49 protein-coding genes and 5 pseudogenes (1 of these 54 running past the window's edge) are annotated in these 44,752 nt (G+C 68.6%); 28 read left to right on the top strand and 26 right to left on the bottom strand.

What is annotated here, in order from left to right; translation table 11 throughout:
* Positions 1-142: 142 nt before the first annotated feature.
* Positions 143-1,333, bottom strand: coding sequence for an NAD(P)/FAD-dependent oxidoreductase (locus NFX44_RS24190; protein WP_262285880.1), 1,191 nt, complete (start codon positions 1,331-1,333; stop codon positions 143-145).
* Positions 1,334-1,382: 49 nt separating this feature from the next.
* Positions 1,383-2,201, bottom strand: a complete 819-nt coding sequence (sigJ, locus tag NFX44_RS24185; protein WP_262285883.1) for an RNA polymerase sigma factor SigJ — start codon at positions 2,199-2,201, stop codon at positions 1,383-1,385.
* A gap of 178 nt (positions 2,202-2,379) precedes the next feature.
* Between sigJ and NFX44_RS24180 the strand changes: the two genes are divergently transcribed.
* Positions 2,380-2,892, top strand: coding sequence for a polyketide cyclase (locus tag NFX44_RS24180; RefSeq protein ID WP_262285879.1), 513 nt, complete (start codon positions 2,380-2,382; stop codon positions 2,890-2,892).
* A gap of 322 nt (positions 2,893-3,214) precedes the next feature.
* Here the strand turns inward: NFX44_RS24180 and NFX44_RS24175 are convergent, their stop codons facing one another.
* Positions 3,215-3,802 carry a DUF6596 domain-containing protein gene (locus NFX44_RS24175; protein WP_315974627.1) on the bottom strand — a complete coding sequence of 196 codons (588 nt, stop codon included), beginning with the start codon at positions 3,800-3,802 and terminating at the stop codon, positions 3,215-3,217.
* On the opposite strand from NFX44_RS24175, the pseudogene NFX44_RS33275 reads away from it, so the two are divergent.
* Positions 3,802-4,017 (top strand): annotated as a pseudogene (locus tag NFX44_RS33275) (hypothetical protein); the annotation flags it as partial. The gene NFX44_RS24175 and the pseudogene NFX44_RS33275 sit on opposite strands and share 1 nt — an antisense overlap.
* Here NFX44_RS33275 and NFX44_RS24165 read toward each other — a convergent pair.
* Complete coding sequence (locus NFX44_RS24165; RefSeq protein WP_262285886.1) at positions 3,985-4,116, bottom strand: hypothetical protein; 132 nt, start codon at positions 4,114-4,116, stop codon at positions 3,985-3,987. The pseudogene NFX44_RS33275 and the gene NFX44_RS24165 sit on opposite strands and share 33 nt — an antisense overlap.
* A gap of 122 nt (positions 4,117-4,238) precedes the next feature.
* On the bottom strand, positions 4,239-4,646 hold the full coding sequence (locus NFX44_RS24160; protein ID WP_262285877.1) for a DoxX family protein: 408 nt from the start codon (positions 4,644-4,646) through the stop codon (positions 4,239-4,241).
* Positions 4,647-4,772: 126 nt separating this feature from the next.
* Here NFX44_RS24160 and NFX44_RS24155 point away from each other — a divergent pair, with 126 nt between their 5' ends.
* Positions 4,773-5,384, top strand: coding sequence for a TetR/AcrR family transcriptional regulator (locus NFX44_RS24155; protein WP_262285876.1), 612 nt, complete (start codon positions 4,773-4,775; stop codon positions 5,382-5,384).
* A gap of 241 nt (positions 5,385-5,625) precedes the next feature.
* Here NFX44_RS24155 and NFX44_RS24150 read toward each other — a convergent pair whose 3' ends face one another.
* Positions 5,626-6,117 (bottom strand): Lrp/AsnC family transcriptional regulator, encoded by a 492-nt coding sequence (locus tag NFX44_RS24150; protein ID WP_262285875.1) that lies wholly within the window; start codon positions 6,115-6,117, stop codon positions 5,626-5,628.
* Between the two features lie 104 nt (positions 6,118-6,221).
* On the opposite strand from NFX44_RS24150, the gene NFX44_RS24145 reads away from it, so the two are divergent.
* Both NFX44_RS24145 and NFX44_RS24140 read left to right on the top strand, forming a co-directional pair.
* Positions 6,222-7,409 (top strand): MFS transporter, encoded by a 1,188-nt coding sequence (locus tag NFX44_RS24145; protein WP_262285874.1) that lies wholly within the window; start codon positions 6,222-6,224, stop codon positions 7,407-7,409.
* Between the two features lie 33 nt (positions 7,410-7,442).
* The gene (locus NFX44_RS24140) at positions 7,443-7,904 is read left to right on the top strand and encodes a pyridoxamine 5'-phosphate oxidase family protein (RefSeq protein ID WP_262285873.1); all 462 of its coding nucleotides are present in this window, start codon (positions 7,443-7,445) and stop codon (positions 7,902-7,904) included.
* Between the two features lie 291 nt (positions 7,905-8,195).
* Here NFX44_RS24140 and NFX44_RS24135 read toward each other — a convergent pair whose 3' ends face one another.
* On the bottom strand, positions 8,196-8,834 hold the full coding sequence (locus NFX44_RS24135; RefSeq protein WP_262285872.1) for a TetR/AcrR family transcriptional regulator: 639 nt from the start codon (positions 8,832-8,834) through the stop codon (positions 8,196-8,198).
* A 52-nt stretch (positions 8,835-8,886) separates the two neighbouring features.
* Here NFX44_RS24135 and NFX44_RS24130 point away from each other — a divergent pair, with 52 nt between their 5' ends.
* From NFX44_RS24130 to NFX44_RS24120, 3 genes are all read left to right on the top strand, one after another.
* Positions 8,887-10,020, top strand: coding sequence for an FAD-dependent monooxygenase (locus NFX44_RS24130; protein ID WP_262285871.1), 1,134 nt, complete (start codon positions 8,887-8,889; stop codon positions 10,018-10,020).
* Between the two features lie 248 nt (positions 10,021-10,268).
* Complete coding sequence (locus tag NFX44_RS24125) at positions 10,269-10,481, top strand: hypothetical protein (protein WP_262285870.1); 213 nt, start codon at positions 10,269-10,271, stop codon at positions 10,479-10,481.
* Positions 10,482-10,612: 131 nt separating this feature from the next.
* Entirely contained in the window at positions 10,613-11,269 is a 657-nt protein-coding gene (locus NFX44_RS24120; RefSeq protein WP_262285869.1) for a hypothetical protein, read from the top strand.
* A gap of 138 nt (positions 11,270-11,407) precedes the next feature.
* Here the strand turns inward: NFX44_RS24120 and NFX44_RS24115 are convergent, their stop codons facing one another.
* A complete protein-coding gene (locus NFX44_RS24115; protein ID WP_262285868.1) occupies positions 11,408-12,142 on the bottom strand; it encodes a helix-turn-helix domain-containing protein in 735 nt (244 codons plus the stop codon).
* 129 nt (positions 12,143-12,271) lie between these two features.
* Here NFX44_RS24115 and NFX44_RS24110 point away from each other — a divergent pair, with 129 nt between their 5' ends.
* The 3 genes from NFX44_RS24110 (at position 12,272) to NFX44_RS24100 (ending at position 14,373) form a co-directional block, all read left to right on the top strand.
* Positions 12,272-13,030 carry a DUF899 domain-containing protein gene (locus tag NFX44_RS24110; RefSeq protein ID WP_262285867.1) on the top strand — a complete coding sequence of 253 codons (759 nt, stop codon included), beginning with the start codon at positions 12,272-12,274 and terminating at the stop codon, positions 13,028-13,030.
* Positions 12,972-13,673, top strand: a complete 702-nt coding sequence (locus NFX44_RS24105; protein WP_315974624.1) for a DUF5134 domain-containing protein — start codon at positions 12,972-12,974, stop codon at positions 13,671-13,673. The genes NFX44_RS24110 and NFX44_RS24105 overlap by 59 nt, the downstream gene beginning before the upstream one ends.
* Positions 13,674-13,869: 196 nt before the next feature.
* Positions 13,870-14,373, top strand: coding sequence for a DinB family protein (locus NFX44_RS24100; protein WP_262285865.1), 504 nt, complete (start codon positions 13,870-13,872; stop codon positions 14,371-14,373).
* Between the two features lie 443 nt (positions 14,374-14,816).
* Here NFX44_RS24100 and NFX44_RS24095 read toward each other — a convergent pair whose 3' ends face one another.
* Positions 14,817-15,440 carry a hypothetical protein gene (locus NFX44_RS24095; RefSeq protein ID WP_262285864.1) on the bottom strand — a complete coding sequence of 208 codons (624 nt, stop codon included), beginning with the start codon at positions 15,438-15,440 and terminating at the stop codon, positions 14,817-14,819.
* Positions 15,441-15,666: 226 nt separating this feature from the next.
* Here NFX44_RS24095 and NFX44_RS24090 point away from each other — a divergent pair, with 226 nt between their 5' ends.
* The 6 genes and pseudogenes from NFX44_RS24090 (at position 15,667) to NFX44_RS24065 (ending at position 20,590) form a co-directional block, all read left to right on the top strand.
* On the top strand, positions 15,667-16,206 hold the full coding sequence (locus tag NFX44_RS24090) for an ATP-binding protein (protein WP_262285863.1): 540 nt from the start codon (positions 15,667-15,669) through the stop codon (positions 16,204-16,206).
* A 48-nt stretch (positions 16,207-16,254) separates the two neighbouring features.
* On the top strand, positions 16,255-16,839 hold the full coding sequence (locus tag NFX44_RS24085; protein ID WP_262285862.1) for a hypothetical protein: 585 nt from the start codon (positions 16,255-16,257) through the stop codon (positions 16,837-16,839).
* Positions 16,840-17,457: 618 nt separating this feature from the next.
* On the top strand, positions 17,458-18,324 hold the full coding sequence (locus tag NFX44_RS24080) for an aldo/keto reductase (RefSeq protein ID WP_262285861.1): 867 nt from the start codon (positions 17,458-17,460) through the stop codon (positions 18,322-18,324).
* 187 nt (positions 18,325-18,511) lie between these two features.
* Positions 18,512-19,009, top strand: a pseudogene (locus NFX44_RS33380) (MFS transporter); the annotation flags it as partial.
* A gap of 65 nt (positions 19,010-19,074) precedes the next feature.
* Positions 19,075-19,659, top strand: coding sequence for a hypothetical protein (locus tag NFX44_RS24070; RefSeq protein ID WP_262285885.1), 585 nt, complete (start codon positions 19,075-19,077; stop codon positions 19,657-19,659).
* A gap of 254 nt (positions 19,660-19,913) precedes the next feature.
* Positions 19,914-20,590: pseudogene (locus NFX44_RS24065) on the top strand (IS5 family transposase).
* 18 nt (positions 20,591-20,608) lie between these two features.
* On the opposite strand, the gene NFX44_RS24060 reads toward NFX44_RS24065, so the two are convergent.
* Both NFX44_RS24060 and NFX44_RS33270 read right to left on the bottom strand, forming a co-directional pair.
* On the bottom strand, positions 20,609-21,067 hold the full coding sequence (locus NFX44_RS24060; RefSeq protein WP_262285860.1) for an SRPBCC family protein: 459 nt from the start codon (positions 21,065-21,067) through the stop codon (positions 20,609-20,611).
* Positions 21,068-21,201: 134 nt separating this feature from the next.
* Positions 21,202-21,630, bottom strand: a pseudogene (locus tag NFX44_RS33270) (dihydrofolate reductase family protein); the annotation flags it as partial.
* Between NFX44_RS33270 and tnpB the strand changes: the two are divergent.
* Positions 21,591-22,568 (top strand): annotated as a pseudogene (gene tnpB / locus NFX44_RS24050) (IS607 family element RNA-guided endonuclease TnpB); the annotation flags it as partial. The pseudogenes NFX44_RS33270 and tnpB overlap by 40 nt on opposite strands.
* On the opposite strand, the gene NFX44_RS24045 reads toward tnpB, so the two are convergent.
* From NFX44_RS24045 to NFX44_RS24020, 6 genes are all read right to left on the bottom strand, one after another.
* Positions 22,521-23,231 (bottom strand): helix-turn-helix domain-containing protein, encoded by a 711-nt coding sequence (locus tag NFX44_RS24045; RefSeq protein WP_262285858.1) that lies wholly within the window; start codon positions 23,229-23,231, stop codon positions 22,521-22,523. The pseudogene tnpB and the gene NFX44_RS24045 overlap by 48 nt on opposite strands.
* A gap of 294 nt (positions 23,232-23,525) precedes the next feature.
* Positions 23,526-24,503 carry an ABC transporter permease subunit gene (locus NFX44_RS24040; RefSeq protein WP_262285857.1) on the bottom strand — a complete coding sequence of 326 codons (978 nt, stop codon included), beginning with the start codon at positions 24,501-24,503 and terminating at the stop codon, positions 23,526-23,528.
* The gene (locus tag NFX44_RS24035; RefSeq protein ID WP_262285856.1) at positions 24,500-25,399 is read right to left on the bottom strand and encodes an ABC transporter ATP-binding protein; all 900 of its coding nucleotides are present in this window, start codon (positions 25,397-25,399) and stop codon (positions 24,500-24,502) included. The genes NFX44_RS24040 and NFX44_RS24035 overlap by 4 nt, the downstream gene beginning before the upstream one ends.
* Positions 25,396-25,791 (bottom strand): GntR family transcriptional regulator, encoded by a 396-nt coding sequence (locus tag NFX44_RS24030; protein WP_262285855.1) that lies wholly within the window; start codon positions 25,789-25,791, stop codon positions 25,396-25,398. The genes NFX44_RS24035 and NFX44_RS24030 overlap by 4 nt, the downstream gene beginning before the upstream one ends.
* Before the next feature lie 473 nt (positions 25,792-26,264).
* Positions 26,265-26,921, bottom strand: coding sequence for a 1-acyl-sn-glycerol-3-phosphate acyltransferase (locus NFX44_RS24025; protein WP_262285854.1), 657 nt, complete (start codon positions 26,919-26,921; stop codon positions 26,265-26,267).
* Positions 26,918-27,496 carry a TetR/AcrR family transcriptional regulator gene (locus tag NFX44_RS24020; RefSeq protein WP_262285853.1) on the bottom strand — a complete coding sequence of 193 codons (579 nt, stop codon included), beginning with the start codon at positions 27,494-27,496 and terminating at the stop codon, positions 26,918-26,920. The genes NFX44_RS24025 and NFX44_RS24020 overlap by 4 nt, the downstream gene beginning before the upstream one ends.
* A gap of 95 nt (positions 27,497-27,591) precedes the next feature.
* Here NFX44_RS24020 and NFX44_RS24015 point away from each other — a divergent pair, with 95 nt between their 5' ends.
* A complete protein-coding gene (locus NFX44_RS24015) occupies positions 27,592-28,527 on the top strand; it encodes a beta-ketoacyl-ACP synthase III (RefSeq protein WP_262285852.1) in 936 nt (311 codons plus the stop codon).
* Positions 28,528-28,570: 43 nt separating this feature from the next.
* Here NFX44_RS24015 and NFX44_RS24010 read toward each other — a convergent pair whose 3' ends face one another.
* Positions 28,571-30,232 carry a DUF885 domain-containing protein gene (locus NFX44_RS24010; protein ID WP_262285851.1) on the bottom strand — a complete coding sequence of 554 codons (1,662 nt, stop codon included), beginning with the start codon at positions 30,230-30,232 and terminating at the stop codon, positions 28,571-28,573.
* A 150-nt stretch (positions 30,233-30,382) separates the two neighbouring features.
* On the bottom strand, positions 30,383-31,393 hold the full coding sequence (locus tag NFX44_RS24005) for an AraC family transcriptional regulator (RefSeq protein ID WP_262285850.1): 1,011 nt from the start codon (positions 31,391-31,393) through the stop codon (positions 30,383-30,385).
* A gap of 18 nt (positions 31,394-31,411) precedes the next feature.
* On the opposite strand from NFX44_RS24005, the gene NFX44_RS24000 reads away from it, so the two are divergent.
* Both NFX44_RS24000 and NFX44_RS23995 read left to right on the top strand, forming a co-directional pair.
* A complete protein-coding gene (locus NFX44_RS24000; protein WP_262285849.1) occupies positions 31,412-32,362 on the top strand; it encodes an NAD(P)H-binding protein in 951 nt (316 codons plus the stop codon).
* A gap of 284 nt (positions 32,363-32,646) precedes the next feature.
* Positions 32,647-33,831, top strand: a complete 1,185-nt coding sequence (locus NFX44_RS23995; protein ID WP_262285848.1) for a low temperature requirement protein A — start codon at positions 32,647-32,649, stop codon at positions 33,829-33,831.
* A gap of 3 nt (positions 33,832-33,834) precedes the next feature.
* On the opposite strand, the gene NFX44_RS23990 is transcribed toward NFX44_RS23995, so the two are convergent.
* Positions 33,835-35,022 (bottom strand): low temperature requirement protein A, encoded by a 1,188-nt coding sequence (locus tag NFX44_RS23990; RefSeq protein WP_262285847.1) that lies wholly within the window; start codon positions 35,020-35,022, stop codon positions 33,835-33,837.
* Positions 35,023-35,200: 178 nt separating this feature from the next.
* Positions 35,201-35,326 carry a hypothetical protein gene (locus NFX44_RS23985; RefSeq protein ID WP_262285846.1) on the bottom strand — a complete coding sequence of 42 codons (126 nt, stop codon included), beginning with the start codon at positions 35,324-35,326 and terminating at the stop codon, positions 35,201-35,203.
* A 71-nt stretch (positions 35,327-35,397) separates the two neighbouring features.
* Between NFX44_RS23985 and NFX44_RS23980 the strand changes: the two genes are divergently transcribed.
* The gene (locus tag NFX44_RS23980; RefSeq protein WP_262285845.1) at positions 35,398-35,619 is read left to right on the top strand and encodes a hypothetical protein; all 222 of its coding nucleotides are present in this window, start codon (positions 35,398-35,400) and stop codon (positions 35,617-35,619) included.
* A 283-nt stretch (positions 35,620-35,902) separates the two neighbouring features.
* Here NFX44_RS23980 and NFX44_RS23975 read toward each other — a convergent pair whose 3' ends face one another.
* Positions 35,903-36,316, bottom strand: a complete 414-nt coding sequence (locus NFX44_RS23975) for a hypothetical protein (protein WP_262285844.1) — start codon at positions 36,314-36,316, stop codon at positions 35,903-35,905.
* A 437-nt stretch (positions 36,317-36,753) separates the two neighbouring features.
* Between NFX44_RS23975 and NFX44_RS23970 the strand changes: the two genes are divergently transcribed.
* On the top strand, positions 36,754-37,086 hold the full coding sequence (locus NFX44_RS23970) for a hypothetical protein (protein WP_262285843.1): 333 nt from the start codon (positions 36,754-36,756) through the stop codon (positions 37,084-37,086).
* Here NFX44_RS23970 and NFX44_RS23965 read toward each other — a convergent pair.
* Together NFX44_RS23965 and NFX44_RS23960 are read right to left on the bottom strand one after the other, a co-directional pair.
* Positions 37,074-38,060: a S9 family peptidase gene (locus tag NFX44_RS23965; protein WP_262285842.1), complete on the bottom strand. Its 987-nt coding sequence runs from the start codon at positions 38,058-38,060 to the stop codon at positions 37,074-37,076. The two genes, NFX44_RS23970 and NFX44_RS23965, sit on opposite strands and share 13 nt — an antisense overlap.
* A 237-nt stretch (positions 38,061-38,297) precedes the next feature.
* On the bottom strand, positions 38,298-38,789 hold the full coding sequence (locus NFX44_RS23960; RefSeq protein ID WP_262285841.1) for a hypothetical protein: 492 nt from the start codon (positions 38,787-38,789) through the stop codon (positions 38,298-38,300).
* 525 nt (positions 38,790-39,314) lie between these two features.
* Here NFX44_RS23960 and NFX44_RS23955 point away from each other — a divergent pair.
* Complete coding sequence (locus NFX44_RS23955) at positions 39,315-39,803, top strand: hypothetical protein (protein WP_262285840.1); 489 nt, start codon at positions 39,315-39,317, stop codon at positions 39,801-39,803.
* Positions 39,804-40,017: 214 nt separating this feature from the next.
* Here NFX44_RS23955 and NFX44_RS23950 read toward each other — a convergent pair whose 3' ends face one another.
* Entirely contained in the window at positions 40,018-40,779 is a 762-nt protein-coding gene (locus NFX44_RS23950) for a hypothetical protein (RefSeq protein WP_262285839.1), read from the bottom strand.
* A gap of 532 nt (positions 40,780-41,311) precedes the next feature.
* On the opposite strand from NFX44_RS23950, the gene NFX44_RS23945 reads away from it, so the two are divergent.
* Complete coding sequence (locus tag NFX44_RS23945; RefSeq protein WP_262285838.1) at positions 41,312-41,824, top strand: hypothetical protein; 513 nt, start codon at positions 41,312-41,314, stop codon at positions 41,822-41,824.
* A 198-nt stretch (positions 41,825-42,022) separates the two neighbouring features.
* Here the strand turns inward: NFX44_RS23945 and NFX44_RS23940 are convergent, their stop codons facing one another.
* Positions 42,023-42,178, bottom strand: coding sequence for a hypothetical protein (locus tag NFX44_RS23940; RefSeq protein WP_262285837.1), 156 nt, complete (start codon positions 42,176-42,178; stop codon positions 42,023-42,025).
* Positions 42,179-42,423: 245 nt separating this feature from the next.
* On the opposite strand from NFX44_RS23940, the gene NFX44_RS23935 reads away from it, so the two are divergent.
* The 3 genes from NFX44_RS23935 to NFX44_RS23925 form a co-directional block, all read left to right on the top strand.
* Positions 42,424-42,792 carry a hypothetical protein gene (locus NFX44_RS23935; RefSeq protein WP_262285836.1) on the top strand — a complete coding sequence of 123 codons (369 nt, stop codon included), beginning with the start codon at positions 42,424-42,426 and terminating at the stop codon, positions 42,790-42,792.
* 185 nt (positions 42,793-42,977) lie between these two features.
* Positions 42,978-43,292, top strand: coding sequence for a YrhB family protein (locus NFX44_RS23930; protein WP_262285835.1), 315 nt, complete (start codon positions 42,978-42,980; stop codon positions 43,290-43,292).
* Between the two features lie 422 nt (positions 43,293-43,714).
* Positions 43,715-44,752 carry the 5' portion of an IS110 family transposase gene (locus NFX44_RS23925; protein ID WP_262285834.1) on the top strand. It continues 12 nt past the right edge of the window, so only the first 1,038 of its 1,050 coding nucleotides appear in the window; it begins with the start codon at positions 43,715-43,717; its stop codon lies off the right edge, out of view.

Below are 44,752 nucleotides of genomic sequence, written 5' to 3'. Positions count from 1 at the left end.
CGACACTTCGGATCAGCCACTTCCCGGACCCGCAACACCGACGCTACGCCGGCCCATCCGCTCCCGGAAGCGCACCTCTCCTAACGCCCTGAACCCGGTCTATTGACATAGAGGGGAGCCAGATGAGCACGCGTGACGCGAGCTAGGCGGGCACGGGCCGGCTGCGCCGGCCACCGGTGGTGCTCAGCATGCGCGCCGAGATGGCGATCCGCTTCGCCAGCCCGTAGGTCTTGATCGGGCTGCTGCTGACGGTCTCCTTGTAGAGCACGGCTGCCCGGCCGGTGAGCATCCACCGCCGAGGAGTGTCGTCGGCGTACGTAAATTGGATCACCGCGTCCTTGCGGCCGAGGCTGACCGGCTGGTGAATGTAGCCGAACCGGAATGGCTTGAGCTCCTTGCCGCGCAGCTGGCGGGCGATGTTCTCGGCGATGTGGGCGGCGGTCGGCAGGCCGCTTTGGCACGTGCCGTGGATGACGCCGTAGGCCTGCCGGATCGCGGCCGCATCCCCGATGGCATAGATCTCCGGGTGCGACACCGAGCGCAGGGTGGCGTCGGTCACGATCCGGCCGGTCTCGTCGGTAGCGATCCCGGCCTCGGCTGCCAGTGGCGCCACGCGCACCCCGGTGGTCCACAGGGTTCCGTAGCCCGGCACGAACTCGCCTCCGGCCAGCTCGACGCCGTCCGGCAGCACCTTGGCGACCTCGACACCGGCGCGGACGATCACGCCCAACCGGTCAAGCGACGCCCGCAGATAGGCGCGGGCCTTGGCGCCCATCATCGCGCCAGGCTCGCCCCGGCTCAGCAGCGTCACCTTGACGTTCGGGTAGGACTCGGCGATCTCGGCCGCCGCCTCGATCCCGGTCAGCCCACCCCCGCACACCAGGAAGGTGCCGCGGTCCGCCGCCTTGAGGTGCTCAGCCATGCGCTGTGCGCTTTGCGGGCTGTTGAGGGTGTAGGCGTGAGCGTCGGCTCCCGGGACGCGGGCGGTGTCGGTGGTGCTGCCGATCGCGTAGACCAGCGTGTGATAGTCCACGGCGACCTGCCCGCCTGCGGTAGACACGGTGACCGTGCGCGCGGCGGTGTCGATGCCGGTTGCCCAGCCCTGGACGAAGACGATTCCGGTGTCGGTCAACAGGTCCAGGATGCAGTACTCGCCGAGCTGCTGTCCGGTCGCGATCTGATGCATCCGCAGCCGCTCGGTGAACCTCTCTGACGGGTTGATCAGTGTCACGTGCACCCGGCCGCTGCCCCGGCGCGCCACGCCGAGAGCCGCCAGCATGCCGGTGTATCCGGCACCAATAACCACGATCCGCCTCTGCTGTGTGTTCGTCATGCCCCACGGACGAGACGGCGGCGCGGCGAGTGAGCTGCTGTGAGCGGCGTCACATTCTACCGACGGCGGTGAGCTTCTCCGGGTTACTGATCAGGTGGATCTCCCGGGCGCGCCCATCGACAAGGTGCAGCACGACGACCACCACCGGGGCTTCGGCGGAGTAGATGACAATGCCGGGGCCGCCATTGACCTCGGTCATGACCACGCGCGGCGACTCCGGCATGCGCCCGGCGAACGTGACGAGCGCCCGCGCCACCAGATCGATGCCGTCGATCGCCTTGCGGGGCGCGGGCGCGAGGCCGCCGCCGTCGCAGACCAGCCTGACGTCGGGCGCGAGCACCGCCATCAGGGCGATCAGGTCACCGCCGGCGCTGGCCGACATGAACGACTCGGTGACCTTGCGCCGCGTCGCTTGATCGGTGTCATAGCGCCGGCGGTGTTTGCTCACGTGCTGGCGCGCACGCATTGCCGTCTGGCGTACCGATTCCGGGCTCCGGTCGACGATGTCGGCGATCTCGTTGTGGGGGTAGCCGAACGCCTCATGCAGCACGAAAACCGCCCGCTCCAGCGGCGACAACGACTCCAGGATGAGCAGCATGGCCAGGGACACCGACTCGGCATTGGCCACATCGTCGGCGACATCGGGCGTGGTGAGAATCGGCTCGGGCAGCCACGGCCCGACATACGACTCGCGCCGGGCGGCCGCGCTGCGCAACCGGTCGATGGCCAGCCGAGTGGTCACCCGGACCAGGTAGCCCTCCGGGTCCTCGACCTGTCCTATGTCAACAGCGCTCCACCGCAGCCAGGCATCCTGCACCATGTCCTCGGCGTCGCTGAAGCGACCCAGCACCCGATAGGCGACGGCCATCAGGAGTGAGCGATGCTCGGCGAACACCGTGTCGTGCTGCACCCGGCCAGCATACGAAGTCGCCGCGTCGCCTCGATGCACTCGGCACGTCCGGATGCAGGCACCCGCGGTCTGGCTACCTTCCGTAACGAGCGCTTCGCGGCAGATCCGGATGCCGGAGTTGGTGGAGGATGGATGCATGATCGGTGATCGGTGGGGCGTGACTGACAGCGAGATATTGCGCTGCTATCCGTGCGACGACTTCGTCGTCTCACCCAGGCTGCAGGCGTGGCGGGGTGTGCGCGTCGAGGTGCCTGCCGAAGTGGTGTGGCCGTGGGTGGCGCAAGTGAGGCTTGCGCCATACTCCTATGACTGGATCGACAACCTTGGCCGCCGTTCACCTCGAGAGCTGGTAGGCCTTCCCGAGCCGCAAGTCGGAGAACGATTCACTACTGCTGGCGGGCGGGAGCTGGGCAGGATCGTCTCGGTCGACCCGGGGAAACAGGTGACCGCCACCATCATGGGCGCCTTCATGTCCTACGTCCTCGTGCCCCAGGAGCACACCACCCGCTTGCTGCTCAAGGTCGTCATGCAGACCACCCGCCGGGTCGCCCTCGGGCTGTCCGTCGGCGACCTGATCATGGCTCGACGTCAGCTACTGAACCTGAAGCAACTCGCCGAGCACCACCACCGCGGCATGGCCGAGAATTGAGGATCAGCCCTCATCGGCATGACCGAGCGCCTCGCGGCATGTGCGGGCACCACTGCCTTGGGCCCGGAGGTACTACGTTTGGAGGCCGGCCTGCCCAACGCGGCGCCGGTACCGCGTCACTGAACCCCGGGGTGGCAGTACCGTTCGAGTCGGGCCAGGCTCCGGGGAGCCCGCTCATGGTGAGTGGGCTCCCGAAAATGGCCCAGCCGGGCTCCAACCCTTGAACTGCTACCGCGCGGTCGGCGCAGTGAGCGGATGCGATGGTCGGCGGTCGCCCGGCAACGGGGGGAGGCGGGGTCGGCAACTGGGGTTTGACCAGCACTCACTCTGCTGCCGCCGGGTCATTGTCTGGGCCTGTCACGCCTGCAAGTTCCGTTAGTCGGCGTTCGAGGAAGCGGCGTTCAGCTCCATCGGCGGTGAGTTTCCTCGCACGTCGATAGGCGTCGCGCGCCTCATCGGTGCGCCGGAGCCGTCGCAGCAGCTCGGCCCTGGTTGAGTGCAGATAGTGGAAGTCGTCCAGACCGAGTCCGTCGATGATACGCAGACCGGCCTGTGGTCCTTCCGTCTCGGCGACGGCGATGGCACGGTTCAGCTCGACGACCGGCGAGGCGGTCAGGCGGGCGAGCTCGCCGTACAGGGCGGCGATCTGCGCCCAGTCGCACGGCGTCTCGGCGTGCAGCGAGGCGATCGCAGCCTGCAGGACGTAGGGCCCGCGGCCGCCCAAAGCGATCGCCTGGTCGAGTTCGGCGCATCCCCGGGCGATCTGCGTGGTGTTCCACCGGTCCGGGTCCTGATCTTCCAGCAGCACCAGTTCGCCGTCGTTGAACCGCGTCTCGCGGCGGGAGTCGTGCAAGAGCATCATCGCCAGAAGCCCGCGAACCTCGGGGTCGTCAGGAAGCAGTTCGGTCAGTGCACGTCCCAGCCAGATCGCCTCGGCCGCGAGCTCGTCGCGCGAAGCTGTCCGCCCGGGCCCGCGTGTTCGCCACCGGCCAGGGCCGCAAGACCGACCCGGTCGATGCCCGCAGCGTCGCCGTGGTCGCCTTGCGCACCGAAGGTCTGCGGCAGGTCGTCACCGACGACACCACGGTCGCGTTACGGCTGCTGGTCGACCGCCGTGACCAGCTCGGCCGGCCCCGCACCGACGTGGTCTCCCGGTTGCATCACCCGCTCCTCGAGTTGGTGCCCGGCGGCGCGAAGAAGGACCCAGGCGGTGAGCGTGCTCATCTCGGCAGATCCGCGCACTCGGCGACCGACACGGGGACTGTCCGGTCCCCAGCCCCGGCCGCGTACGGGGCTCAGTCGCCGACGGCGCGGACGAGGAGCCGGTGCAGGGTGGTGAGTCCTCCTCAGAGTCGGCGTGCGGTGGGACGCCACGCCCAGGACAGCATGGCCAGTCCTGCGAACATTGCCGGAGCGATGAGGTTGCCCAGGGCCTGGTGCATGGCGACGTGGGAAGCGGCCGCACCAACCATGTTGATCATTACGCCGGCGTAGGCCCACTCCTTGAGCCGACGCAGCCGGGGCGCCAGCAGCACCACGGCTGCGATGAGCTTCGCGGTGCCCATGATGGTGGCCAGGTAGCCGGGGTAGCCCAGGCCGATCATCACGGGATAGAAGGGCGGCGCCCGGAGCAGGTCCATCGCGCCGCCGACCGCACACTCGCCCACCACGACTGCGGTGACTAGCCAGTAGGCACCGGTGCGGTAGCGGGGTCGCGCGGCAGGTGACGGGGCGCCCGGCCCGTTAGTCACCATTCCGACCCGGTGGCTCCGCCGCCGGGCCCGGACGCAGCGGCTGTCGCACGTACCATCGGGCTCTCCGATCGATACGGATCCGTTTTCTTATAGTGAGTACGGTACCGTTTCGATCGAGGTGAGGCAATGGACAACGGTCCTCGATCCGACGGCGATCCCCGGGAGCCGATCTCCCGCGGCGCGGGCGCCCGGCAACGGGTGCTCCAGGCCGCCCTGCAGGTGCTCGACGAGCACGGCCTGGCTGGTTTCACCATGGAGGCCGTCGCCCGGCGCGCCAGCGCGAGCAAGGCCACCGTCTACCGCCACTGGCCCACCGCCGGCGCGCTCCTGGTCGACGCCATGGACGCCACCTTCCAGCCCTTCCCCGTGCCGGACACCGGCCGTGTGGAGACCGACGTCGCCCAGCTCCTCACCGCCTTCGTCACCCTGCTCGACCGCACCCCGTTCCCGCGCCTGCTCGCCGCCTTCATCGACGCCGCCGAACGCGACCCCACCCTCGCGACCCTCCACGCCGACCTGACCCGGCGCCGCCGCGAACCGCTGCTCGTCGCGTTGACCCGCGCCCGCGAACGCGGCCAACTGCCCCACCACCTCGACCCGGAGCTCTCCATCGACCTGCTCACGAGCCCGTTCTTCTACCGGCGCTTGGTCGCCCACCAGCCCATCCCCCCACGGCTGGTCAACGACGTCATCGCCCACGTGCTCGGCACCGGCGGCCGGCTTCCCGACACGCCGTGACATTGCGTAACGCGCGGATCGCGGCATGACCGGATGTTCGATAGATGTCGAAGTTGGTGAATGACCCCCGGACCGGCAGGAGTGGACACCCGGCAGACGTGATTGAGTGTGTACGTGGCGCTCTATCCTGTGGGTGACCTGTGAGGGCACCGGGAGGCTTGCGGGCCGGGGGCTGAGCGTTGGCGCCGTGAGTGTTCCGGTAGATCGGCTCGCGGAGTCGTGCGTTGAGAGGGGCGGTCGCTTACCGGACCCAGCCGGGAGAGTGCGTGGTCGTTCGGGCCTCGGCTGGCGGCGCCTGTACGGGCCGACCGTCGTACTGGGTTGACAGGACGATGTGTGAGTTCATCTCGCCGTGCTCGCCGAGGCGTTCGAGTAGCCCTTCCAGGTGCGGCATCGACGCCACGCGTACCTTCAGCATGGTGCAGGAGTTGCCGCTCAACTTGTGCACCTCCACGACCTCAGGAAAGTCATCGGCGCCCGTGGTCTTGAGTAGGCAGCGGCCGAGCGCGCAGCGCAGTTGAACGAACGCGGTCAGCGAAAGGCCAGCCCGGGCCGGGTCGATCCGGGCCTGGTAGCCGGCGATCACCCCGGCTTCTTCGAGCCGGCGCACCCGCTCGGCGACCGCGGGCGATGACATGTTCACGAGGCGCCCGAGCTGGTTGTAGGACAGCCGTCCGTCGCGCTGCAGCTCGGCAATGATGCGCCAGTCCGTCTGATCCAGCAGTCTGCTCATACGGCAAGCGTTCCGCGTCTTTGCCTTGCAATCAACAGCCAATCGCACCCGATCAGTGCTCATGGCCCATGTAGCTGAACCGCGGACCTTCCTAACGTAGGCGCATGCTCATCACCTCGCCGCCGCATGCTCGAATGACAACGCGTGGGCGCGCCACGGCCACGCTCTTCGCCACCGCCGCCCTGATGAACGCCGCCATGGCAGCCGCCAGCCCAGTGAGCACGATCGTCGCCGCGGATCGGCTCAGTGCCGTCTGGGGCGGCGTTCCGAACACGGCAGGCATCGTCGGTACCGGAATCGGCGCCATTGTCTTGACCCGGGCGACAAACCGCTGGGGCTGGCGGGCCAGCCTCGCGCTGGGGTATGTGGCGGCGACGGTGGGCGGAGCACTCGCGATCCCCGCCGTTGCTGGCAGCGACATCACCATTTTGAGCATCGGGATGCTGCTGCTCGGGCTCGGCAACGCCGGTGCGCTGCTGTCGCGCTACGCCGCCGCCGACCTCTACCCCGTGCAGCGGCGGGGATCCGCGATCGGCACCGTGGTTTGGGCCGGCGCCGTCGGTGCGGTTGGCGGGCCGTTGCTACTCGCGCCGGTGAGCGTCACCGCAAGCCACCTGGGCTGGGTTGCACTGTCCGGCCCGTTCCTGTTCGCGTCGCTGGCGAGCGCGCTCGCCGCCACCGCGTTGTTCGCGCTACCGGTTCGCCAGCCGGAGCCGGTGCAGTCGCGCGTCCCTCTGCGCGACCTGGTGCGGACCCCGACGGCCCGGTCGGCGCTGGCCGTCATGGCCACCGGACAGGTGGTCATGGTCGCGGTCATGACCGCGGCGCCGCTGGACATGCACCTACACCACCAGGGGCTGGGCGAAGTCGGCATGGCCCTGTCCGCACACACGCTGGGCATGTTCGCACTGTCACCGCTAACGGGATGGCTGCTCGATCGGGTCGGCTCCCGACCCGTCATGTTCGCCGGACTGCTCACCCTCGCGATCGCGACCGCGCTGGCCGCGACCACGCCGCACAGCCAGGCTCTTCTGCATGTCGCGGCGTTGTTCCTGCTGGGCTACGGCTGGAATCTCTGCTTCATCGGCGGCAGCGGCAGGCTGGCCAGCGGCCTACCAGCGGCGGAGCGGGCGCAGGTGGAAGGCGCCGTCGACGCGGCAGTGTGGGCAGTCGCGGCCACAGCGAGCCTGGCTTCCACCGCCGTCCTGTCCACCGGCGGGTACACGCTACTCGCCGGGCTGGCGGGCTCACTCGTGGCGCTACCAGCGGTCGCGCTTCTCAACCGGAAATAGTCGAGCATCACCAGCAACCAGGAGGATGACGTCGTGGCGAACTGGCAGGAGATCGAGAAGGATGCCCCGGACTTCGCGGCGCGCGTCCGCGCCAGGTTCGCGATGGGTATGAACAAGACCATCGCGACCCTGCGCAAGGACGGTTCACCCCGCATCAGCGCCTCGGAATTGCAGTTCGACGACGGGGAGGTGACCCTCGGGATGATGGGCGGCTCGATGAAGCTGCTCGACGTGCGCCGCGACCCTCGCATCGCCGTACACAGCCCGACGGTCGAACCGCCCGGGGACGATGCGGACGGATGGCCAGGAGACGCGAAACTCGCCGGCACCGCCGCACAGGTCGACCCACCAGCCGACAACCCTCACCAAGGCGCCGGGTTCTTCAAACTCAACATCACCGAAGTCGTGCTGACCTACGTTGGTACCCCCGCGGACCACCTCGTGATCGGGTCGTGGCATCCCGGACGGGGCCACCAACGCCGGACCCGTACCTGACCCTGCCCCGACCGGCACCGACCGTGGGGTTGCAGCCGCCCCAACGGACGCGCCCCGACGCCCGCTCATCGGCAGATCAGGATGCCGAGCGGTGGCGGCCGCCGTCACGCTCCGCCACGCGCGGATCGCGGCAGATCCGGATGTTTCGTGGCAGTCGCGACCTCGGCTGCTCCCTGCACGAATACCCCCGTGACCGAGGAACGAGCGCCCTATATGAGAGTGCGCAGGTAACGGCCAGGCATCTCGGCGTGAGCGCAGAAGGTGCTGTCCGTTGGGGGATCCGTGTGCGGATCAGACTAGGCCGGACAGCAGCGCGGCAACCTCATCGGCGAGCGCGACGTCCGGAGTACCCGGCAGGGAGAACGCCGATTCGAGCGTGGCCGAAAGCAACCGCGCCCGCTCGTCGCGCGTACCCGTTGAACCGCCCGTGCGCTCGGCGTAGATGAAGCCCTCGAACACGGACTGGAAGGCGTAGGTCAGCTCCGGCGTCGCCAGATCTGTACGCACCAGGCGTCGCGCGGCCAGAACGTCTACATAGGACGCCATCACTCTGTTGTGCCGGCCGCCGTCGTAGCCGGCATCGGAGCCGACGAGCTTGCCCCACATCTGCACGTCGCCGATCACCATGCCGTACAGCAGCGGGCGGCGCAGGATCGCCAGGAAGAACTCCGCGGCGAAACGGTGCAGCAGCGCGACGGCGGGGTCGGCGCGCAGGGCGGTCACCATGTCGGCGATCGCGCCGCGTACCTCGCGGGCGAACACGGCAGCGAACAGCTCCTCGCGCGTCTTCCAATGCAGGTAGACAGTGCCTTTGCCGATGCCGGCGGCGCCGGCGACGTCGTCGATGGTGACGCGGCGGTAGCCGTGCCGGACCAGCATGTCGGCGGCGACATCGAGGATCTTCGTCTCGCGATCGGTGCGGGCAGTCACACCAACATTCTAACACTTGACCGAATTTCAAATCTGGTCATACAGTCAAGACGTGACTGCGAAGACGGTACTCATCTCCGGCGCCGGCGTGGCCGGCCCGACCCTCGCGTACTGGCTCGCCCGCAACGGATTCGCGCCGACGATCGTCGAGCGCGCCGCCGGCCAGCGCTCCAGCGGCAACCCCGTCGACGTACGCGGACCGGCATTCCCCATCGCCGAGAAGATGGGGCTGCTCCCCCAGCTGCGTGCGGCCGCGACGGCGACGACCGGGCTCGCCTTCGTGGACGCACAGGGACGGCGCAAGAGCCGCGTCGACCTGTCGGTCAACCGGGCCACCGAGGTCGAGGTGCCCCGGGCCGACCTGGCCGCGATCATCACCGACGCCGTGACCGGTAGCGCCGAGTTCATCTACAGCGACTCCATCTCAGCCCTCACCCAGGACGGCCTCGGCGTCGACGTCACCTTCGAACGGGGTGAACCGCGGCGGTTCGACCTGGTCATCGGCACCGACGGACAGCATTCGATGGTCCGGAGGCTCGCCTGGGGACCGGAGACGGACTTCGTCAGGCACCGCGGGCTCTACGTGGCAACCCTGCCCGTCGAGCCCGAGCTCAATCCGACGACCGACGTGCTGCTCTACGGCATGCCCGGCCGCCTCGCCTCCGTCCATCCGGTACGCGGCGACGGCGGCATCGCGGCGTTCATCTGGCGCAGCAAACCCGTGCCCGGCTACGACTACCGCGACACCGCCCAGCACAAGCGCACCGTCGAGCAGGCGTACGCGGGCGGCGGCTGGATCGTGCCCGAGCTGATCGAGCGCGTACGCGATGCCAGAGACCTCTACTTCGATGCCGTCAGCCAGGTACGCCTCAACACCTGGTCCCAGGGGCGCATTGGGCTGCTCGGCGACGCCGCATCCTCGGTGTCACTGTTCGGCGACGGGTCGAGCCTGGCGATGGCGGGGGCGTACACGCTCGCGCGGACGCTGGCCGAGCACCGCAACGACCTCGGGCAGGGCCTTAAGGCCTACGAGCACGAGCACCGCAAGCTCATTGCACCCAAGCAGAACGGGTTCGCCACGGCCGCCACGCTCATGGTGCCGGCCACCCGGTTCGGGGTGGCCCTGCGCGACAACGGCGCCCGCCTGGTCACAGGCTGGCAGCGGCTGAAGGCCAGCGCAAGGTAAGATCAATTCACGGAGCACCCGCTGTTCGAAGACCGTTCGATCAACGAACAGCGCCAACAAGACATCCCGTCGCAAAGCGACGCGCGCCGTGAAGTTGCCCGGTCACCGTTCCCTCGACGGGCAATTTGATCAACATCCGGACATCGGCAGTTTCGGATGTGCGCCACCACCGGAACCTCCAACGCGCGACCAGCGGCAGGTCCGGACGCACAGGCGGCGACGTCAAGACGTCAGCGTAGATTCGGCGCGTGCTGGAGGCGTGGGGGCTGACCCTGACTACGGACATCGCGCGGCAAGTCAGGCAATGGCGGGCTGGAGGCTACACATGGCGCGCCATCGCTGCCTGCGCCGACGACGCCTGGGGCACCGACTCCCGCGGCAACCAACTGTTCGGCGAAGACTTGTGCCTGGAGAGCGCGCGGCTGCTCGGCGAGAATCCGAACGCCGATCCCTGGAACTGACCCGGTTGACGATTATCCCTCGACCGACGCCCGCTGTGACCGCTTGATCTGGTCCGCCTGCGCGCGCACTGTCATCGGCATGAGCGCGCTCATCGCGGCTATGAGAGCGCGCTGGATCATGGGCGATCGGCATGACGTACCGTCTGGTGATGGCCTACGCGGGCTCCCGGACCATGAATGTCGGAACCTGGTTGCTGCCCGAGGACGAAGACGCGTTCGACCTGGCGTTGCGCGACACGTTCCCTGGCGCCGCGTGGCAATGCTCGCAACCGGGACCGCTGGGACTTCACCCAGTCCACCTGCACGGCTCGCTGGCAAACGCGATGGCCTGCGGCGGCCGGGGAACTCAGGCGTTCCTGCACCTGCCGATCGGCGCAAGCCTGCCATCAACCGTCACGCTTGCCGACGGCGTCACACTGCCAGACGGACCGCCGGTCGCTGCCATTGTTCAACTCCTGCGCTCGACGCGTCGGCATGACCTCGGCGGTACGTACTGCGATCACGACGCCGGGTATCAGCACCCGGAAGGCGGTGCATACTTTGACGCCGGCAGGCTGGCCGTTCGCTGGTTTGACGACGAAGTCGGTTCCGACACCCACCAGGTCCTCATGCGGCAAACAAGGGTGGTCCGGTCGATGCTGATAGCCACCACTCGTCCGGCTCGCATCAAAGATCAGAACGGCAGACGGCTGACTGGCTACCGCATCGGTCCGGCCGCTCAGGCGATGGCCGAAGCGACGGGCACCCTTCTCGGGCGCAGTGGATCGCAGCGGTTCCAGCTCGGCTGAACTTGCCGCGCTCTCGACGTCAGGCAACGCACTCAACTCGGCATGACCGAGCGGATCGCGGCAGATCAGTGCACGTGACCTTGGTCGACGCCGGACCAGAGTGTCGACCAAACAGGGCGGGCCGGATCTGCCGGGGCATTAGGTCACCTTTCGGGCAGCCCCCGGCGGCGATCCGCCCGTCCACCTTGGCCCGGGGGTGCCGTTTGAGCTTTGACCTGTGGCGCCCGGGACTCGCACCCCCGCGACGAGACGGCGTACGACCTCGGGATCGCCGATGATGGCGGCGCCGGCCGCTACGAGCCCGGCGAGGTCGTCGCTGCCGAAGGCGGCGAGGAGGGCATCCGTCGTGGTGATCAGGACGGCGTGCGGCTCTTCGGGCGGCTCGTGGGCGACCTCGACGCCGGCGGGCGTGAGGCGGACGCCGAACACCCCGGCAGGACCGTGGTCGCGAAGTTCGATCCGGAGCGTCACCCCGGGCTGCTCCGGCGTCGACACGAAGAAGGTGCGGATGCTCAGCATGGCGCTGTCCACGCTCACGAAGACCTGTTCCGCGGTCGGCGGCGCGGCCAGCGCCCAGGTGCCCAGCGCGATCACGATCGGCTCAAGGCCCCGACCCCACGTGGTCAGCTCGTAGACCCGCACGTTGCCTGGTGGAGGCAGCTGCCGACGGCGTACGACGCCCGCGTCGGCCAGCTCGCGCAGCCGGTCGGACAGTGCGTTCGGGCTGGCGGTCGGGAGCGCCTGCTGGAGGTCGGTGAACCGTTTCGCCCCGAGCAGCAGCTCGCGCACCACGAGCAGCGACCACCGCTCCCCCACGATGTCGAGACCGCGCGCGACACCGCACGCCTGCCGATAACCCCGCTGAGTCGGCACCGAAAACCTCCCTACGCCTTGTCCGGAACCGCGCCGCCCGTTCGTCACACTGGTGAGTTCAAGAATTCTTACTTGCTCGATCCTAGCAGTCACTATTACGCTCATAGCGACTGATCCGAGGAGGAACCCATGACCACCCCAGCGACACCCCCGATCACCGACCGCGAGACCTGGCAGAAACAACTCGACGAACTCCGGCTCCGCGAGAAGTCGCACACCCGTGAGGGCGATGCCATCGCCGCGGCCCGCCGGCGGCTGCCGATGGTCGAGGTCGACCCGACCACCCCCCTCGTCGGCGCCGACGGCCCGACACCCCTGCTTGACGTCTTCGAGGGCAGGACCCAGCTGTTCGCGTCGTACCACATGTGGCACACGGGCAGGCCGGCCGGCGACCAGTGCGAGGGCTGCACGTTCTTCACCGGTCAGGTGCTCGAGCTGTCCTACCTGCACTCGCGCGACATCACGTTCGCGGTCTTCTGCCAGGGGCCGTTCGAGGAAACCTCGCGCTACCGCGACTTCATGGGCTGGCAGGCGCCCTGGTACTCCGTGCCCGCGGAGTCGCTCGACTCCCTCGTCGCCGGGCGCGCGTTCGGAATGAAGGCGTGCTACCTGCGCCAGGGCGACCGGGTGTTCGAAACCTACTGGACCACCGGGCGGGGCGTCGAGGCGATGGCACCGTCGTACGGGATGCTCGACATGACCGTCTACGGTCGCCAGGAGGACTGGGAGGACTCGCCGGAAGGTTGGCCGCGGCGCTTCCGGACCGACGGCGACCAGTTCCGACTCGACGGCCGGCCAACCTCCCAGTGGTCGCGCCTCGCCGCCGGCCATGACGACGACCTGGGCGCCACCGAGCCCACCGGCAGCGCGCACCAGTGCTGCCACTGAGGTTCGGCGCCTGCCGGAGGCCCCGCCACCGTTCGTGGGGCCGATGATCGGCATTGCCCCCCTCCGATGGCTGCTGACAGTGGCGTTCGGAGGGGCGGCCGCCTTTCACCTGCTCCGGTGCCTTCGCCCACCCGCTGCGTGGCTCTGTCCGGTGGCGGAGCATCGACTCTCCGAGATGTTGCACCTGGTCATGGGCCTATCGATGATCGCGATGATCTGGCCGTGGGGCGCGGCGGTCCCGGCAGCAGCCTGGATTGCCATTTTCATGATGTCGACGGGGTGGTTCGCGGTGCGGGCGGTGTGGACGCCGCGCGGTCGTGCCCACCCGGTCTTCTTCGCCACCGCCACAGGGACCATGGTGTGGATGGGTGCCTCGACACCGGGGGACGCCTCCGCCGGCGGTCACAGTGGTATGGACATGGCCAGGATGGGTCATGCGCCGGTCGGATGCGCCGGATGGGCCAGTGCGCTGCTCGGGGGCTACCTGGTACTCGCCGCATTCTGGTGGGTTGGCCGCGGGATGCACATCGGTGGACTGCCCACGGCGACGACGAACGCGGTGGCGTGTCCGCTGGACTGGTCGGCACTGTGCCACGGCCTGATGAGCGCGGGTATGGGCATCGCCCTGCTCGCGATGGCGTAAACGATGGGCGCCAGGCGGGATGCTCGTCGCCGGGTGAACTTCGGTTGAGATCAAAAGGAACATGCCAAGATCGGGCATCCACTCTTCGACAGAAGCGGATAACTGGCACGCCAGTCGTCACGGAAAGTCGGCGGGTACGTATCCGCAAGGTTGCATTCGGCCCTGTGAAGAAGTGTCGTGTTAGGGAGGTTCAGAAATGACGGTGGCAGTCGACGCCGAGATCACCGCGTTGATGCAGTGCCTCCAGAGGCAGCGAAACCACGTGCTGGGTGCCGTGGAAGGACTGAGCGATGAGGCGCTGCGGCGCCCCGTGCTGCCCTCTGGGTGGAGCTGCCTGGGGATGGTGCAGCACCTCGCGCTGTCGGTGGAGCGTTTGTGGTTCCGCGCTGTTGTGGCCGGCGACCCGGAGGTCATCGACATGGTCGGCAGCCAAGACAGCCCATGGCAGGTAGCCCCGGGACTGCCGGCCGGCGATGTCCTTGACTGCTATCGCCATGAGGCCTCTCTGGCCGATGCCGTCATCGCCGCCTCATCTGCCGATGCCGACCTGGCCTGGTGGCCCTTCCCAGGGAGTGAGTGGCGCCTGCACAATCTTCGGGACGTCCTGCTCCATGTGATCACCGAGACCGCCTGCCACGCCGGACACCTCGACGCGGTTCGCGAGCTCATCGACGGGCAACAGTGGCTGGTGAACACCTGACCAGTAGGCCTGGCGCCGCATTTCGACTCCCGTGCGGCCGAACCCTGGTTGCGCCATTCCGGTCCCCCATGTCAGACCTGGCGACCACTCTGACGGCCAACCGGATCTGCCGCGAATCGCGCGCTCGATGCGACGCCGGAGCGATCATGTCAAGCGTCAACCGAGGCCGCCGTGTCACCATCAACCGGAGTCGGACACGTGCCGGGCTCCACTTGATCCGTTACACATCGACTTCACTTGAAGGGTGACAGTTGGCCGGCTCTCTCCGAGCTCGGCTGTCACGGTGCGTAACTGGCGTGCCGCCTATCGCTGGGGCATGCGATCCTCGACGCCGGTCGAGACGCGCGATCAGCGGCAGATCCGGATACGTGACCTTGGGCAAATCCGCACGGCGGCGGTGGCAACAGCCGTGACCGTGATATCCGGGCCGTAGATCAGACCGGTCAGGCGGCCCGTTCGCTGGCGGGCGACCGGTGGCCTCCGTGGCACGCGACCAACGCATCTGCCACGATTTCAGCGTCAGCGTCCGCAACGTCCGCTGGGTACTCCGGTAGCAGGTCGTCCCAGACGACCAGCCACGACCCCCACAATTGGGCCTGTCCTTCGGGCCGAGCGAAGAACCAGACGTGCAGGTGGGCGCCACCATCTCCGATGCGGTAGACGTGGGCCCGCGAGATGTGCGGCAGTGCCTGCATGTGGCGGACGATGCGAGTGCTCAACAGGCCCAGTTCGGCGGCCATTTCGTCAGGTAGATCCGCCATGTCGTAGTGATCGCGCGGATGCAGCATGAGCACCAGCGGGACGCCCACTCCCGCAATCCGGACCAGCCGCCAGTGATCGTTGAACCAGATCCCTTCGTCCCGGTCGCGGCAGGCGTTGCAGTCCGACGGATCCTCACCGTGCCGCGCAGGCTCCGGGAGTACCGGCGGGCGCAACGGCGCTACGCGCAGTCCGTCCGGCTCGAACGGACTGATCTCCCATCCCGTCATGCGTGCCAACGGGAGCCGCCGCTCGCTGTCCGCGACGGCGACTGCGTGGTCATAGAACTCGTCCGGTCGTAAGGCCATGCGGCGAAGACTAGTACGACAAGATCCCAAGTGATCGATAGCCCCGTCGTGGCTGCCAGGCACCGCCCGATGGTCTCGTACTCAATGGTCCGGATGGCCCCTAAGCATCCGCTCGTCGACACGTCCGCGCGTCACCACTCGTGGACAGCCGACCGCGCTCCGTGACGCGGTCTGCGGCATGTCCAGATGTCAGCGACGATAAGGCGACCGCTCGTATGGGGAAGTGATGACAACACCACCAACTCTGTTCCTGACCGTCGGGCTGCCAGGCACCGGGAAGACCACAGAGGCACGGCGCGTAGAGGTCGAGGAGAGGGCCCTTCGTCTGACGAAGGACGAGTGGGTAAAGGCCCTCTACGGGTTGGCGAACCCGCCATCGGCTTCGGACGTTATCGAAGGACGGCTCATCGAGATCGCGCTGCGCGCGCTCGAACTCGGAGTCAACGTTGTCATCGACTTCGGCCTCTGGGGCCGAGATGAGCGCTCGGCTCTACGAAAGGCAGCAGCCGACCTCGGTGCGGCGGTGAAGGTGCTGTACTTCCAACTCACACCGACCGAGCAGCGGCAACGACTTGACCGACGGCAAGCCGAAGAGCCGCACACGACCTGGCACATGTCCGACGAGGAACTCGCCACGTGGGCTGCCATCATGAGCATCCCGACGCCAGGGGAACTAGACGGCAGTGAACCTGTCGATGACCCACCGGCCGGATTTGCGACATGGGACGAGTGGCGCGAGCACCGCTGGCCTGCCTCGATCTCCTAAGACCAGGTTCCCCCACTACCGCTCATCGGCAGACCAGGATGCCGAGCGGTGGCGGCCGCCGTCACGCTCCGCCACGCGCGGATCGCGGCCAGATCGGGCGTTCTGGTGGATCATCGGAGCATGGTCGGACCGGCTCCATCGATGGCCCACGTCCCGCTGCGCGAGGGACTACCGCGTGACTATCTGAACGCTGAAGGCGAGCTGCGAAGGTTGGCGAACGAACTCGACAGCCACCCGTCGGCCGCCGACCGCGCGGCATGGCATTGGTATCCGGACCGGACGGAGCCCCCACAGCCCTCGAAAGGAGGCCACTACCTGCTGCTCGTCGACACGACGATCACGCTGTACAACACCCGCGACGACTGGCTCGAACTCACGCTCGACGTCGCCTGGCTGGCACCACCAAAGCTCACCGTGAACGCGGCGGTGGAGGTGGCGTGCTGGTGCCCGCAGGACCACAACATGCACCAAGTGCGGCGGGCGCAATGGCACGCGGTGAACAGCCACGAACTTGTCGAGGCCTTCGCAACCGGCACGGCGATGTTGATGGACGTCCTCGCCTCGGGCCCATTCGAACCGCATCCCTGGCGAGTCCAGGCCGGCCTTCCTGATGCGCCTGAGACCAGCCATTAGCCGGCCATCCGCTCATCGGCATGGTCGGATGCGCCCCACCTGCCGAGCAGCCAACGCCCGACCGGCGGCTATGACAGGGCCGTGCTACGGCATGTATCAAAGTCCGTCACAGCCACTCTTTGATATCGGCGAGGTGGACTGTGGCTTCGTAGCGGACCGGCGAGTCGAAGCGGGTAGTGACAGCGCGTTGCGTTCCGGTTGGTGCCGCGCTTCCCGACGCCGCGTTGCTGATAGATCGTTGGGCTCGAAGGCCGGTGGCCGGCCGCCCTTAGATCCTTTGGCCCGTCGGTGGGCTTCCTGGTCGGTCTTGCTCGGGATGGTCACAGCACTTCCTCCGCGCCACCCGCTCCGGGGGCCCATCCCGCGCCGCGCAGGTACGCCCGGTTCCCTTTCGATGCGTACGCCTTATCGGCCAGGACCGATCGGGCCTCGTCCTCGGACGGCCAGCTACGTCACAGGCGGAACAAGGATGTGGTCAGGACCGGAATGAACTGCGAGCTGTCACTGCGATGCCCGGCGGAGCGCTTCCCACGATAAAAAACTAGCAGTGATCTAGCGCGAGCGGTATCCGGCGGACGACCGACTGCGCAGGTCAGCGGCGGTGGCTAGATTCGCCCGATGCCCATCAACATGATCACTGCGGGTTCCGCAGGCACCTGGACCCTCGGCGACCTGACCGTCAACCGGATCGGATTCGGCGCGATGCGGCTGACGCGTAACGGCAGCGCGGCGAGCGATCGCGCCAGGGTCGTCGGCGTGCTGCGCCAGGCGGTCGAGCTCGGCGTCAACCACATCGACACGGCGGCGTTCTACTTCTCGCCGCTCCGGTCGGCGAACGAACTGATCAACACGGCGTTGTCGCCGTACGCCGACGACCTGGTCATCACCACGAAGGTCGGGCCGGGCCGCGACCCCTCAGGGGAGTGGCTGCCGCTGGCCCGACCGGACCAACTGCGCGGGCAGGTCGAGGAAAACCTGCGCCAACTCGGCCGCGACCACCTCGACGTCGTGAACCTGCGCCAGCACGGGCTGGACTCGGTCGCGGAGCACTTCGGCGCGCTGGCCGATCTGCGCGACGCCGGGCTCATCCGGCATCTCGGCCTGTCGAACATCCGCCCGCACCACCTCGCGCAGGCACAGGCGATCGCCCCGGTGGTGTGCGTGCAGAACCCGTACGGCGTCGACACCCGACGCATGCACGACCAGTTCGTGCGCACCTGCGGCGAGCAGGGTGTCGCCTTCGTGCCGTTCTACGCGATCGCCGGCGACAAACGTGAGGCCGGCGGCGTGGCCACCAACGAGGCGGTGGAGGTGATCGCCCGCGCACACGGCGCGACACCGGCGCAGGTACGGATCGCGTGGACCCTCAGCCGCGGGCCACACCTACTGGCCATCCCCGGCACCGGCAACCCCAATCACCTGGTCGAGAACCTCGCCGCCGGGGCGCTGCGCCTGTCTCCCGAAGAGTTGGCCAGCCTCGAGTAACGGCGCCCGGCAGCGCACAGCCCCTGCAACGAGTCCAAGACCGTCGACGAGAGGCTCCCGCACTTTGCAGACAGCGACAACGTCGTTCGTTCCCGTCCCACCGCCGAGCAGCTCATGGCTCGTTGCCCGAGGATTCATTCCCGATCACGGCCCTCGCCGCGTCCTGGCCATCGCGACCTTCGTCAACATGCTCGGAAGCGGCATCTTCATGGCCAGCGCCGTGCTCTTCTTCATCCACTCCGTCGGGCTTTCCCTCGCGCAGGTCGCCCTAGGCCTGGGCATCGCAGCACTCGTCGGGATGCTCGCCGGGATCCCGGCGGGGCATCTCGCCGATCGACGAGGCCCGCGCGAGGTCTATCTGCTGACTCTGATCATCCGAGCCGCCACCATGGCCGCCCTGGCCTTCGTCCACACGTTCTGGCTGTTCGTCGTCCTGGTCTGCCTGACCCAGCTCGCTCAATCAGCCGGCGGGGCGTCTCGCGGTCCACTGGTGCGCGGCTTCAGCGGCACCAACCCGGCCTCGTACCGTGCCTATCTTCGTTCGGTTGCCAACCTCGCCGGATGTTGCGGGGCCCTCGCCGCCGGCGCCGCAGTGCAACTGGACACCCGCGCCGCCTACCTGGCCCTGATCGTCGGCAACGCCACCAGCTTCGTGGCATGCGCCGCCATCATCACCCGACTGCCCTCACTGCCACCCATTCCAGCGCCCCCCACGACCGGGCGCTGGATCGCTCTAAGGACAAGCCCTACATGGCAGTCACCGCGCTCGACGCCATCATGGGAATTCACGGCCAAGTACTGGTCTTCGCGCTGCCGGTGTGGATCATCTCGCAGACCCACGCGCCGCGCTGGTTCGTCGGGGCGGCCGTGCTGGTCAACACCGCCCTCGTCGCGGCGCTCCAGGTCAGAGCGAGCCGGGGAATTGATACCAGTTCAGCGGCAGGTCGAGCCATGCGCCGCTCCGGGATGGCGTTCCTGATCGGGATGGCCCTGATCGCCGCCACATCGACGATGCCCGGATGGCTTGCCGTCACGGTAATGACGCTGGGAGTCGCCGCGCACACCGTCGGCGAGCTATGGCACGCGGCGGGCTCGCTTGAGTTGCAGTTCCAACTCGCGCCTCCACACGCGCAGGGGCAATACACGGGCATTTTCGGGCTCGGCACGGGCCTGGCCAATGTCGCCGCTCCTTCCATGCTGGGCCTGCTCTGCATCGCCTGGGGAGCCCCCGGATGGCTGCTGATGGGCGGCATCTTCGTCGCGGTCGGCCTGGCCGCCCCGGCGGTCGTCCGGTGGGGCGAGCGAACACGTCCAGACCCAGCGGAGGCCGTCTAGAGTCCAGCGATCCGGCAGCCGAAACCGAACCGGCCGGAGGTTGACCGAGCCCAGCACGGCGGCCGGGCATCGGACCGGGAGTCGGTGCGCCGCCAGATCCGGACGGTCTCAGGCCTGCGTCGAAGTCGGTGTGACGGCCTGAGTTGGGCTGACGGTTTCAGCGGGTGCCGAAGATCAAAGTGGGCGAGGTCTCCGGGAGATGGTTCAGTGATCAAGCGGAACCTGAAACCGGAGACCTCGTCGACACCTTGGCGGTGACGAGGCGGTTCGACCTGACCGACGTGCAGTGGGCGGTGTTGCAGCCGTTGCTGCCGACGTCGAAGCGGCCGGGTCGACCGTCGTCCTGGACCAGGCGGCAGTTGATCGAGGGATCCGGTGGCGGATCCGGGTAGGCGCCCCATGGCGATCTGCAGGTCGAACCGCCCAGAGGCGTCAGCGCCGAGCCAGCCGACCATGCGTTGGGCCGCTCCCGCGGCGGGTTGACCACGAAGCTGCACCTGGGCTGCGAGCAAGCCAGAAACCCCTCGCCATCGTGTTGACCGCCGGACACCGCGGCGACAGCCCGCAGTTCATCCCGGTCCTGACCGCCATCCGCGTCCCCCGACTGACGACCAGCCGCCCAAGGACCCGCCCGGACCGCGTCTTGGCCGACAAGGCATACACGTCGAAGGCGAACCGGGCCTACCTGCGCCGGCGTGGGATCGCTGCGACCATCCCGAGCAAGGCCGACCAGGACGCCCGCCGGCGAGCCAAGGGGTCCAAAGGCGGTTGGCCACCCGCCTACGGCCCGCACGTCTACCAGCAGCGTCACGCCGTGATGTGCGGCATCAACCGGCTCAAACGCAACCGCGCCGTGGCGACCCGCTTCGACAAGCTCGCCGTCCGCTACGAAGCCACCATCCACCTCGCCGCCATCAACGAGTGGCTGTGACCGACTTCGACACAGACCCTAGGCCAGTTCGACGAGTCTGGCGAGGTTCGCCAGGGCGATGCGCGTACCCGTCTCGTTGTCTTCGGCCGGGATCGCGTCGGGAATGCCGTCATGCACGACGACGACCTCGGTGCCGCCGTCCACGTCGGTGAGCGTCGTGGTCATGGTCATCGCGCCGCGCAGCGCGGGATCGTCGGTCTCGAACTCGACCACCTCGACCACCTGCTGGTCGGGCACGATCTTGACGAAGTGGCCGTGGTAGCTGTCGGTGTGTGGCGTCGACTTGCCGGTATTGTCGGGCGTCTCGTAGGTGAGCGAAACCCGCAACGAGCCGCCCTCGCGCGCGTCGAACTCGTGCACGTGGCCGCTCATGCCGGTGGGCACCCGCCACTTGGCGACCGCAGCCGGGTCGAGCAGTGCCCGATAGACGGCTGAGCGCGGGGCCTTGACGAGTTGGGACACCTGGGTCGAGTACATAAGGTGAATCTAGTGCTTCGCGCTCGGGATCGGCCTGCATTCACATCGGCTAGAGTCGTGCCTCCGCAATGCGCGATCAGCGGCATGATTGACATCATCTCTGCCCTTCGCAGTGGACTTCTTCGCGTACCCGCTCAGATCGGCAAACGGCGCACCCGATAGCGCAGGTGAAGCAGCCGGTTGCCCTGGATCACCACGTCAGGATCCTCCAACAGGTGCTGCGCGTGGACCGACCCGAAGTAGCGCTTGCCGGACCCGAACACCACGGGTACGACGTCCATGCGCACCTCGTCGACCAGACCCGCGGCAAGCACCTGGCCACCGACGTCGCCAGCGGCGACCTCGACCATGCGGTCACCCGCAAGCTCCTGCGCCTTGGCCACGGCTGCCTCGACGCCGGCGACGAAGTGAAACGGTGCCTCGGGGTCCCAGCCCTCGGGCTCCGGCCAGTGCGTCACGACGACCACGTGGTCGATCCCGCCCGGCGGCTTCCCGTCCCAACCGTCCGTCAGGTCGAAGACGTGGCGGCCGACGACTGTCACCCCGATCTGGTCCCAGTACGGCCACGCATGTCGTGCTGCCCCGGCTGGGACGGTTGAAGCTACACGAGTCCGCCCGGAAGCTGGCCCGGCGTATCGACAACGGCACCGCCCGGATCATGTCGGCCACCGTCTGGCGTGACGGTGGCCGCTGGCATGTGTCCTTCTGCGTCGAGGTTGAACGGGGCGTTCGCGTACCGGCCCGTCCCGACTCGACGGTCGGTGTCGACGTCGGCGTCAAGCACCTCGCCGTGCTGTCAACCGGCGAACTGGTGCCGAACCCACGCCACCTGGGTGACGCCCAGCGCCGCCTTCGCAGACTCGGCAGGTCAATGTCACGTAAGGCCGGCCCGGACCGGCGCACCGGCCAGCGCCCGTCGAACCGCTGGCAGCGCGCCAACGCGCGGCTCGGTCGGGCTCACGCTCGGGTGGCGAACCTGCGCCGCGACCGCCTGCACAAGCTCACCACCCGCCTCCGCCAAGAGCACGGCGCGATTGTGGTGGAAGACCTCAACGTCGCCGGGATGCTGCGTAACCGGCGCCTGGCCCGGCACATCGCCGACGCAAGCTTCGGCGAGCTACGCCGGCAACTCGCCTACAAGACGCAGTGGAACGGCGGCCGGTTGATCGTCGCCGACCGCTGGTATCCATCGAGCAAGACGTGTTCGGCTTGCGGCGCGGTGAAAGCCAAGCTGGCCCTGTCCGAACGCACCTATACCTGCCAGACATGCGGCCTGACCATAGATCGTGACCATAACGCCGCACGCAACCTGGCCGCGCTCGCGGCAGAGTACGACACCGCCGGGAGTGGCCCGGTGGCAGCACGTGGAGCCGACCAGAAGACCCGCGTACGCGGGCAGGTGGCAGCGAAGCGTGAACCCGGCACCGCCACGGCGGGTCAGACCGGGACCGTCTCACCGCAAGGCGAGACCACCGATCGTGTGCTCACTAGAGTGCACTGAGAGGTAACGGTTGATCGCGAACACGGTGGCGGCGAAGCGGTAGGTCCGGGCCAACCGCTTCGGTGTGACGCCGATGAGCTCCTTGAACCGCTGTGCCAGATGAGTCCTGCTGACACCGGCTGCCACGCTCAGATCGCCAATCGCCACCGCCCCGCTGGTCGCCGCGATGACGCTGCTTGTCTGGCGGACCAGCCCCAGGCCGGCGGTCTCGCACAGCCGTCGCATCAGCTCCTCCTCGAGCAGCGTCAGCATCTCGAGCGGTCCGTCGGCCGCGGCCAGCCGGTCTCGCAGCTCAGCAGTGGCGGGCCGGCCCCAAACCTGCTCTACCGTCACCGGCCGGTCACACAGCTCGGCCGCAGGCATCGGCAGGATCGGCGCCAGCCCCCACGGCTTGAAGTGCACGCCGACGGACCGGGTCCGGAGTGGGTAGCCGAACTCCAACGCGCGGGTGGGCATGTTGACCACGCAGCCGTCGGCGTACTCCGCCGTTTCGATGTCGGTGCCGCCGCGGATGCGAAACGGTGCTCCGAGGTTGACGATGAGCAACGCCGCCGGCATCGGCGGCAGCGTCAGCCGGGCGTACGGCGGCGCACCCTCCAGGTAGTAAAGGTCGTCGATCAGCCCGTCCAGTGGCGGTCGCGGCACTTTGGACACGTACTCCACGCCCACAGCATCGCAGACGCATTCAGCGTCACCGAAGACACTGTGCATTGTGAAGAGCCAACAAACTCTGGTCGGGCTCGTACTTCGCGGGCTCCGCCGCAGGGGCACCGCTAAGCAGTACATCGAGCGGCAAAACCGTCCGGCTCAAGGCACTGCTCGGGCTGACGTCCCGATCAGACAGCCTCCGCACACGCACAGGTTCTGCCATTCACACAGCGTGAACGTCGACACGCCGCCCGGCCGACAAGCCGAACAGCGTGTCAACCAACACCGTGAACGGTTGTGGTCAGGGCACTAGATCATGCGGCGCCGTACCCGCCATACCACCACACCGATCAGGACCGCCGCGACGGCGACGAACAGGGCCGCCTCGATGAGCTGGAACGTCCAGAACCGGTCGGCCGGGTGGTAGATCTCGAACTGCTGGATGCCCCGCGCGTGCAGGAACTGGTTGAGGTTGGTGCCGGCCCCGTTTGCGGCGCCCTCCAGCTCGTCGTACTCGGTCCAGCTCAGCCTGCGCCCGGTGGCGTCTGCGTAGCCGTGTTCGATCATCCAGTCAGCGACGCCGGGCACGGGCCGGTGCCCCGCCTGGTCCGTCGAGCCGCCGACGGGGACCGGCTCCATGGTGGTGAGCGGGGTGGCGTACGCGGGACGGGCCAACAGCGCCACCGACATCCGGGCGGCGAGGAACGCCCCGAACGCGACGCCGAACGCGGGCAGGCTGCGCCGCAGGATCGCCCCGGCGGCGGTGGCGACGCCGAACGCGAACAGCGCGTACGCCACTGGAACAAGTCCCTCCAGGTCGAAGGCGTCGTACTGGAACCGCCCTTCCCACGCGTCGAATGGCTGACGGAACCAGGTGAGCACCGCGGTGAACAGCGCGGTGAGCGTGACGGTGACGCCGGCCAGTGCCGCGAGCTTGGCGGCCAGCCAGCGCATCCGCGGCACGGCTTGCGTCCAGGCGAGCTGCCAGGTCCCGCCCTCCAGTTCGCGCGCGAGCAGCGGCGCACCGAGGAACGCACCGATGACGACGGGGACCAGATAGAAGCCCGCCAGGAGGTTCTCGACGTACCCGTACTCCTCGTCGAGCCGGCGGAAGGAGGCCGCGCAGCCCTCGTTGATGCCGGCCTCTCCCGCACACCGTGCGGGACCGCCGGGGAACAGGTCGTGGGCCTGCGTCCCGAGCACGAGCAGGGCAATGCCGAACGTGCCGACAAGCAGGCCCAGGACGCAGACCTCGGTCCGGTGCTGGCGCCAGATCAACCACGTCATGCCGCCACCCCCGACGTGACCGCGGCGCTCGGCTCGGACGGCCGGCGCAGGTACGCCAGCACCAGGTCCTCCAGCGCGACCGGCTGGGCCTGCCAGCCGGGCGCGGTGGTGATTGCGCCGTCGCGTACCAGCAGGGTCGTGTGCCGGTCGCTGTGGACGGCCTCCACGACGGCGCCGGCCCGGTCGAGGTCGGTGGCCGTGCGCGGGCCGACGAGCAGCCGGTGCTCGGCGAGGAGGGTGTCGATGTCACCGGTGAGCGTGACCCGGCCGTGGTTGAGCACGATCAGGTGGTCGCAGACGCGCTCCAGCTCGTGCACGAGGTGGGAGGAGAACAGGACGGTCACCCCGCCTTCGGCGACCGCGCCCATGAGGACCTGGAGGAACTCGTGCCGGGCCAGCGGGTCGAGGCTGGCCACCGGCTCGTCGAGGACGAGCAGGTCCGGTCGCTTCGCCAGGGCCAGGGCCAACGCGACCTGGGCCTGCTGCCCGCCGGAGAGCGTCCCGGTTCTGCGGTCGAGTGGGATGCCCAGCTTCGCCAGCCGGCGTTCGGCCAGCCCCTGGTCGAACCGCAGGTTGCAGGCCCGGCCGAAGCGGAGCATCTCGGCGACGGTGAAGCGCTTGTACAGCGGGTGGTCCTGGGCCAGGAACCCGACCCGGGACAGGGTGTGCGGGGTGCTGGTGGTGACGTCGTGGCCGAGCACCTCCACGGTGCCGGTGCTCGGTGCCAGCAACCCGACGACCAGGCGCAGCAGCGTGGTCTTGCCCGCGCCGTTCGGCCCGACCAGGGCGATCACGCCGCCGGCCGGCAGGGTCAGGGTGCAGTCGCGCAGCGCCCAGCCCTTCCGGTATCGCTTGCCCACACCGTCGGTGCGCAGCGCGAACTCGGTCTCTGTCACGCCACGTCCTCGTTCCTGGTCTGCTGGTGGACGGAAGTAAAAAGCGCGTTGACCGCCTGCTCGTCGAGGCCGGCGGCGTAGGCGCGGCGCAGCCAGGTCGCCAGGCCGCGGCGCAGCGATGTGTACGTCGATGCCGGCATCGCGGCCGACTGCTGTTCGTTGACGAACGTGCCCTGGCCGGGCCGGCCGGTGACCAGGTTCTCGTGCTCCATCTGCCGGTACGCCTTGGCGACGGTGTTCGGATTGATCGCCAGGTCCTCGACCACCTCGCGGATGAGCGGGAGGCGGTCGCCGGGTTGGAGGAAGCCCAGCAGCACGGCCTGGCGGACCTGCTGGACGAGTTGCAGGTACGGCGGCACGCCGGAGTGGGTGTCGAGCCGGAAGACGAACACGGTAGCCCCTTGCTGCTTTACTAGGACCATAGTAAAGCAGTAATTCGGCGGTCAAGAGAGCCGGCGCGCCCGCACGACCGCGGCACCGGATCCGGGCGCACACCTGCCCCGACCGCCGGCGGGTACCCGCGGGGTCGGGGCGCGGCGGCGACAGTGACAACGGACCAGCGATGTACGCGATGAGGCGGCTGGCCGCGTGGACCGCGGCTGGGGCACGTATCGGTACAGCGTGTCAACCAACACCGTGAACGTTTGTGGTCAGGGCACTGGCCCCACCCGCCATCACGTTGGTGACGGGCGGCTGGTCGGCGGAAGTCCTGGTTCAACGTGACGCCGTGGGTGTTTGTACTACTCGAACTACAGAGCAAGGGCGGCTGCTGGGTCAGCGACCGCCTGGCGGCAGATGTGCGCAATTGATCTTGGTTCGGGGGTCGGTGGTAAGTCCGATGCCTGGTGCGGTGGACGTGTTGCGGTCAAGTCCGGGCGTAGTGCTGCACGTACTCCTGGAAGGTGAGGGACTGGATGGCGGCCATCACGGTGTCGGTGAGCCGGCGGATGTCCGCCGGCGCCTCGATGTGCACTGGGATGGCTGGTCCGAAGGTGATGCTGATCGGGTGGCGCCGGGGAAGGCGCGCGCCGGGGGGACGTACGCGGTCGGTGCCGCGGATGCCGACCGGGATGACGGGCACGCCGGCCTGGTGGGCGAGGCGGACTGCGCCGGTGCGGCCACGGTAGAGGCGGCCGTCGGGGGAACGCGTGCCCTCGGGGAAGACGGCTACCAGGCCGCCGGAGCGGAGTACGGGGACGGCGGCGTCGAACGCCGAGAGGGCCGCCCGGCCGCCGCCCCGCTCGACCGGGATGGCGCCCATGCCGGTGACGACCTGCCGGGTGAGGTGGCCGCGGGGCCCGGGGGAACGGAAGTATTCGGCCTTGGCCCAGAAGGCGATGTGCCGGGGCGTCAGGATTCCGAGGAACAACTGGTCGGCGATCGACAGGTGGTTGGCGGCCAGGATCGCGCCCCCAGAGTCGGGGAGGTGACCGAGGCCGGTGACGGTGGGACGCCAGGAGTGGCGGAGGTATCGGCCGATGGTGTGCTGGGCCAGCGCGTACAGGGGTGGGGTGCGGGTCATGCGGCGGGTCCGAGGTGGGCGGTGATGGTGGCGTCGAGCAGCGCGCTCGGATCGGTGGCGCCGGTCGCGAGGGTGAGGCTGCCCCAGTTCCACAGTTGGGCGATGCCGTGCAGGTTGGCCCACAGTGCTCCCGCGACGACCTGGGCCGGCGGCTCGGGCGCGGGCCGGGCCTGCGCGACCAGGTCCGTGAGGAGCCGGAACAGTGGCAGGCTGGTGTCGCGCAGTCTCAGGTGGCCGCTCTCCAGCAGGTCGTGGCGGAACATCAGCTCGTATCGGCCGCGGCGGGTGGCGGCGAAGTCCAGGTAGACCCGGGCGAGCGCGGCAAGCCGGGCGCGTGGGCCCCCAGCCGCCTCGGCCAGGGCGGAGTTCGCCCGGGTGGCGAGGTCGGTGAACCCGTCGCGGGCGATGGCCGACAGCAACTCCAGGTGGGTGGGAAAGTAGCGGCGCGGCGCGCCGTGCGAGACGCCGGCGCGCCGGGCGATCTCTCGCAGGGACACCGCGGACGGGCCCTCGGTGTCGAGCAGTTCGCCGCCGACACGGATGAGGCGTTCGCGTAGGCCCTCGTCAACGTGCATAGACGCTGTCTACCAGATACGGGTAGACAGCGTCTACGCAGAGCTGGTAGACAGCATCTACCACTGATCTTGACCCGGCCTGAAGGGAGTCGCTGGTGCGCGGTTCGAAGGTCGTCGGCGCTGGTCACCACCAGCCTGCGAAAGTGCTGTCCAACCATGACCTCGCCACGATGGTGGAGACGAGCGACGAGTGGATCCGCAGTCGGGTGGGCATCCGGGAACGGCGGATCGCCGGGCCCGCCGAGCCGCTCGACCTGATGGCGGCCGAGGCGGCGGCCGCGGCCCTGCGTAATGCCGGCGTGGCCATCGAGGCGGTCGATTTGGTGGTGGTGGCGACCTGCACGGCGGTCGATCGCAGTCCCAACGTCGCCGCCCGGGTCGCACGTCGGCTCGGACTGCCCTCACCTGCGACGATCGACGTCAACGTCGCGTGTTCCGGGTTCACCCACGCGTTGGCCATGGCTGACGGCGCCGTTCGGCTCGGCTCGGCGACGAACGCGGTGGTGATCGGCGTGGAGCGGCTGAGTGACTTCACCGACTGGACCGACCGGACGACGTGCGTGCTGGTCGGTGACGGAGCCGGCGCGGTGGTGCTGACCGCCGCCGAGCAGCCCGAGATCAGCCCGGTGGTGTGGGGCTCCTACCCGGACATGGGCGAGGCCGTGGTGATCGAGGGTGATCGCAAGTTCACCCAGGCTGGACAGACCGTCTACCGGTGGGCCACCACCACGCTGCCCGACATCGCCCGCCAGATCTGCGCCGCCGCCGGCATAACGCCGGACGATCTCGGCGGCATCGTCCTGCACCAGGCTAATCTGCGCATCATCGAGCCGGTCGCACTGCGGATCGGAGCGACGAAGGCCGTCGTTGCCCGCGACGTCACCGAATCGGGCAACACCTCGGCGGCGAGCATCCCGATCGCGCTGTCGAAACTGCTCCAACGCGGAGAGCTCCAGCCCGGTGCACCGGTGCTGCTGCTGGGCTTCGGCGGAGGACTGTCGTACGCCGGGCAGATCGTCCGCTGCCCATGACCATGACTGTGAATCACGGGGAACGGGAGCGCATGTGCAGTTACTAGCGCGGTCCCTGGCTCGCGTCACCTCCCTGCACGGGTGGTGCGGGGTCCCCCTGGAGGGCGACCGTCAACTGATCCAGGCCCAGTGAACCCAGCTCCAGCGCGTGTCGATGGAATGCGCGCCGGTCGCCGGGGAAGGACGAGCGGCCTGCCAGCCACACGCGCTCACCCGCCTTGTAGGCCAGCGCCTGCCCTGGCCGGCCCAGGTAACGCGCGAGTTCGGCGGCGGCGTACGGCCCCTGGTGACAGCGGTCCCGCAGCAGCTCCAGCGCAGCGTCCGGCGTCCACGGTGCGCCGTCATCAGAGGGAATCGGCAGTCGCAGGTGCAGGCCGATGTCGAGCACCACCCGTGCCGCCCGCAGAAGCTGCATGTACAGATACCCGAGTCGAGCACCCGGCTGTTCATAGAGCCCGAGCTCGTCCATGAACCGCTCCGCGTACAGTGCCCAGCCCTCCTGGCTGCCGGAGAGGCCGCCGAGCAGGTTCAGCCGCTGTCCGAGGCCGCCCCGGCAGACCTCCGCGCCAAGGTGCAGGTGGTGGCCGGGAACGCCCTCGTGATAGGCGGTGCTGTAGGCGTACCAGGTGGGGAAACTCGCTGCGTCCTCGGGGAGGGACCACCAGACCCGGCCCGGCCGCGTCAGGTCCCGCGACGGCCCGGTGTACGCAATGCCGGACGACGTGGTCAACCGCGACTCGATGCGCCGCAGCGGGGCGGGGATGTCGAAGTGCCTGCCGTCCAGCCGCTCGATGGCGGTCTCCAACAGGTTCTGCAGCCACGCGCCGAACGCCTCCCTGCTGTACAGCGTGCCGGGCGCGTCGGGGCTGGCGAGCCGGGCGAGCACCTCGGGCACGCTCCCGCCCAGGGCCTTCGCTTCCGCGATCAGCTCTGCCTCCGTCGCTCGGAACTCGTCCCAGCCCCACTCGTACAGCTCGCGCAGGTCAGGCTGGGCCGCGAGGAAGGTGCGCACCCAGAGTGCGTACCGGTGCTTTCCGAACGCCTCCTCCTCGACGGCCCGCGGTGCCAGGTCCGCGGTCAGCATCTCGGCCAGTTTCTGGTACGCCTCTCGCGCGCCCGTCGCTGCGGCCTGCAACGACGCCCGCTGCCGCCCCTCGCCGTAGCGATCCACCAGGGCGACATCGTCGTCGATCCAGCTGCGGCAGCGCTGCGTGACGAGCTCCACCTGACGCCGCGTCGGGACATCGCCGCGCTCCGCGGCGAGCAGGAGGCTGCGGGCGTACCCGTCCAGGGCCGCGGGGATCGCGGCCAGGCGTGCGCCGACACGAGCCCAGCCCTGCTCGAAGGTCGCGCCCTCGGCGCCGCGGCCGGGAACCGCGGCCTCGACGGCCTGGCGGATGAGCTGGAGCGGACCGGTGGCCGCCGCGTGCAGTTCGCGCAGGTCCTCCCCGGCGTCGTGGAAGGCGATACGCGTCTGCAGCCGTTCGGCGAGGTGGGCGTGCAGCGGGGTCGCGGCCGGCAGCACGTCACCCAGCATCTCGAGCTCGCGCAGGGCACGAGCTGCGAGGTCGGCACGGGCCTGGTGGCCCTCCGGGCCGTAGTCGGTAAGCCCGTCGACATCCTGCTCGCCAGCCTCGACGACCGCTGTGCAGGGGTCGAGGCCGGCCATGTCGGACAGGAGCCGATCCGCGAACGCCTCGATCATGGGGGCCATGCTAGGCGGCGGCGTAAGCCTGCATCGATCGCGGCGAACGGTCACGCGCACAGGCGTCGCCCTACTGACGTTGACGTGAACGATGGGACGCTCGTCGGCGCGGGTCAGATCCGACGTCCGCTCTTCGGCGCGCCCGCGTCGTCAGCGGCCATGAGCGGACGTTGACGGTGTGTTGCCGCCATGAATCCCTGATGCGACCGGGTCGGGCGTGGGTGTGGTTGTCGCGCCTGTTCGGCTTGCACGGCGGTAGTCACCCGGTGTGCGGGCGTACTCGCGCCGGAAGGCCTTGGCGAACGCGAACGCGGAGCCGTACCCGGTGGCGGCGGCCAACTGGTCCAGGGTCTTGTCGGTCTCGCGCAGCAGCCGTGCCGCGGTGGTCATCCGCCAGCGCGTGAGGTACGTCAGCGGTGGCTCGCCGACCACAGTGCTGAACCGGCGAGCGAACGCGGCACGGGACAGCCGCGCCGTGACGGCCAGTTGCTCGACGGTCCAGGGGCGCGCGGGTTCGGCGTGGATGGCGGCCAGCGCTCGCGCGATCACGGGATCGGACAGAGCCGCCGGCCACCCGTCCGCGTCGGCGGTGTCCGCCAGCCAGGCGCGGAGCATGTACACCAGCAGGGCGTCGACCAGCGACGGCGTGACTGCGGCCGCGCCGGGGGGTTGGGTTTCCAGTTCGTCGCCGAGCAGTTCGACCATCGCGCGTAGGCCCCGGTGCCAGCCCGGCAGCGCCGACAGGTGCATCACTTCCGGTAGGTCCCGCAGGAGCGGGTGCGGGCGGTGCCGTTGCAGCCGGTAGGCGCCGCACACGATCGTCGACCGGGCGCCCTGCCCCGGCACGACCATCCGGCCGAAGGGCGCGGACTGCGACGTGCGCGACGGCGAGAAGTCGGCGAGCGGAACTTCCGGGGCCGAAACGATCGCATGGGTGGCGCCGCGCCCGAGCAGCACCACATCGCCGGGTCCGAGCGCGACGGGCTCGAAGTCGGCGCCGCCGGGCAGCGGGGTCAGCCAGCACGACCCCTGCAGGACGACGTGGAACGCGGCGGCGGTGGCGTGGTCGAAGCGCAGCCCCCAGGGCGCGTGCGCCTCGGTGTACGCGGCGACCGGCGCGCCGACCCGCATGGCCGTGAGGATGTCCGCGAGCACGTCCACGGGCCCACGATATCCGTCTTGATCGGCGAGACGTCAAGACAACTACGCGAGTGCTTCAGCCATCGTCCGTCTCACGGCTGCTGCCTAACGTGGCAACCACAGGCTAACGCTGAGGAGTGGAGAAACGACATGAGCGTCTGGGTGGAGGGTGCCACGGGCAAGGCCGGCCGGCGGGTGGTGGCGGCTCTGGCGGCCGCCGGGATACCCGTACGGGCCGCGAGCCGTCACCCCGCAGAGCCGTCGCCCGGAGTGATTCCGGTGCGCTTCGACTGGTACGACCCGACGACCTGGTCCGCGGCGCTCGGCGACGCCGACACGCTGTTCGTCAAGGGGCTGGACAGCGCCGACAATGCCAGCAGCATCATCTCCCGGCTGATCGCCTCTGCCCCGCACGCCCGGCGCGTGGTGCTCATGTCTGCGATGGGCGTCGACCGTTCGCCGGAAGACACGCCGCGTCACGCCGTGGAACTGGCGGTGCAGAACGCGGGGAAGGAATGGACCATCCTGCGGCCGAACTGGCTCATGCAGAACTTCGACGAGGACGAGGGCGTGTACGCCAGGGCGATCCGCGAGAATGACGAGTTGTACGCCGGCAGTGGCGACCAGGTGGTCAGCTTCGTCGACACCCGGGACGTTGCCGACGCCGCCGTCATCGTGCTGAGCCAGGACGGACACCACCAGCGGGGCTACACGCTGACGGGCTCGAAGGCGGTGACCTTCAGCCACGTGGCGGAGGTGCTGGGCCGGGCCTCCGGCCGACCCATCCGGCATGTCGACGCGAACCTCGCCGAGCACCGGGCGCACTTCGCCAGGTCCGGCCGCCCCGATGCCTGGGTCGACCACATGATGCACCTGTTCGAACTGGTCAGAGCTGGCGTCTTCGCGCCGGTCACCGACGACGTCCAGCGGCTCACCGGCAGCCCGCCGCGCGGCTTGGAGGCGTACGCCAAGGAAGTCTTCTCCCGTTGACACCTCGTCCGCATCCGAACCGCGGGGGCGTCGCCCGGGCTCATCAGGCCGTGGCCTGATCGTGGTCGGCGTCGCTTGTGCTCCGGCGCTCCGGGTTCGGGCCGTGAGATCGCCGAACGCAGCCAGGCAGCTCGGTGCTCCCGGCGATCGACGCCAACCCGCGCAAGCGCGGCCCGGCACCGTCCCTGCTCCTGTGTTTCCGCTCTCCGCCGGCCTCCGCTTTTGTAGGTTGGCGAAAGAAACGTGCCTCCGCTCCCCGAGGGGCGTGCGAAGGAGGCAAAAGCGTGAGGCCCAGCCCGCTCCCCCGGATCCTTCGCCGGCGCGGCGAGCCTGGCTATCCGACGTTCCTGGAGCTCTTCTTCGACCTGGTCTACATCTTCATGCTCTCCAGGCTCTCGGCGGGGCTGGCCGAGGATCTCACCGTCCGGGGCGCAGCCGAGACCGCCGTCCTGTTGATGGCCGCCTGGTGGGTCTGGGTGCTGACCGCCTGGCTCACCGATCTGTTCAACCCGCGGCTGCCGGTCATCCAGGCCACCGTCCTGGCGGTCATGTTCGGCACCATGTTGATGGCGATCGCGGTGCCGTACGCCTTCGCCGATTACGGCTGGCTGTTCGTCGCGGCGTACTTCGGCATCCATCTCGTCCGCGACGCCGTCCTCATCCCCGGTACCCGGGTCAATCGCCCGATCCAGGCCCGGAGCATCCGAGTGTTCTTCTGGTTGGGCGTCACGGCGCTGCCGTGGGTGGCCGGGGCGTTCGTGCACGGAACCGCCCGGCTGCTGCTCTGGTCGGTCGCGGTGGCGGTCGACCTCGGGTCGGCCCGGTTGGGCTGGCCGACGCCGAAACTCGGCCGCACCGAACTGGCCAGTCAGATCTTCACCGGCGCCCACCTGTCCGAGCGGCATCGAGAGATCTTCATCATCGCCCTCGGCGAGCTGATCCTGAGCTGCGGCGTCGGGCTGGCCGGCAGCGGCTTCCAGGCCGGCCGGGTGGCCGCGAGCTTCGTCGGATTCGCCAGCGCTGTCGTGCTCTTCCAGCTCTACTTCCAGCGGGTACGGCAGCTGCTGGCACCGCCCGCCGTCACGGTGGTGGAGCGGGTCCGGCCCGGCACCTCCACCTCGTACAGCCACCTGGTGATGGTGGGCGGGGTGCTGGTGGTGTCGACCAGCGTCTCGCTGGTCATCGACCGGCCGTTTGGGGCGGCGCCGGCCGCCTGGATCGCCGTCATCCTGGGCGGGCCGGCGCTGTTCCTGCTCGGGAGTTGCCTGTTCGACGCCGTGCTCACCGGTCGGGTCCTGTGGTCCCGGGCGGTGGGGATCGTGGTGCTGTGCGTCATCGCCCCGGTGATGGCGCTGCTTCCGCCGCTGGCCATCCTGATCGTGGCGAATCTGGTGCTGCTGCTCATCCTGGCCTGGGAGACGCTGCCCGCGCACACGCGGCCGGTCCGGGTCACCGTGCCGACCGGGTGAAGGTCACCCGAGCGCCGGTGGCATCGGGGCCCGGGCGTGCCGGCGAGTGCTCACCAGGTTCGCCGCAGCGACCAGGGCCAGGATGCTCATGGCGAGCAGCGCGACCGCGACCGGCGGAAGCAGGTCCGCGGTCGGCGCCGCGCCGGCCAGCAGGACCAGCCCGGCTAGCCGGGACCGGGATATCCGACCGAAGACCGTGTAGTCCAGCACTGCGCGGCCGACCAGGAACAGCGCCGGTCCGCCGAGGATGACCGCAGCCCACGAGGGCGGCGTCTCCCCGAAGGGACGCATCACGACGAGGTGACTCGTGACCGCCATGCCGCCGATGCCCGATACCATGATCAGGTGAGTGACCGCGGCGGACTGCGTGAGCAGTGACGGGTTCGTCGATCGCGCGATGGCCTCGGTCAGCAGCTCGCCGGCCCGGTAGATGTAGATGCGCCAGGCCGCCACCACGGTCGTGAACACCACCAGGAGCGCCCACGCCCGGTCCGCGGTGTAGTCGTTCAGGCTGAAGGTCGTCCCGATGACGAAGATGGACGCGCCGAGCGCGATGATGACGAACTGCCGGTACCGCTCGGCCACCCGCTCGCCAACCAGCCGCCACTCCTGCGGCTGCGACCGCCCGAGCTTCGGCAGCGGCCAGCCGAGCGAGGCGGCGACGTACTCCATGGCGACGGTCGCCGCCCAGAGCAGGAGGCGGGTGTGGCCGGTGGCCAGCGCGCCGCCGATCCAGCCGACGGCGGCGATCGTGTACCAGAACAAGATCCGGCCGCTGCGACGCGGCTCGGCCGCGCTCGGGACGAGCAGGAGGTAGTAGGTGCTCGAACCGAGGTGGATCGCAAGGTAGGTGATCGCGAAGAGCAGGCCGCGACCGTCGTAGGCGTCGGGTGCCGCGGCCGCCAGCAGCAGGCTGCCGGCCGCCACCCCGATGAACTGCACCTGGACCGCGGGCCGCGTCAGGTCCAGGGTGTCGGCGGCCCACGTGGTCACCGCCCAGACCAGGGTGAACGCGAGCAGCAGGACCAGCGTCTGGCCGACGCCGGTCCAGCTCACGTCGTCGGCGAGCGTCCTGACCAGGGAGATCATCGCGAAGACGTACGTCAGGTCGAAGAAGAGTTCCAGGAACGCGGGGCGGCCGGGGTCCCGTGGGGTCGGAGCCGCCGTGTTGGCGCCGCCCTCGGTCACCATCGACGTCCTCCGGACCTCCGCACCGTCCTCGCCTGATGACAGGCTACGGGCACCAGCCCGGCCGCAGGCTCGCCATCGGCGCATACCCCACTACCGGCTGATCGACGAACGGCTCCATAGCCGCACTCTCCGCATAGGCCGGGGTCGGAGCCACCTCGACCTCCTTGGCGCATTCCCGTCATTGGCTGGCCAGAACGCCGGCGGAAGCGTCGGCGCGGCGCTGGATGCTCCGGGCTGGCTTGGTCGGCCGCCTGCGCAGCGCCCATTCGACGACGGCCAGGTTGATCACCCAGCCGGCGAGCATCAGCAGCGCCCGGCCGACCCCGTCCGGCTGGCCGGCCAGCGGGTGGACGCCTCCTCACGATCACCCACCCCGTGCCGCAGCTGAACTGGATCGGCCGCGACGACGTCGGTCTGCATTTCGTGCTGGACATGGACGGCACCTTCGGCGGGATGCGCGAGGTCGGTGACCTGGCACTCAGTGGCGAACTACCGGCCACGATCGGCCGCCGGCCCAGGTCGGAGGCAGCGTCCTCCAATCCTGGGCCGGTCGGCCACTCCCCCGCTTCGATCTTGCGGGCCATCCGGGGGCCATAGCTACCGCGACAGTTGCCTGCCTAGGCGATCATCACGGCTGTGGCAGAGGGCGAGGCGAATCTTCCAGAGGACAGAGGACCAGCTCTTCTGGGAGGTCCAGCCTTTCGTCAGCGTCCATGGCATTGCCGCCGCTGCCCGGACGTCACCCGCAACGCCACACGCGCGGTGCGATGCACCACCGGAGGAGCGGCAGGATCCCGACGACGAGGCACAACCCCACCCAACACCACCAGTACGACAAACTCCCCGGCGACCGACCCGGCGAACGTTTGTGGTCACGGCACTAGCTTGCTGGCAGCGGGTCGAGCCGCCACCGCAGTCCCCTCGCGGCTAGGTACACGTGGGAGTGCTGCGCCATGTCAGCAGGTGTTCGAATCTCACCTGTGGGATCGAGGTCTAGGTGCAAGAGGGCAGCGTCGTCCTGCACCACCTGTGGCTGATCGAGCATCACCCAGGAGAAGGTGTTGATGTCCACGATCTTGCGGTGCACCAAGCCCCTTAGCTCGATCGTGAGCTGTACCCAGCCGGGCTCGGACGCGTGCCGAACGTCGATGACTACGGAAGCAGATTGCGCAGCATCGGGTCCGTACGTTGACCTCAACGTCAGCTCCCGGATGCATCCATCGCCGCAGTCCACGACCGAGAGAAGGGCGGGAATCGTCTTCGGCGTCAGCTCACGCCAACCCTGCTCCGACACGTGCGAAGCCTACCGACATCCGCGTAGCAGTGATCCAGCCGGACGTTCCGCCGTGCCATCGACGTGCCAGTCGCCGGCACCCCGGATGGTCACCAGGGGGCACGAACGGTCACACCCTCGCAGCCTTGACCTGGCCCACCAGATCCTTGTCGGCCGTGATCTTCGTCCTTCCAAACTGACGGTGCGGGTTCGATTCCCGTCGCCCGCTCCACCGGCCTCCGGCCCAGGTCAGAGGCTGCATCCCCGATCCTGGGCCGGTCGGCCACTCCCCCGCTTCGATCTTGCGGGCCATCCGTGGGCCATTAGCTGCTCGGGCCGCCCTTGGCTCGGGTCTGCCGGCCGCCGCCCTCCACCGTGAGTCCGGGCGAAGCCGAACAGGCCTGCTTCACGATGTGCGGACTCACGGCGGAGATGGGCTTGAGGCAGAGGAGCGGTACGTGGCAGACGAGGTGTTCCCCAGCGATCTTTCCGGCTGCATGGAGGTCTTCCTGCTCTGGCACGTCCGCCACGCCCGGTGGCTCGACGGGCGACCAACAACGCACCGAGACGAAGCCGGCGAGCTGGTCTGCGACGAGGAAGACGGTGACGACCTCAAAATTCTGGGGGTGTACTCGTCGGAGGCACGAGCGGAGGAGCGGATAAAGCGAGCCAGGAAGCTGCCTGGCTTCCGCGACGAGCCCGACTGCTTCTACATCAACCGCTACAGCCTCGACGAGGACCACTGGAACGACGGCTTCGTTTCCATTCCCGATGACGGTCAGGCCGACTGAAGGACAGGTTCCTCGCGGAGGGCGAGCGGCGGCAAGCGGCGCTGTAGCCAGGTGACGATGAGTTCGTCAAAGCCCGGAGCCCGCTCGGCCGGCGTGTAGCGACCCTGCTTGACCTGCGCGGGTCCCTTGCCCGTGTAGACGCGAATGTTGTGGTCAGCGCAGGGAAAGACCACCATCGCGTGATCGGCATGGCGTGCGTCCTTCAGGGTGTTACTGATGGCGCGCACGCTCGCCTCTACCGGCACCAGCAGGTCATCTGCGCCGAAGATTGCCAGCAGCGGACATCTCAGGGCTGCCAGTGCCGGGGCAGGGTCGTAGTCCGCGATGCCCGCGATGAATGCGATGGACTCGGGTGTCGTTCCGGCGAGTAGCGGATACCAGGGGGCGGCATGCCACTGCGCTTGCGCGGCGTGCACTCGCGCCGGGTCGTCGCCTGACTGAACCCGCTGAACCTGGTCGCGTAGCAGAACAAGCGCCTGCTGGATGTCCGGGCTGCTGAAGCCCTCCGCCGCGAACTGGTGGCGGAGCCGGTACTCCTCCTGAACTCGCACGCTCACGCCCGGACCTGACACCGTCACCACCGCCGCTATCCTGTCGTCCGCTGACGCCGCCAGTTGAGCCACCCAGCCTCCCTGGCTGCCGCCGATCAGCGCGACCGCACCGGATAGCACGTCCTCGCGGCTTCTCACGGCCTGGACCGCAGCCACGGTCTCCTCGGCACGGCCGGCCATGGTCTGACTGGTCCAATCGCCCGTTGACGCTCCAGAACCAGGCTTGTCATAGGCGAGGCTCGCAAAGCCGGCTGCGGCAAGCCTCGCCTGCCACGACCCCTGGTCGCGACCTCCCGGACCAGAACCTTCGACGAAGACCACCGCCGGGTACGGACCCGGCCAGGGCGGTCGGACGAAATCGCCGACCAGCTCGTTCCCGTCGTCCTCGAATGACAGCTCCGCAGTCACAGGCTCGAACAACACCCCGTCAACCGTACGAGGTGCCTGCTACCCCTCGCATCCTTGGTTGCCGTGCCATCCACGTGCCAGTAGCCCGTACCCCCGGCGGTCGCCAGCGGGCACGAATGGTCCCCACATCCTCCGGCTGGCCTGCCCCACCAGGGCCTTGTCGGCCGCGATCTTCGTCCTTCCAAACTGAGGTTCCCTCATTAAGACCAGAGGCGTGGCCAGGCGACGGACGAGGCGACCTACAAGTCGGGATCAGCTCTCCACGTTCCGCATGACGATGGTCTGACGGCCACCTTCTACGCCGTAGAACCACCACGTCCCCTCTGGGGCGGGCGGAAGCCTCTCTCGGAGCAGCTGCAACACGCCCTGCCCCAGCTCGATCACCGGCGCCGTATTCACCGTGTCGCGCCGCAGCTCGATCACGTCGTCGCCAAGCGCTGTCCAGCCCTTGACCTCGGACGCTGTCACGCGCCCACGCTCACCCAGTCGCCGGTTTGCCTCCTCGATCAGCTGCATGAGCAGATCAAGTCGATCACCACGCCAGTCCTCGTCGACATGTAGGCCAAGGTCGGTCACGACCGCACTCACACGAAGCTGATCGACCACGTCCTCAACGGCCGCCGAGTGCCGATCAGCCGCCATCTCCTCCGCCACCACAACGGCCTGACCGAGCAAGACAGCAAGGCTGTCGCTGAACGCCCAGAAGCCCGAGCCATTGAACTCGACGAAGCACGTCCTACTCACAAAACCTCCGTACGAAGGTACCCGGGCATGATCGGACGGTCACTGCCGAGGAGCGCAGCGCGGCGTGCCATTAGCGTGCCATTGAGCCGGGACAGCAGGGGTCAGCCGAGGCCACGAGGGACCGCCGAGACCAGGCCGTCGACGCAGTAGACAGGCGGATATCGACAATTCCCAAGCTGACAGTGCGGGTTCGATTCCCGTCACCCGCTCCACGCCAAAGGCCCTGATCAGGACGCGAGTCCCGGTCAGGGCCTTCGATGTTCCACGGGTCACCAGCGCGCCCAAGTTCTGAAGGCCCTGTCCCACCACATGCATGACGGGTCCTCCCAGCACATGGACGACAGCCGGCCTTGGTGGTCAGTCGTCCTGGTTGCAGCCGTTGGCACCTGAGCATCGTGGGCGCACTCACATGCCGAGCTGGGGTAGGTGTCCGGCCGGCCGCGGCTCTGGACCAGGGCTGGTGCACCAGGAGACCCCGAACCTATGCTCACTAGGCCAAGATCGAGCACTGCGGGGGTGTGTGCCGTGAGCCGAGTCGGCGTTGTCAGCCCCGCTGTCGTGGTGGCCGCGTTGGGGCTGTTCCTTGGGGGCTGTGGCGACTTGGGCGACGCCATATCGGGGGAAATCGCTGCCCGCGACTGCCACCCGGACCCGAAGACGGTCGCCGCACTGCGTCAGGAGCCGGTGTTGACCCAGACGCCACCCGGCGCCACCATGGCAGCGGCGACCGAGACTGTGAGCTGCGGTTGGGCGAGTCCGGGGCCGCCCAGCCTTGGAATGCTCGACCGCGAGGTCACCGGAGCCGGTGCCGTCGACGACGTGTCGCGCTTCTACGCGGATCTTGCCCGCGCCAGCGGCTGGGAGGCGTTCGGCCACGGCAGCCATGTGTACGACGCCGTGAAGTCGGACGGGACCAGTTGCACGTGGAGCCTCCAGGTGCTCAGCACCGCCGGGGGGACCTATCACCTGCAGATCACCTACACGCCTCGGGATCTGCGGCCTAGCTGCCTCTGACGCTGCCTAAATCCCCTTGAGGGAAAACGTCGGCCCGGTGCGACCCCCAGGCCGGTGAACGCGTGCGATCAACTGTGGCGTATCGATCGTGAGGTGCGGCCATCCTCATTTGCCGTTGACCGCGCGTCGCGCAGTGTCACAGTCGGTCGATTGAATGCCCTGTCTAGTCCCACCAGATGCATTACGACAGTGGCTCTAGGAGATGCCGCCAGCTTCAGCCGTGGGGGGCTGGGTCGGCAGGTCTGTCCCTCAGCACGTCTAGCAGGCGGCGGTATTCGGCCTCGGTTCCGATCGCTGCCCGATGTTCGGGATGTGCGAGGTAGTACCAGATCGCGTCGCTGATGAACCAGGCGTCGACGGTCTTGATCGGTAGCCGTCGCGGGCGCAGCACGAGGCCGCGACGACGTACCAGGTCGGGTCGGGCGTAGGTGAGGGTCAGAGTGTCGGCGTACAGGGCCGGCCGTTGCGGGTAGCCGGGGGCCAATGCCTCCCATGGCACCCGCACTGACCCGGCCAGTGTGCGCCACCACAGGCCCTCAGGCCGCAGGTGAACAAGGAACCCGCACCAGGCTAAGACCATCTGCCTACCTGCCAGCGCGGAGACCAGGACCGGCAGGACGGCGTCGAGGGGCCGCAGGTTGTGTGTCCAGATCGGTCGGACCACAGAGCTGATCTGCGCGGAGGCTGCCAACGCCAGAGCAACGGCGCCCCAAACGGCAACGGAGCTGGACGGCGTGCTGAAGGACGAGACCTCCGGCCGTACGACGAAGACTGCAGGCCGCTCATCCGGCAAGGCATAACCCAACAGCGCCAACAGGATCAAAGAGCCAACTAGGAGCCCGATAACAAGCACGTCAACGATCTTGTGGTCCGAGCCAGCGAACCACAGCACTAGGGGATAGCCGACAGAGATGGCCAGAGCGATGGCGAGGACGGTCCGGCGCTGCCGGACCACCGCTGCTTGGAATGCAGACACGCCCCACAGTACGGGTGCCGGACCACCGACTCTTCCAACAAACTGGGCCGATCATGTCAAGCATCTGGTGGGACGCGAATGTCAAGCATGTCCCGTGACGGGACAGGTCGATTGAACGCCCGCACTGCCGAATTGCGCTCTGTCAGATCAAGGCGGCCCGCAAGCGGGCCGCGCCGGCCGCGCTCGGCCTGCTGGCGGCGCAAGCGCCGGCATTGGCCGGCGCGCCGGCCAATTAAGGGCATGCCTCCGGCGGGGCCAGACGACTCCGAGATGCAGTTGCCGAACGGTTCCGGTTCGTGGGTGGTGGGATGCCATCCCGCCAGCCACCGACCCAGGCGGAGCCGAGCAGACCAGGGCCAGGGCGACAAGGTCGTTCGTCCGGTAGAGCGCTCCACCCTGTCCCCGCCCGGGGGAGGCTGGACGGTCTACGACCGCCCGACGAGGAGATTCGCCCACTCACCGCACGTCCACGGGTACAACCTCGCAGGCGGCTGGAGGAAACCTAGGGGGATCCGGCCGCGTCAGTGAGGGCATGAAGCTGCGCGGCACAATCCTTTTCGCTCTGGTCATTCTCAGCCTCGGCCTCGTCACGGCCGTTTCACCGGCCGAACCCGCCTGGGCCTGCTCTTGCGCCTTGCGTGCCGAGCAACAGGACGAACGAGCCGAGCGCATCGTCGTCGGCACCGTCACGCAGGTGACGGACAATGGGGTCCAACTCGCGGTCGAGTCCGTCGAGAAGGGCAGCTTCGGGATTGGGGACACGCTCGGGCTGCGCGTGAGCCGCGGCGAGGCCAGCTGCGGCTACGACTTCCGCGTCGGCACCCGGTACAGGGTGAATTCGATCAACGGCACCACTGGGCTGTGTGACGGAATCCGCCAGTTGTCGGCCACACCGTCCGCGGCCGCTGCGGTCCCGACGCATGTCGCGGCCCCATCCGCTCCTGCACAGAGGCCGAGCCCTTGGTGGCTCGCGGCTGGTGCGATGCTGGCAGTCCTCGCCGCCGGACTGGTGGCGGCGGCCCTGCGGCGGCGTCGGACCAGATAGGTAGGCGTCGGACTGACCGCCTGTGCAGCAAGGCCACCACCGTGCCATCCGCGTGCCAGTAGCCCGTACCCCGGACGGTCACCAGGGGGCACGAACGGTCGCGCACTTCCTACCCTTGACCTGGCCTACCAGGTCCCTATCGGTCGTGATCTTCGTCCTTCCAAACTGGCGCTGAGGGTCCAGCGCAAGGACGGCCAGTTAGTTGTATAGCCAGAACGCGGCACAGCCGAAGCACAGCGCCAGTAGAGCGACCGAGGCGAGCAGCAGCATGAGTAGCGTGAGCAGTTCGTTGCGCGCTGTCGGCGCAGGCGGCCCCGGCGGCGGACTGCCGTCGGCCGGCGCGGGGTCGGGCACGTCGTGATCATGTCAGACCCAACAGTGTGGCTGTACAGCCATCCGTACAGCCAAGACTGCCCGCAACCGCCGACGCTGCCCGACAGCCACGGACGGGCTGACCAGGAAAGCCGACAGCTGACCAGCCATCCCTGATCTTCTTCTAATCCCAAGGCCGCAGGTTCGAACCCGGCGAGCCCTCCACGATGTGTCACCATCTCCGCGTGTTGACATGGGATCAGCGGAGCCATGAGGAGCAATGCCTCATGGTCAACGCGCGCGAGCACGACCTGCTGCCGGGGGTGCTCTATGACTGGCGCACCGATCTCGAATTGGCAGACAAGCTGAGCCGCCTCCCCGACTTGGCCGCCGCCTTGATCGCACTGGTCGACCAAGGCTTGATCGAGGTACGCCGCTTGTTTGTCGACGAAGACGGCGCCGACAGCTACGACGTGGTTTCCCGGGAGAGCCTGGCTGACGTGCTCGCTGACCAGGCGGTGTGGCAGTACACGGACGATAGCTGGATCCACCGAGATGATGGTCTAGCGATCGTTGAGACAGCCGCCGGTCGGGAGCTGTCGCGCACTGACCGGTCATGGGTACCGGACCCTCAAGCCTCGAATCCGTACCTTTAGCAACCCGAGGGCTGGTGGCGGTACGGCCATCGGTACAGCCAAGCTGGCCGACGAGCGGCGGGGGAGGACGGCACCGACCGACGATCGGTCCAGGTCAGCGACCATGACGGACGCCGGCCGACAGGCCGCGCGATCTTTGCAAGGCAAGGGTCGCCCCTGCGGCTCACTGAGGGCATGATGTGCCCGTGATTACGGAGCAGGAGGCAAGAAGCGCCGCGGAGGCAGTGCTGCAGGAGATGTCCTCGTTTCCGGGCGTGCCGCTGCTTGCCATCACCCACGTGGAGGAGCGGCCAACCTGCTGGGTGTTTGACTACCAGTCGGTGCGATACATCCAGACCGGATCCTTCCTCGACTCCGTCGCCGGCAACGCCCCGATCCTTGTGGACCGGAAAACGGGGCAGGCCCACCACACAGGTACGGCTCGGTCGATCGACTACTACCTCGCCGAGTACACCAACGGCCGACACACGTGCGCACTCTGCACCTCCCCGCAGCCGTAAGTCCGAGCCCTCTTTGGGAGCCACGTGTGGGAGCCACCGGGTCGGACTGGGCCGGACGGCGCTGAACCGATGAAGCCGCCAGGCGTGCGAGGACCAGGGCGACGCGGACGTTGCCGAACGGCTGCGGAGCGCTCTTGGGAATCTACGGATCTGTGAGTGTCACGTCTGGCGGTTCTGGGTGGACTGCCGCCAGGATCGGTGCCGGTGTTGTCGGGTGACTCGCTACGGATTTGGCCGCGGAGCTGCGTGCTCTTCTTCTGACTTGTCCTCGGCAGCGCCGGCACCGGCCTGGCCCACCGGGTTGGCTTGATAAGAAGCCTGTCCGCGCTGCAACGCGTGACTCCTCACAGATGTGCCGCTCGATGACTCCACCCAGGCCGGCGCCGACCCCTGGCCCCTGCCTGGAAGGAGACCGAGGCCGTATGCCCATGCTGGCAGACGTCGTAGATGCCGTCATCGGCGGCGACACTCACCGCGATTCCCATGCTCTGGAGCTGACTGCGCCGAGTGGCGTGCACATCGCCACGTTGAGCATCACCAACGATGAGGCCGGCTTCGCCGAAGCGCTGGCGTGGATCGGCGAGCACGCCCCGGGCCCACGCGTCGTTGTCGCGTTGGAGGGCACCCGCAGCTACGGAATCGGGCTGGCGCGGGCGCTGGCCACGGCGGGGCTGATGGTGGTGGAGGTCGAACGTCCACGCCGGGCCGAGCGGCGGCGGGGCAAGTCTGATCCGATCGATGCTCGGCTGGCCGCGCTGCACGCCCTGCGCCTGGACGCCCAGAGGCTGCCGACGCCGCGGGCTGACGGCGATCGGGAGGCATTACGGATCCTGCTCAGTGCTCGGCGGGAGATGGTCGCCACCAGAACACGGACCGTGAATCGTCTGCGTGCGCTGCTACTGACCGGAGACGAGGCGGACCGAACGTTGTCTCGCGGCTCGCTGACCTGCGAACGGTTGGCCCACATCGCTCGCCGTCGTGGCCCCCGCGACCAGACCCGTGAGCAGGCGGTGCGCCGCGCCGAAGCACGCCGTCTGGCCCTGGCGGTCCGCGCCGTAGGTCGAGACCTTGCCGACAACAAGGCCCAACTCGCCAACCTGGTTGCCGACCTCGCGCCCGATCTGCTGGCCAAGCATGGTGTGGGTCCCGTCAGCGCCGCCCAGGCCATCGTGTCTTGGTCTCATCCCGGTCGCTGCCGAAACGAAGCCGCCTACGCCGCGCTTGCTGGTGCCAGTCCGATCCCGGCCAGCAGCGGCAGGATCGTGCGTCACCGCTTCAACCGCGGCGGCGACCGTGCCCTCAACCGAGCCCTACACGACATCCTGCTCACACGATGGCGCACCTGTCCCCGCACCCAGGCATACGTCACCCGCCGCCGATCGGAAGGCATATCCGATCCCGAGATCCGCCGCTGTCTCAAGCGCTACATCGCCCGCGAGCTCTACCGCAGCCTCAACGCG

It is taken from the genome of Micromonospora sp. MA102 (genome assembly GCF_025460765.1).
Lineage (GTDB): Bacteria > Actinomycetota > Actinomycetes > Mycobacteriales > Micromonosporaceae > Micromonospora > Micromonospora halotolerans.
The sequence above is the reverse complement of the archived record's forward strand: the minus strand, read 5'-3'. Positions and strand labels throughout refer to the sequence as shown.

Bases quoted from the DNA above. Each gene is read 5' to 3' on its own strand.
- NFX44_RS24190 (WP_262285880.1), bottom strand. From the start codon at position 1,333: ATGACGAACACACAGCAGAGGCGGATCGTGGTTATTGGTGCCGGATAC.
- sigJ (WP_262285883.1), bottom strand. From the start codon at position 2,201: ATGGCCGTCGCCTATCGGGTGCTGGGTCGCTTCAGCGACGCCGAGGAC.
- NFX44_RS24180 (WP_262285879.1), top strand. From the start codon at position 2,380: ATGATCGGTGATCGGTGGGGCGTGACTGACAGCGAGATATTGCGCTGC.
- NFX44_RS24165 (WP_262285886.1), bottom strand. From the start codon at position 4,116: ATGAGCACGCTCACCGCCTGGGTCCTTCTTCGCGCCGCCGGGCACCAA.
- NFX44_RS24160 (WP_262285877.1), bottom strand. From the start codon at position 4,646: ATGGTGACTAACGGGCCGGGCGCCCCGTCACCTGCCGCGCGACCCCGC.
- NFX44_RS24155 (WP_262285876.1), top strand. From the start codon at position 4,773: ATGGACAACGGTCCTCGATCCGACGGCGATCCCCGGGAGCCGATCTCC.
- NFX44_RS24150 (WP_262285875.1), bottom strand. From the start codon at position 6,117: ATGAGCAGACTGCTGGATCAGACGGACTGGCGCATCATTGCCGAGCTG.
- NFX44_RS24145 (WP_262285874.1), top strand. From the start codon at position 6,222: ATGCTCATCACCTCGCCGCCGCATGCTCGAATGACAACGCGTGGGCGC.
- NFX44_RS24120 (WP_262285869.1), top strand. From the start codon at position 10,613: ATGACGTACCGTCTGGTGATGGCCTACGCGGGCTCCCGGACCATGAAT.
- NFX44_RS24110 (WP_262285867.1), top strand. From the start codon at position 12,272: ATGACCACCCCAGCGACACCCCCGATCACCGACCGCGAGACCTGGCAG.
- NFX44_RS24105 (WP_315974624.1), top strand. From the start codon at position 12,972: ATGACGACGACCTGGGCGCCACCGAGCCCACCGGCAGCGCGCACCAGT.
- NFX44_RS24100 (WP_262285865.1), top strand. From the start codon at position 13,870: ATGACGGTGGCAGTCGACGCCGAGATCACCGCGTTGATGCAGTGCCTC.
- NFX44_RS24095 (WP_262285864.1), bottom strand. From the start codon at position 15,440: ATGGCCTTACGACCGGACGAGTTCTATGACCACGCAGTCGCCGTCGCG.
- NFX44_RS24090 (WP_262285863.1), top strand. From the start codon at position 15,667: ATGACAACACCACCAACTCTGTTCCTGACCGTCGGGCTGCCAGGCACC.
- NFX44_RS24080 (WP_262285861.1), top strand. From the start codon at position 17,458: ATGCCCATCAACATGATCACTGCGGGTTCCGCAGGCACCTGGACCCTC.
- NFX44_RS24070 (WP_262285885.1), top strand. From the start codon at position 19,075: ATGGCAGTCACCGCGCTCGACGCCATCATGGGAATTCACGGCCAAGTA.
- NFX44_RS24060 (WP_262285860.1), bottom strand. From the start codon at position 21,067: ATGTACTCGACCCAGGTGTCCCAACTCGTCAAGGCCCCGCGCTCAGCC.
- NFX44_RS24040 (WP_262285857.1), bottom strand. From the start codon at position 24,503: ATGACGTGGTTGATCTGGCGCCAGCACCGGACCGAGGTCTGCGTCCTG.
- NFX44_RS24025 (WP_262285854.1), bottom strand. From the start codon at position 26,921: ATGACCCGCACCCCACCCCTGTACGCGCTGGCCCAGCACACCATCGGC.
- NFX44_RS24020 (WP_262285853.1), bottom strand. From the start codon at position 27,496: ATGCACGTTGACGAGGGCCTACGCGAACGCCTCATCCGTGTCGGCGGC.
- NFX44_RS24010 (WP_262285851.1), bottom strand. From the start codon at position 30,232: ATGATCGAGGCGTTCGCGGATCGGCTCCTGTCCGACATGGCCGGCCTC.
- NFX44_RS23990 (WP_262285847.1), bottom strand. From the start codon at position 35,022: ATGGTGACCGAGGGCGGCGCCAACACGGCGGCTCCGACCCCACGGGAC.
- NFX44_RS23985 (WP_262285846.1), bottom strand. From the start codon at position 35,326: ATGCTCGCCGGCTGGGTGATCAACCTGGCCGTCGTCGAATGGGCGCTG.
- NFX44_RS23945 (WP_262285838.1), top strand. From the start codon at position 41,312: ATGAAGCTGCGCGGCACAATCCTTTTCGCTCTGGTCATTCTCAGCCTC.
- NFX44_RS23935 (WP_262285836.1), top strand. From the start codon at position 42,424: ATGGTCAACGCGCGCGAGCACGACCTGCTGCCGGGGGTGCTCTATGAC.